Consider the following 56,967-nt stretch of genomic DNA (forward strand, 5'->3'; position numbering starts at 1 on the left):
AGCGAGTTTCAGCGCCGCCGGCCCGAGGGCCCTGGAGCAAGGTTCCCGGGCGGAATCCGGGTGCCCTTCTTTGGGTACTTTCTTGGGCAAGCAAGAAAGTACCTCGCGGCGCGCTCGCGAGTGAGCGCGCGGCAGTATGCGGACCGAAGGCACGTATACACCGGGTGCCGAACCGGGCCGGCCACAATATGGTAGGCGGTCGGACGAAGCCACGGTAAACGCCAGAGGACGAAACAGGCTCAGCCTAAACGGCGCGGAAGGTGGTCGGGGTGAGCGCCTACCGGGGCGTTAGCCCGGCAGGGCGCGAAGGGGAGGGCTTAGTCGTTCGCTTGGGCGGCGCGTTCTTTTTCGGCCTGGTGCAGGCGCTGCAGCATGGCCTTGAGCACCTTCGGGTTGCCGGCGACGACATCGCCGCGGCGAAGCACGTCTGGGTTGCCGGCCCAGTCGCTGACAACGCCACCCGCCTCCTGCACCAGCAGCAGGCCTGCCGCGATGTCCCAGGCCTGCAGGCCCATCTCCCAGAAGCCATCGAAGCGTCCGCAAGCGACCCAGGCCAGATCCAGCGCGGCGGAGCCCGGGCGGCGTACACCGGCGGTGCCGGGCACCAGGTGGCGCAGGCTGCTCAGGTAGCGCTCCAGATCCTGGCCTTCGCGGAAGGGGATGCCGGTGCCCAGCAGGGCGCCGTTGAGGTCCTTGCGGTCGGACACGCGGATCCGGCGGCTGTTGAGAAACGCCCCGGCACCCCGCGTCGCGGTGAACAGCTCTTCCTTCAGCGGGTCGTAGACCACCGCCTGCTCCAGCCGCCCCTTGTGCTTGAGTGCGATGGAGATGCCGTACTGGGGGATCTGGCGCAGGTAGTTGGTGGTGCCGTCCAGCGGGTCGATGATCCAAACGTATTCGCCGTCGGCTCCGTCCTGCTGCCCGCCTTCTTCCGCCATGATGGTGTGGTCGGGATAGGCGCGGCGCAACGTCTGCACAATGGCCTGCTCGGCGGAGAGGTCGACATCCGACACCCAGTCGTTGCGGGCCTTCTCGCGCGTGTTCATGCGATCCGGTCGTCCCCAGGCGCGGGTGGTGATGCGTCCGGCTTCGCGAGCCGCCGATACCGCCGTGTTCAGCATGGGGTGCATGGGGTGTCTCCTGGTGTTCTGAGGGGTGTCCAGCGGGCGCGCGCACGCGCCTCGGAAAGGCCGCGAACAATACACAAGCGGCTCTTTTTTGGGAAGTCGCAGGCACCGGTGTGTACAATCCGACGCCTTGAACGAAGGGGGTTCCGCATATGGAGCAACGCCTGGGCCGGGTGCGGGTCGTGCTGGTCGGTACGACGCATCCGGGCAACATCGGCTCCGCCGCGCGTGCAATGAAGGCCATGGGGGTTACCGATCTGGTGCTGGTGGCGCCGGAGCGGTTCCCGCATGCCGATGCCACGGCGCTGGCCTCCGGGGCCGATGACCTGCTGGCGCGGGCACGGGTGGTGGACGACCTGGCGGCTGCGGTCGCGGACTGTGTGTGGGTGATCGGGACCAGCGCCCGGCTGCGCACGCACTCTGTGCCCGTGCTGGGCCCGGATATTGCGGCCGAACAGGTGCTGACGCATGCGTCCGAGGGGCCGGTCGCGCTGGTGTTCGGGCGCGAGCACAGCGGGCTGACCAATACCGAGCTGGATCACTGCAACGCCTTTGTCCAGATCCCGACCGTCCCGGATTTCAGCTCCCTGAATCTTGCTGGCAGCGTGCAGGTGATGACCTATGCGCTGCGCATGGCCGCCCTGGCCGGGGAGTCGGTTGGGGCCGCGGCTGCGGCCGAGCCCGAGGATGCGCGCGACCCGCTGGCGACCCAGGCGGAGATGGAGGGCCTGTTCAGTCATTTCGAGCAGGCGCTGACGACCATCGAGGTGCTGGATCCCGAGAACCCGCGCCATTTGATGCGGCGCCTGCGCCACCTCTACATGCGCGCGGGGCTCAGTGCCAGCGAGGTGCGCATGCTGCGCGGCATATTGACGCACACGGAGCGTGGCCGCTGAGACGGGTCGCGCGCGGAAGTGATACCTTAGTAAATGACTCAGGAATGAGGCCCGGCCATGTTTGACAGGATGCGCGAGGACATTCGCTGCGTGTTCGCACGCGACCCCGCCGCCCGCAACGCCTTCGAGGTGGTGACGGCGTATCCCGGTCTGCATGCGCTCTGGTATCACCGGCTGGCGCACTGGCTGTGGAACCATCGCATGCGCTGGCTGGGGCGGGTGATTGCCAACTTCAGTCGCTGGGTGACCGGGATCGAGATCCACCCGGGCGCGAAGATCGGGCGGCGCTTCTTTATCGACCACGGTATGGGTGTGGTGATCGGCGAAACCGCCGAGGTCGGCGATGACTGCACGATCTACCACCAGGTGACCCTCGGCGGTACCAGTTGGGAGGGCGGCAAACGCCACCCGACGCTGGGCGACGAGGTGGTCATCGGTGCGGGGGCCAAACTGCTGGGCCCGATCCACGTGGGTGACCGCGCGCGCATCGGTTCGAATGCAGTGGTGCTGAAGGATGTCCCGGCGGATGCGACGGCGGTCGGGATCCCGGCGCGGGTCATCGGTCCGCGGCCGGAGCCGGACCCGCGGTTTCAGCAGATGGCCGACCGCCTGGGTTTCGATGCCTACGGTGTTGCGCGCGATATGCCCGACCCGGTGGCCAACGCGATTCATCGGATCGTGCACCGAGTGCATGAGCTGGACGAGCGCATGGACAAGGCCTGCCAGGCCCTGAAGCGTGCGGGGATCGACCCCGGCGAGGTGGTGGGCGATGCGGATTCGAGGCCGATCGAGCCCTGCGATCTGGAGGGGCTGGAGCCGGACGAATGCGAAGTGCCTCGGCCTGCGGAAAGCCAACAAGAACGTAAACAGCAGGGGAATACTTGATCGTTTTGGTCGGTTATTCTAAGCTGCACGTCAAATGAGCAGGAAGCAGACACAGCCATGAAACTGACGACCAAAGGGCGCTACGCCGTCACTGCCATGCTGGACGTGGCGATGCACACCGAGAACGGCCCGGTATCACTGGCCGAGGTGGCGCGACGCCAGAAACTGTCATTGTCCTATCTGGAGCAGCTTTTTTCCAGGCTGCGCCGGCAGGGGCTGGTGAACAGCAGTCGCGGCCCGGGCGGTGGTTATGCGCTGAGTCGGGAGCCCGAGGGTATCTCGGTGGCCGATATCATAGTCGCGGTCGACGAGCCCGTGGATGTCACGCGCTGTGGCGGCAAGGCCAACTGCAATTCCGAATCGCGCTGTCTGACGCACGATCTGTGGACGGATCTCAGCCAGCAGCTCTACGACTTTCTCAGCAACCGGACGCTGGCGGATGTGCTGGAACGGCATCGGGCACAGAAGGAGCAGGATGGCGTGAAGGAAGTGGTCGTGCATGGCAACGCCCTGAAGGGCGATGCAACCAAATCGAGCAATGCGACCGCCTGAGGCGGCTGCGTAAGGAGTGAACGCGTAATGAGTGACCTGAAACTGCCCATCTACCTGGACTACTCCGCGACCACGCCGGTCGACGAGCGTGTGGCCGAGAAGATGACCGGCTGCCTGACCAAGGACGGCCTGTTCGGCAACCCGGCATCGCGCAGCCACAGCTTCGGCTGGGGTGCGGAAAAAGCCGTGGAGAATGCCCGTGAGCAGGTTGCTGCGCTGGTTGGCGCCGACCCGAAGGAGATCATCTGGACCTCCGGCGCCACCGAGTCCGACAACCTGGCGATCAAGGGTGCCGCGAATTTCTACCAGCGCAAGGGCAAGCACATCATCACGGTCAAGACCGAGCACAAGGCCGTGCTGGACACCGCGCGCCAGCTGGAGCGCGAGGGCTTCGAGGTCACCTATCTGGGCGTGAAGGAGAACGGCCTGGTGGACCTGCAGGAACTCAAGGATGCGATCCGGGACGACACGATCGTCGTCTCCGTGATGCACGTGAACAACGAGATCGGCGTGATCCAGGACATCGAGGCGATTGGCAATCTGTGCCGCGAGCACGGGATCGTCTTCCACGTGGACGCGGCCCAGTCCGCCGGCAAGGTCGCGGTCGATCTGTCCAAACTCCCGGTAGACCTGATGAGCTTCTCCGCGCACAAGGCCTACGGGCCGAAGGGCATCGGTGCCCTGTATGTGCGCCGCAAGCCGCGGGTGCGCATCGAGGCGCAGATGCACGGTGGTGGGCACGAACGCGGTATGCGCTCTGGCACTCTGGCGACTCACCAGATCGTCGGCATGGGCGAGGCCTTCCGAATTGCCGGCGCGGAAATGGGTACCGAACTCGAGCGCATCCGCATGCTGCGCGACCGCCTGTGGGCGGGCCTCGACGGCATGGAAGAGGTCTACCTGAACGGCGACGCCGAACAGCGGGTCGCGCACAACCTGAATGTCTCTTTCAACTTCGTCGAGGGCGAGAGCCTGATCATGGCGCTGCGCGACATCGCCGTGTCCTCCGGATCGGCGTGTACCTCGGCGAGCCTGGAGCCGTCCTACGTGCTGCGAGCACTGGGTCGCGACGACGAGCTGGCGCACAGCTCGATCCGCTTCTCCATCGGTCGCTACACGACCGTCGAGGAGGTCGACCATACGGTCGAGATCGTGCGCGCCGCAGTCGCCAAGCTGCGCGAGCTCTCCCCACTGTGGGAGATGTATCAGGACGGCATCGATCTGAGCACCGTCGAGTGGGCGGCCCACTAGGCCACCGGCTCGGCACCACGAACGCAACGCGTACTACGCAATAGGAGAACGGTCATGGCTTACAGTGACAAGGTTCTGGACCACTACGAAAATCCGCGCAACGTCGGCAGCTTCGACAAGAACGATGACTCCGTCGGTACCGGCATGGTCGGCGCCCCGGCCTGCGGCGATGTGATGAAGCTGCAGATCAAGGTCAACGACGAAGGCGTGATCGAAGACGCCAAGTTCAAGACCTACGGCTGTGGCTCCGCCATCGCCTCCAGTTCGCTGCTCACCGAATGGGTGCGCGGCAAGACCCTGGACGAGGCCAGCCAGATCAAGAATACGCAGATTGCGGAAGAACTGGCCCTGCCGCCGGTGAAGATCCATTGCTCCGTGCTGGCCGAGGACGCGATCAAGGCAGCCATCTCCAACTATCAGGAGCGGCACGGTCAGGACGAGCAGGCCGAGCAGAAGACCGCCTGAGGTGTCTATGGCGATTACACTGACCGAACCGGCAGCCGAGCGCATCCAGAGCTTTCTTGCCCAGCGTGGCAAGGGTGTGGGCGTGCGCCTCGGGGTCAGGACGACCGGCTGCTCGGGCATGGCCTACGTGGTCGAGTTCGCCGACGATATCGAGGACACCGACACGGTGTTCGAGGATCGTGGCATCAAGTTGGTGGTCAACCCGAAGTCGCTCGTCTATCTGGATGGCACCGAGCTGGATTTCGGCAAGGAAGGCCTGAACGAGGGTTTCAGGTTCAATAACCCGAACGAGAAGGCCCGGTGCGGCTGCGGTGAAAGCTTCAGCATCTGACTGATGCACGCATCCGGGGTGGTGCATGGTGGTTGCCTGGCAGCCACTGTCCCACCCCGTTTTGCGTTGGGCGCCCGTGCCCGATGCCAGCCTCTTGTTGCGAGGACCACAGGACGTCATGACCGACCCCTTCGAGCAGTTCGACTTGCCGGTCGCTTTCGAGATCGACCGTCAGCAGCTGGCCGAGCGCTTCAAGCGCCTGCAGGCCGAGCTGCACCCCGACCGCTTCGTGCGTCAGGGCGACCAGGCGCGGCGCATGGCTGCGGCGATGGCGGCCGATGTCAACGAGGCCTATGCCATTCTCGACGACGACTACCGCCGTGCGGTGGCCTTGCTGGAGCGCGGTGGGATTGCGTTCGATGCAGAACGCGATACCAGCCAGAACATCGAGTTCATCGAGGCCCAGATCGAGTGGCGTGAACGCCTGGAAGAGGCCGAATCCGCCGGCGACCGCGAGGAACTGGACGCGGTGGGGATGGAGCTGGAAAAGGCCCGCGACGAAACGCGCTCGAAGGTCGCCGAGGCCCTGGCCGATCCGACATCGCCCGCGGCGCAGGCCAAAGATCGCGTACTCGAGCTGCGCTTTTTCGACCGCTTGCTGGCGGAGCTGAAACGAACCCGACAGAACCTGGCGCGCGGCTGAGCCGCCGCCGTGTGAAGGAGCCGAATTTCGATGGCGTTACTGCAGATCACCGAACCCGGAGCCGACTCCGCCCCGCACCGGCGGCACCTGGCGGCCGGGATCGACCTCGGCACCACGCATTCGCTGGTCGCCACCGTGCGCAGTGGCGTGGCCGACACCCTGCCGGACGAGCAGGGCCGGCATATCCTGCCTTCTGTGGTGCACTACGCGCCGGATGCGGTAAGCGTCGGGCACGCGGCGGCCGAGCATGCGGCGGATGATCCGCACAACACCATTGCCTCGGTCAAGCGCCTGATCGGTCGAGGCGTGGCGGATGTGGCCACGCTGTCGGGCGAATTGCCGTTTCGGCTGAAAACCGGGGACTCCAGCGTTCCGCGGATCGAGACGGCGGCCGGCGACAAGACGGCGGTGGAGGTCTCGGCCGACATCCTCAATACTCTGCGCGAACGCGCCGAAGCCACGCTTGGCGACGAGCTGGAAGGCGTGGTAATTACCGTGCCGGCGTACTTCGACGATCCGCAACGCCAGGCGACGCGCGACGCGGCGCAACTGGCGGGCCTGAACGTCCTGCGGCTGATTAGCGAGCCGACCGCCGCGGCTGTGGCCTACGGCCTGGACCAGGGCGAAGAGAGCACCATTGCGGTCTATGACCTGGGTGGCGGGACCTTCGATATCTCCATCCTGCAGCTGCGCCGGGGTGTGTTCGAGGTGCTGGCCACCGGGGGCGATTCCGCCCTGGGCGGCGATGACATCGACCGCGCGATCGCGGACTGGCTGCTGAATCAGGCCGGAATGACCGGCGAAACCGACCCGCAGCGTCTGCGCCGCGTGCTGCTGGCCGCGCGCGAGGCCAAGGAGGCCCTGACCGACGCCGACAGCACTCGCGTCGAGGTCGTGCGCGCCGATGGCTCGACTTATACGGCGGAGCTCGACCGCGCGACGCTGGTGGAGCTGGCCCGGCCGCTGCTGGACCGGACGATGGCCGCCTGCCGCCAGGTGCTGGAAGATGCCGACCTGGCGCCGGACGCGATCGACGAGGTCGTGCTGGTCGGTGGTTCCACGCGCATGCCGGCGGTCCGCGAGGCGGTGGAAGCGTTCTTTGGCCGCGCGCCGCACGCCGGGATCGATCCCGATCGTGTGGTGGCCATCGGGGCGGCCCAGCAGGCGGACATCCTGGCCGGCAACAAGCCCGATACCGAGCTCCTGCTGCTGGACGTGATCCCGCTGTCGCTGGGGCTGGAGACGATGGGGGGACTGGTCGAGTTCATCATCCCGCGCAACACCACGATCCCGGCCACCCGCGCGCAGGACTTCACCACCTTCAAGGACGGCCAGACCGCGATGTCGCTGCACGTGGTGCAGGGCGAGCGTGATGTGGTCGATGCCAACCGCTCGCTGGCGCGTTTCACCCTGTCCGGTATCCCGCCGATGGTGGCCGGGGCCGCGCGTATCCGCGTGACCTTCCAGGTCGATGCCGACGGGCTGCTGAACGTGACCGCGCGCGAGCAGACCCAGGGCGTGGAGGCGCATATCGAGGTCAAGCCCAGCTATGGCCTGACCGACAGCGAGATCGAGCAGATGCTGCGCGATTCCGCCTCCTCCGCGCGCGAGGACATGGAGGCGCGGCGCCTGCGCGAGGAGCAGGTCGAGGCCGACCGCGTGCTCGAGGCGCTGGATGCCGCGCTGGAGACGGACGGCGATCGCTACCTCGAGGCCGAGGAGCGCCAGACCATCGAGCAGGCGCGCGATGCGCTGCGCGCCGAACGCGAGAAGGGTGCCGATCCCGACGCCATCGAGGCAGCGCGCAAGCGCGTGGAACAGGCCTCCGAGGCCTTTGTCGCGCGGCGCATGAATGACAGCATCCGGCGCGCGCTCGCCGGACACAACGTTAGCGAATACGACGCAGGGAACTGACAACATGCCCCAGGTAATCTTTCTGCCCCACGAGGAAATCTGCCCGGAGGGGGCCTCCATCGAGGCCGAGCCGGGCATCAGCATCTGCGATCTCGCCCTGAAAAACGGGATCGAGATCGAGCATGCCTGCGAGAAGTCCTGCGCCTGTACCACCTGTCACGTCTATGTACGCGAGGGCTTCGACACCCTCGAGGAGCCGACCGAGGACGAGGAAGACATGCTGGACAAGGCCTGGGGTCTGGAGCCGGACTCCCGACTGTCCTGTCAGGCGATCGTGGCCGACACCGATCTGGTGGTCGAGCTGCCGAAATACACCATCAACCAGGTCTCCGAGAACCACTGAGGGCACGGCTATGAAGTGGACCGATACCCAGGAAATCGCGATCCAGCTGGCGGACGAACACCCGGACGTGGACCCGCGCAACATCAACTTCATGGACCTGCGCCAGTGGGTCATGGAGCTGCCGGAGTTCGACGACGACCCGAACCGTTCCGGCGAGCGCATCCTCGAGGCGATCCAGGCCGCCTGGATGGAAGAGGCCGACGTCGACGACTGAGCTATTCGCCAGGCGTCGCCGGATGGGGCTGTTCGGCCTCTTCCTGCTGGTGGCGCCATAGCCGCGCGTAGGCACCTTTGAGGGCCAGCAACTCGCGGTGTGTGCCGCGTTCGACCACGTGGCCGTGCTCCATGACCGCGATCTGTTCGGCGTCGATCACCGTCGACAGCCGATGCGCGATCACGAGCGTGGTGCGCCGTGCCGAGACCTCGTTCAGCGCGCGCAGGATCGCCTTCTCCGAGCCCGAATCCAGCGACGAGGTCGCCTCGTCGAAGACCAGGATCGGTGGGTCCTTCAGCAGCATGCGGGCGATCGCGATCCGCTGTTTCTCCCCGCCCGAGACCTTCAGCCCCCGTTCCCCGACAACCGTATCCAGCCCGTCCGGCAGTTGTGCGATGAAGTCGTCCAGGTGTGCGAGGCGCACTGCGCGACGAATCGCCTCCTCGTCCGCGCCTGGCTGGCCGTAGGCGACGTTGTAGCGGATGGTGTCGTTGAACAGCACGGTGTCCTGCGGCACCACGCCGATGGCCCGGCGCAGACTAGCCTGCGTCACCTCGCGGATGTCCTGCCCGTCGATCGTGATGCGCCCGCCGTCCACGTCGTAGAAGCGGAACAGCAGGCGCGCCAGGGTGGATTTGCCGGCGCCGCTGGGGCCGACGACGGCCAGCTTGTGACCGGCCGGGATCTCCAGCGAGACGTCCTCGAGGATGCGCCGGTTGGCGTGATAGCCGAATTCCACATGCTCGAAGCGCACCGTGCCCGCCCGGACTTCTAGATCGGGGGCATCCGGGCGGTCCTCCACCTGAACCGGTTTTTCCAGCAGGCCGAACAGCCGCTCGATGTTGGCCAGTGACTGGCGAATCTCGCGATAGACGAAGCCGAGGAAGTTCAGCGGCATGAACAGCTGGATCATGTAGGCGTTGACCATCACCAGATCGCCCAGCGACATCTCGCCGGCGGCTACCTGGCGCGTGGCCAGGAGCATGATCACGGTAATCGCGGCGGCGATGATCAGGGCCTGTCCGGAGTTCAGCAGCACCAGCGACAGGACGTTCTTGGTGCGCGCCTGTTCCCAGGCGGCCAGCCCGCGGTCGTAGCGCTCGGCCTCGAAGGCCTCGTTGCCGAAGTACTTGACCGTCTCGTAGTTGAGCAGGCTGTCGATCGCGCGGGTGTTGGACTCGTTGTCGCGCAGATTCGCCTCGCGCACGAAGCGCGTGCGCCATTCGGTGATCCAGATCGAGAACGCGATGTAGACCGCGACCGCCACCAGCACCGTGACCATGAACACCGGCCCCACCGCGACCAGCAGGATCAGCGCGACCAGCGCGATCTCGATCAGGGTCGGCAGGATGTTGAATACGGTAAAGCGCAGCAGGAAGCTCATGCCGCTGGTGCCGCGCTCGATGTCGCGCGCCAGACCACCCGTCTCGCGCGCGAGGTGAAAACCCAGCTCCAGCCGGTGCAGGTGCTGGAACACGCGCAGCGAGGCGCGGCGCATCGCGCGTTCCGCCACGCGCACGAATACCGCGTCGCGCAGCTCGCCGAACAGCGTGCTGCCAAAGCGCAACAGACCGTAGCCGATCACCAGGGCCACCGGTACGGCGACCAGTGCCTCGGTACCGGCGTCCTCGAAGTGCTCGACGATGTACTTCAGCGCCAGCGGGATCGCGACCGTGGCCAGCTTGGCCAGGCCCATCAGCACAAGCGCCAGGATCAGCCGTCCGCGAAACTCCGCCAGATAGGGGAGCAGGCTCTTGAGGATGCGCCAGTTCACCGCCCCGGGGGGCGGTGCATCCGGATGCGCCGTGTGCCCACGCATTCAGGCGGTTTCGACGCGGTTGCGGTTGGCGCGCTTGGCCGCGTACAGCGCCTCGTCCGCGCGCGCGATCAGGTTCTCGGCCGACTCCCCCGGCTGGTGGCCGGTAACCCCGAAGCTCGCGGTCAGCGGTGGGGCGGTCCCGAAGTCATGTGCCTCGATCGCATGGCGCAGGGCCTCGGCGAGATTCGCGGCCTGTTCGGCTGTGGTGTTCGGGCAGAGGATCAGGAACTCCTCGCCACCCCAGCGTGCGGCAGTATCGGAGCTGCGAATGCGGTCGCGCAGCAGGTGTCCGGTCTCGCGCAGGACATGGTCGCCGCGAGCGTGCCCCTGCTGGTCATTGATGGTCTTGAAGTGATCCAGGTCCATCAGGATCGCGGTCAGAGGGCTCGCGTCCCGGCGGGCCTGCAGGATCGCTTCCTCGAGGGCATGGTTACCCTTCAGGCGGTTGTGCAGCCCCGTCAGGGGGTCGGTGGTGGCCAGGCGCTCCAGGTGCTCCTGAGCGGCCTCGAGATCCCGCGTGCGTTCGCTGACCATGCGATCAAGGACCTGGGCGCGGTCCTCCAACTCCTTGATCGGGTAGGGCTCGTCGGCCCCGTGGACAGTGGTGGGGAACGAGCCGTGCAGGTGCGCCAGACGCCAGCCGTCGTCGGTGCGTCGAAAAACCAGGCTGCCCCTCAACTCGTTGAGCCTGATCTGTTGTCCGTGGATCCGGGTGTGCATCGCGAACGTGATCATCGCGATCGCGACCTCCGGATGCGGAAAGGTCACGTGCTCGTGCTGGATCATGTAGTCGAAGGGCTCCGGGGCCTGCTCGATATCGCGCCGAATGATCGAAGCGGCCTCGTCGGGCGAGAACGCCGCCTCGTCCATGCCGGTTCCGAAACCACAGACGGTTTCGGCGTTAAGTGCTATCACCTCGTTTGCATCCCGGTGCCGCAACCAGGCATCCAGGTACTCGCGGACCGCGCTGCGGACTTCCTCGTCAACCGAATTGCGCATGCTTTCGGACCATCACGTCTGGTGGTGGATACGGGTCGGGCGGGGTGATGCCCAATGTACACGGTGGCAGTTGATTCGTACCAGTCGCGACGGAAGAGAGCGCCCCGGCGGGTCGGGCAGTTTCGAGGCTTGCAGCTTCCGCTGGCATTCGGCAGGCTTCGGAGTTTGCCAGTCCCTGGAGTTTCTTTTGGAACCGACACGTCTCGCCGCCGGGCACGCGCAGGGAAGCGCCCCGGCCATTGCGCCGCTGGACATCCTGCGCGAGACCTTCGGCTATTCCGATTTTCGTGGCCAGCAACAGGCGGTCATCGAGCATGTGATCGCCGGTGGCGATGCCGTGGTGCTGATGCCCACTGGTGGTGGCAAGTCGCTTTGCTACCAGGTGCCGGCGCTGGCCCGCCCGGGCTGTGCGGTCGTGATTTCGCCGCTGATTGCGCTGATGCAGGATCAGGTGGCGGCCTTGCGCCAGAACGGGGTGGCCGCGGCCAGCCTGGATTCCGGTCAGGACGCCGAGACCGCGCGCGGTGTGCTGGCCGCACTCCATGCGGGCGAACTGGATCTCCTGTACCTGTCCCCGGAACGGCTGTTTGCCTCGGGCATGCTGGAGCGTTTGCAGGGGATCGAGCTGGCCCTGTTCGCGATCGACGAGGCGCACTGCGTTTCCCAGTGGGGTCACGACTTCCGCCCGGAATACGGCCAGCTCGCGGTGCTGGCCGAACACTTCCCGGATGTCCCGCGCATGGCGCTGACCGCCACGGCCGACGGGCCGACTCGCCAGGAGATCCGCGAACGGCTAAGGCTGGAACAGGCCCGCGCGTTCATCAGTTCCTTCGACCGCCCCAACATCCGCTATCGTGTGGCTCAGGCCGATGGCGGGCGCGGGGGCACGCCGCGCGACCGCCTGCTGCGCTTTATCCGTGAGGAGCACGCCGGCGAGGCGGGCATCGTCTATTGCCTGTCGCGCAAGAAGGTCGACGCCCTGGCCGAGTGGCTGGCGGAGCAGGGGATTCCCGCGCTGCCCTACCATGCGGGCCTCTCGGCGCGGACCCGCGCGGAAAACCAGACCCGCTTCCTGCGCGAAGAGGGCGTGATCATGGTGGCCACGATCGCGTTCGGCATGGGGATCGACAAACCCAACGTGCGGTTCGTCGCGCACATGAACCTGCCCAAGAGCCTGGAGGGGTACTACCAGGAGACCGGGCGCGCGGGGCGCGACGGGCTGCCGGCCAATGCCTGGATGGTCTACGGCCTGCAGGACGTGGTCACCCTGCGCCAGATGCTGGAGGGCTCGCAGGCCGGCCCGGAGCGCCAGCGCATCGAGCAGCAGAAACTGGACGCGATGCTGGGGTTCTGCGAGATCACCAGCTGCCGCCGCCAGGCTCTGCTGGCGTACTTCGACGAACACATGCCGGAACCCTGCGGGACCTGCGACAACTGCACGGATCCGCCCGCGACCTGGGATGCCACTGTGCCGGTTCAGAAGCTTTTGTCCTGCATCTACCGCACCGGCGAGCGCTTCGGGGCCGGGCATGTGATCGACGTGCTGCGGGGGTCTTCGAGCGAGCGCCTGCAGCGGCTCGGGCACGACCGGCTAAGTACCTACGGGATCGGCACCGAACTGGACAAGATGCAGTGGCGCGGGGTAGTGCGCCAGCTATTGGCCCGAGGTCTGCTGCGGCTGGATGACGAGGGCCACGGCGGCTTGCGCCTGGATCCGGCCTGCCGGGGCGTGCTGCGCGGGGAGGAGTCCATCCACCTGCGCGAGGAGCAGGCCCGTCCGGCGCGGCAGGCCCGGCCCGCACGCCGCGACACAGCGCGCAGCGTATCCGCGATGGACCCGGAAGACCGGGGTCTGTGGGAGCGCCTGCGGGCGCTGCGCACGGACCTGGCGCGCGAGCAGGGGGTGCCGCCGTATGTGATCTTCTCCGACGCCACACTGCTGGAGATGGTGGCCAGCGCGCCGCGTACGCCCGAGGAGATGGCCGGGATTACCGGGGTGGGGCAGCACAAGCTCGAGCGCTACGGCGACGCGTTCATCCGGGCCATCGAGGGGCATTTCGGGCTATAGTGGTGCAAACGCCGGGACAGGCCCGATAACAAGACAACAACAGCCGGGGAGACCGCGTGAGCCATACCCCTTTTCTGAAAGATTTCTACGAACTCCGGGATGGCCAGGTGGTGGTTACCCCCGAGCAGGGTAGCGACTTCGCCAAGACGCTGGCGGGCGACTTCAACCCGATCCATGATGCCGACAACCGGCGTTTCTGTGTGCCCGGCGATCTGCTGTTTGCCCTGGTGCTGGATACCTTCGGCGCGAGCGCGAACATGCATTTTCGCTTCACCAGTATGGTGGGCGGACATGTGCCGCTGATCTTCCCGGACACCCCGGGCGATGCCTTCGCCATTACGGCAGACGGCGGCAAGAGCGTGATCGAGGTCGAGCGCTCCGGGCGTGTGATCGATGATCCGGATGTGATCGAATCGCTGATCCGCAGCTACGTCAGCTTCTCCGGGCAGAATTTCCCGCATGTGCTCGTGCCGCTGATGGAGGAGCACGGGGTGATGGTGAACCCCAAGCGCCCGCTGGTGATGTACGAGCGCATGGGCTTCAGCCTGCCGGAGCCGCTGGCCGCAACGGCCGGTGTCCCGGAACCGCGGCTCAAGGATGCGGTGATGACCGTCAACGGCAAGCGCGGCGAGATCCGCCTCGACTACGAGCTGGTGATCGACCAGGCCGTCGTGGCCGAAGGCAGCAAGCATCTGGTGCTGAGCGGCCTGCGCCCGTACGACGCCGCGGACGTCGAACAACTGGTGGCCGACTACGAGAGCTGGAAGGCCGCCTACAGCGGCGAGAGCCGTGCACGGCGGGTGGCCGGCTAGCTCCGCCGACTCCGCATCCTTCGGAGTCGCTATCTACTCGGCCGTATCGCGCGCGTGTTCGGCCAGGAGATCGCGCGGGATGATCGCCAGCGTCTCCTCGTGCGTGGCGCGCAGGAATACCCCGGGCGCACAGCCGGCCTTGTAGGCCTCCAGCCAGCGCCCCGCACAAAGACACCAGCGATCCCCGGCCTTCAGACCCGGAAACCCGAATGCCGGATTGGGTGTGCTTAGATCGTTTCCCCTGGCGCGCGAGTACTCCAGAAAATCCTCGGTCATCTCGGCACAGACGGTGTGAATGCCCTGGTCGTCATGGCCGGTCGCGCAGTCACCGTCGCGATAAAAGCCGGTGACGGGATCGGTGCCGCAGGGTTCCAGCGGGCGACCAAAGACGTTGCGGGACTCGAAGCGCTGCATCAGTCAGCATCTCCTGGTGAATGATCTACCTTGGCAGGATATCGAAGTCGTCAGCGTACCGAGTGGTTCCTGCACAGGGGATGAGAGTTCATCCTGGAACGACGGCGTAAGGTCTCGCGAAGCGACTGCATAGTGTGAAGGGATTGGCAGTTTTTCGGGTGTGCCGGAACGCCCGGGCCTTTCGCGCGGACTCACGGGCAGGAATCCACACAAGGAGTAGGTGACATGATGTCGACGAAACGTTGGGTATTGGCGGCGGCGCTGGGCGCCTTGTTCACGGTCGGCACCGCTCAGGCGCAACCGGGCCCCGGTGGCCCGCCGGGGGGCTCGCCCGGGGCCAGTGGTGGTACCCCGGCCGGAGGCAATCCGCCCCCGGGCCATGGCGGAACACCCCCGGGACAGCAGCGCGGTGGCAGCAGCCCGGACCTGCCCAAGCCGCCGCGTTCGTCCAGCCCGCCCTCGCCGGGGGATGGCCCGTTGCCGGATCCGTCCGACCTGCCGGAGCCGCCGACCCCGCCGACGCCTGATCTCTGATCAACCTTCCCGGATGGTTTAGCGATTCTCTGCCCGTCGCGCCCGCAGCGCGGCGGGCAGGGCCGGGTTCATCAGAACCGCATAGGCCGCGGTGGCGGCCACCACACCAACTAGTGGCGGCACGACGGGCGAGTAGTACGCGGCCGCCGAGCCGGCGGCGTAGGCCAGCAGCCCCGGCCAGTGAAAGCTCGGGAGCCGGGTGTTGGCCAGTTGTGGATACTGCCCCCGGTGGCGCAGCCAGTAATCGGCCATGATTACACCCCCCAGCGGCGGGATGAAGGTCCCCAGCAGGATCAGGAACGGCACCAGGTAGTCATACATCCCGGCCACCGCCAGTGCCGTGCCGATAGCGGCCCCGAGTACCGTCACCAGGCGCCTGCGTTGGGTGCGCAGCAGATTGCAACCGGCCACGCCGAAGTTGTAGATGGTGTTGTCCTGAGTACTCCAGATGTTCAGCAGCAGCATCAGCAGCGTGAAGGTCACGAACCCCTGCGCCAGCATCACGTGGACGATGTCCGCCTCGTGATAGATCAGCGCGCCCAGTGCGCCGGTCAGTACCATCAACCCATTTCCCAAGACGAAGGCCGCCAGGGTGGCGATCACCGCAATGCGGGGTGTGCGCGCGAAGCGGGTCCAGTTGGTCGCCAGTGTTGCGCCGCCGACAAACGTCCCGATCACGATGGTGAGCGCGGAGCCGAAGCCCATCTCTGTTTCCGGATCCTGCCCCAGCAGACCGCCGGGGCCGCCGACCTCGCCCACGCCAATGAACAGCGTGAACAGGATAAACAGCAGCATTACCGGCACGGCGACGCGGGAGAGCCAGTCGAGACCACGGTAGCCGATCATCGCGGTGATGCAGAAGGCGAAGCCGAACAGCACCATCAGTCCGACCTCCATGGGTTCGGGGAGGGCGGTGGTCTCGACCAGTATGATCGCAACCGTTGCGGTACCCCAGGCGTACCAGCCGATCTGGGTGAACGCGAGGATCACGTCGGAGAGCTTGCTGCCCCACTCGCCGAAGCAGAAGCGCCCCATCAGCACTGTGTGCAGCCCGCTCTTGCAGCCGATGTAGGCGAGTGTGGCCGCATAGGCTCCGAGCAGGAGATTCCCAAGCGCAATCACCACCATCAGTTCGCCGAAGCTGAAGGCGGTGCCCAGCGACCCGCCGGCCCACAGGGTCGAGGTGAAAAAGGTGAACCCGAACAGGACCACGGTCATGGACCAGAACCCCTTGCGGGCGTGGTCCGGTACTTCGCTCAGGGGGTGATCGTTGTGGTTCACACGCGTCCGTTGGCTGGGGGTCCGGGGGAGTGTACCGATGGTCGTGCTACTTCGCCTGACCTCCCAGCTCCCTCATTTTTTCCAGCCAGCGTTCGCGGCTAGCGGCATTGCCCCCGGACTGCCCGATCAGGGTGTGGCGCACGGGGCTGAAGCCGCAGAAAAGGAAGACGTTGCGCTCCAGGCTCCTCAGGCTGTGCGCGCGATAGAACCAGCGGTAGATCGGTGCCGGCATGCCCATGGTGACGACGATACGCACCGAGCGGCCCCTCAGCCGGGTATGGCGCAACTGGTTCATGTCGCCGTCACCCACAAAGGATGGCCGAAAGACCTGCTCCAGGAAGCCCTTGACCAGCGCCGGCATATCGCCCATCCACAGGGGGTAGACGAGCACCAGGTGGTTGGCGACCTCGATCAACTCCTGTGCCTCGAGGATCGCCGGGGGCACGGCCTCCTCCAGGAACTCGGCCTGGCTGCGCAGCAGCGGGAAGTCACGCTGGGCGATCGGGAACGCATCCACTGCGAGACCTGCACGCTCGGCACCCTCGCGGTAGGCGTCCGCCAGCGCATGGTCGAAGTGGCCTTCGGCCGGGTCCGGGTGGCCCTGCAGGATCAGGATGCGTGTCATCGGCCAGCCTCCGGCAGCTCGGGAACAAACCACTCATTACGAGCGTAGCCCATCACTGAAGCCGTCTGGCTTTACTGCCAGTAGCAGCGGCGGATCGATGCACATTGATTCGAGTTTGCCCTACGATATTCCGGGTGCTGCAGTGCAGTAACGGAGACGGGTTGAAATGGCTTTTGATCCGGTAGTTCTGTTCTTCCTGCTCGGGGCGATTGCCGGGCTGGCCAAGTCGGACCTCAAGATCCCGATGGCGATCTACGAGGCACTGTCGATTTACCTGCTGCTGGCCATCGGGTTGCATGGTGGCGTGAAGCTGGCGGAAAGCGAGCTGGTGCCGCTCATCCTGCCCGGCCTTGCAGTGCTGACGGTCGGGGCCCTGATCCCGCTGCTGGCGTTCCCGGTGCTGCGCTGGCTGGGGCATATGCCGCGCGCGGATTCGGCCTCTATCGCCGCGCACTACGGCTCGGTCAGTGTGGTGACGTTCTCGGTGGCGGTCGCCTTTCTCGCGGCCCGCGGGATCGACTACGAGGGCCACATGGTGGTTTTCCTGGTGCTGCTGGAGATGCCGGCACTGGTGATCGGCATCCTGCTGGCACGTATGGGCACGAAGGGACCGGTGCAATGGGGCAAGACCATGCACGAGGTCTTTTTCGGCAAGAGCATCTTCCTGCTCGCCGGCGGGCTGGTGATTGGCTTCGTGGCCGGTCCCGAACTGATGGACCCGCTGGAGCCGATGTTCTTCGATCTGTTCAAGGGCGTGCTGGCGCTGTTCCTGCTGGAGATGGGGCTGGTCGCCTCGAGCCGGATCGCCGAGGTACGCCAGTACGGGCTTTTCCTGGTGGTGTTCGCGATCGTGATGCCGGTGGTCTCGGCGATCCTCGGGATCCTGCTGGGCTGGGGCCTGGGCATGAGCCTGGGTGGTACGCTGCTGCTGGCTACCCTGTACGCGAGTGCGTCCTACATCGCCGCGCCGGCGGCGATGCGCATCGCGGTACCCAAGGCCAACCCCGCGCTGTCGATCGGTGCCTCGCTGGGGGTCACCTTCCCGTTCAATATCTTCCTGGGCGTCCCGCTGTACTTCTGGATGACCCAGTGGCTCTATTCGCTGGGAGGCTAGAGCGATGCAATCGGAGGAGATGCTGCTGTTGACGGTGGTGGCCGAGGCCATCCTGGAGGACATCCTGATCGAGGAGGTGCGCCGCCAGGGTGCGGCCGGCTACACCGTGTCCGACACCCGCGGCTGGGGCAAGCATGGCAAGCGCCGGGGCAACTGGCGTCAGGGCGGGAATATCAAGCTGGAGGTGGTCGGCTCCCCCGATCTGTGCGACCGCATCGCCGCAGAGCTTAAGGAGCAGTACGAGGCCGACTATGGCCTGTTGATGTTTACCTCTCCGGTCACGCTCAAGAACTGAGGCGGACCCGCGCGAGGACCTTGTAGGGGCCGGGGTTGCCACCCTGTCCGGATTCGATCAGCACGACCTCCGTGGCGTTCCAGTGGATCACGTGCTCGGGGGTGTCGCGTTCGGGCGGGCGCGCGAAGCGGCGCAGGGTCATGTGAGGCCGGAACGGGTGATCCTCCGGCTTGGCGCCGCAGGCCCGGGCGAGGTCGCGCGCCCGCGCCGCGAGTGTGTCGAGCGCGGCCGGTGCCTCCGAGGGCCCGATCCAGCTGACGCGTGCCCGCTCGAAATGCCCCAGCCGGTCCAGCGTGAGCGGGAAGGCCTCCTGCTCCAGCGTACCGATCTCTTGGGCGATGCAGTCGGCCTGGGTGGCGGAAATGGTGCCGGCAAAGGCCAGCGTCAGGTGCAGGTGGGCCCTGGGGACGGACCGGCCTGGACCGTTCAGTCGTTTCGCCTCGTTATTCAGCATCTCGCGCGTGGCTTGGTCGGGCCACAGCGCAAGGAACACGCGGCGTGCATCGCTCAAGGCGTCTCTCCTCGACCGGGTCGAGTCGGTCAGGGGCGGGGCAGGTTCTCGCGCTGGCGGCGTTCCCACAGGGTCTTGCGGCTGATGCCCAGGGCACGCGCGAGTTCGGTCTCGGTCATCTGGTCCTGATTCTGCTGCACGAAGCGGCGAAAGTAGTCATTGAGGCTCGAGCCTTCGGGGGTCGTGTCGCCATTGCCTGCAGCCGGGGCCAGCCCCAGGTGGTCCGGTTCGATCCGGCCGTCCGGGCTTAGCACCCAGCCGCGCTCCAGGGCATTCGCCAGTTCGCGCACGTTGCCCGGCCAGTCGTGGGACTCGAGCGTTTGCTGCGCGGCCTGGGTGAGTTCGGCGGGTCCTCCGCCGTTCCCTGCCAGATCGGCGAGGAAATGCCGGGCCAGTGCCGGGATATCCTCGCGCCGTTCGCGCAGCGGCGGGATGGACAGCTCCAGTACGCGCAGGCGGTAGTACAGATCGGCACGAAAGGCCTGCTCGCCGATCATCGCCTCCAGGTCGCGATGCGTGGCCGCCAGCAGGCGGACATCGACCTTCAGGTTTTCGTTGGCGCCCACCGGGCGGATCTCGCCGTCCTGCAGCACGCGCAGCAGCCGCGCCTGCGCGGCCGGGGCCAGTTCGCCGATCTCGTCCAGGAACAGCGTGCCGCCGTGGGCGGCCTGGATCAGGCCGGTGCGCGCCTTGACGGCGCCGGTATAGGCGCCCTGGGCATGGCCGAACAGCTCGGCCTCGACCAGACCTTCGGGGATGGTTGCGCAGTTGACCGCGATAAACGGTCCGGCTGCCCGCGAGCTGAGCCGATGCAGGGCCCGCGCAACGAGTTCTTTGCCCGTGCCCGACTCGCCGCGCAGCAGTACGGTGGACTGGGTGGTCGCGACCCGGTGGATCTGGTCGCGCAGGCGTTGCATGGCCACGCTGTCGCCTATCAGGCCCAGGCCATCAGCGTCAGAATCGCGGTCGCTACCCGCCGTTGTTGCGACCGGGCCCCCGGCCCGCAGTGCGGCGCGCAGGGTGAGCAACAGGGCATCGTGATCGAATGGCTTGGCGATATAGTCAGCCGCGCCTTCCTTCATCGCGGTGACGGCCGATGGGACCGAGGCATAGCTGGTCATGATCACGGTGGGTGTCTGGCCGGCCTCCGCGAGGAGCTCGATGCCCTCGCCGTCGGGCAGGCGCAGATCCACCAGCATCAGGTCCGGCAGTTCCTCCTGCAGGGCGGCGCGGGCGCTCGCCAGGTCTTCGGCCAGGCGCACCTGGAAGCCGTGATGCTCCAGGAACCGGCGTACGGCACGCCGGATCGGGGCTTCGTCGTCAACCAGAAGGATGCGCGTCATGCGTGGTCGCCATCGGGGTTGTGTCGCGGCAGGATCAGGATAAAACGCGCCCCGCCGTCCGGGCGGTTCGCGGCCATCAGGGTACCACCGTGGTCGCGCACAATGCTGTAGGCGACCGGCAGGCCGAGCCCGGTGCCGTGGCCGGCGGGCTTCGTGGTGAAGAACGGCTCGAACAGTCGCTCCAGGCTGGATTCCTCGATACCGGGCCCGCGGTCGTCGATGATCAGGTGGATATTGCGACCGCGAGCGCTGGCGCTGATCGCTACCGTCGCATTCTCGGGCGAGGCCTGTTCGGCATTGGTCAGCAGGTTGATGAACACCTGCAGCAGGGTCGCGTGCGAGCCGCGCAGATAGAGCCCTTCGAGGCCGTCCAGCTCGAAGCGCAGGTCCTTGCGCCCGGCAAGGCGAGTGAGGCGAATCGCCTCATGGACGATGGCATCCAGCGCGATGGTCTCGAAATGCCCGGCGGAGGGGCCCTCGTCGGCATGGGCGAAGGTGACCAGCGACTGCACGATCGCATTGATGCGCCGCGTCTGCGCGAGGATATCCTCGGCGGTGCCCCGCACCTCCTCGGGGTCCTCCTCCAGCGGGAGGTTCTGCGCCAGCGAGGCGATGCCCGTCAGCGGGTTGCCGATCTCGTGCGCGACCCCGGCGGCAAAACGCCCGATCGAGGCCAGGCGATCGCCGTGGGCGATTTCGGACTCCAGCTGGGCGCGCTCGGTGATGTCCTCGATCAGGACGATGCGACCCTCCAGCCGGCCGTGCTCGTCCTGGAGCGCGGACTTGTGGAGGTTCAGCCGCCGGTTGCCATCGGGCAGGTCGACATTGAGCTTGTACCACTGTCGATCCGGGCTTTCGATAAAGGCGGTCAGCAGCCCCGCCCAGGGGCTTTCGAGCTGCTGCAGATTGCATCCGATGGCCTGGTCGGTGCTGATCGCCGTCAGTTTGGCCAGGGCCTGGTTCCAGCCGGTGATCTCGCCGGAAGTGCCAAGGCTTGCCACTCCCAGCGGTAGCTCGTGAAGAATCTGGCGGTGGAAGCGGCGCAGGGCGTCCAGCTCGGCCGCCAGACCCGACAGGGGCAGGGCGCGCGTCTCGAGTTGCTCTTCCACCCGGCGCAGGCTCTCGCTCAGAGTGTGGCGCCCGGCGGCGTCGAGACGCAGGTGCTGGTCGACGATCATGCGGGCGAGCACCGGGCCCAGCAGGCCCGAAAGGTTGCGCTCGATGCGCTCGCGCAGCGTGCGCAGGTCGCCGCGCGAACGGGTGTGGCGCGGCAGGCCGAGATCGTCGAGGGCCCGCTGGACCTCGTGACGGGCAGCGCTGGCACCGAGCGTGGCGGCCAGTGCGGTCTCCATCTCGGCGACATCGCCGGCCAGCGGCAGGCCGCCGCCGGTCCCGGCCGATTCGTTGGGGCAGCAGGCGCGCCCGGCCTCGGTCTCCTCGCGGTTGGGGCGGGTCAGCAGCGAGCCGAGCACAAACAGCACGGCATTGATGCCGAGGCTGCACATCAGGGCGAAGGTCCACGGGTCCAGGGCCTCGGCCCGAAGCATTCCCTGTGGGTCCGGGTAGCCAGCAACGATCCCCGCCTTGGCCATCAGCGGCAGCACCAGCGTCAACAGCCAGCCGGCGATGCCCGCACAGAGTCCCAGCAGGAAGCCGACGCGGTTGGCCTGTTTCCACAGCATCAGCCCGATCAGCCCCGGTAGCAGTTGGGCCACGGCGGCAAACGAGATCAGGCCCAGCTGGGCCAGGCCTTCGACCACCTGCAGCAGGCCGTAGAACGCGTAGCCCAGACCGATGATGAACACGATCCACAGGCGTCGACCCCAGAGGAGCCGGGAATAGAGGTTGGCGGCGGCGCTGTCCTCGTCGTGCAGGCGCGTCAGTGGCGACAGGTAGTTGGTCCCCATGTGGGCCAGGGCCAGCGTGGTCACGATCATCATTGCGCTGGCGGCCGAGAGACCACCAATGAACACCAGCAAGGCCAGCGAGGGCGAGTCGACCATGCCGGCGATGCCGATTGCGTAGTAGTTGGTGTCGATGCCGAGCTCGGCCGCCTCTCCGGCCCAGTAGAGCACCGGCATCGGCAGGTTCAGCAGGAGCAGGAAGGCGGGAAAGGCCCAGGCAGCCCGGTTGAGCGCCGCCGGGTTGATGTTCTCGGTAAAGAGCATGTGGAACTGGCGCGGCAGCAGGAAGGCGGCGGCAAACGCCAGGATCATCATCGCGAACCAGCCGCCCTCGCGTACCGGCGCGTACAGCGCATCCACGGCCTCGGGATTCTCGGTCAGCCAGGTGTCCAGGCCGGAAAACCCGCCGAAGACGGCGTACAGCGCGACTGCGGTGATGCCGAGGATCGCCACCAGCTTCACGATGGACTCGAACGCGATGGCCAGCACCAGGCCGGCGTGTTTCTCGCGCGGTGCGATATGGCGGGCGCCGAACAGGATCGCGAACAACGCGATGGTGGCGCTGAAGGTCAGGGCCAGCAGGTGCGGTGGCGTCTCGGCCGTCAGGACGCCGGCGGATTCCGCGACCGCCTTGATCTGCAGCGCGATGTACGGGAGTACCCCGGCCAGCATGAATAGCGCGACGATGGGGCCGGTCCAGCGGCTGCGATAGCGAAACGCGAACAGATCCGCCAGGGATGTGAGCTGCTGCTCGCGGGTCAGGCGCAGGATCGGGCGCAGCAGCCACGGGGTAGCGGCGAAGGCCAGCGTCACGCCCAGGTAGATCGTCAGGTACAGGTAGCCATGGTCCGCGAGGAAGCCGAGGTTGCCGTAGAAGGTCCAGGACGTGGCATAGACGCCGAGCGACAGGCTGAATACCCAGCCGTTGGCCGCGATGCGCCCGACGCGCGGAACGCGATCGGCCAGGAAGGCGATCCCGAACAACAGCGCCAGATAGGCCACGCCGACGGCGTAGATCAGGCCCAGGCTAAGGGTCACGGCGACCCCCGGCAAAGACAACGGCAACCAGGACGATGAATGTCGCCCAGCCAGCGAATGGCCACCACCAGGCCGGCGTCAGGTGCGCGACCCAGATGACCAGTGGGCTGAGGAACAGCAAGGCGCCCAGCAGGGCGACGAGGATTGCGCGTGAAGACTGCAAGGTCAGCGCCCCGGATTGCGCCAATGCGGCCTGCGACGGGGCGCAGGCCGTGGCGCGAATGTAGGGGTGGGCTGGAACAGCATGGCCGCAGTCTACCCTGCGTGATTGGGGACGGGCACGCCGGTGGCTAGTGGCAAGCGGGTCGCCAGGGGGCGCTCGGTCAGACGGTCCAGTGCCTCGGCCAGCTGGGTGGCGGGACGGTCGGGATGATCGTGATCGCTGGGTGTCAGTCCGATCCAGGTCAGCACCGAGGCGAGCTGGGCGCGTGTGGTGTCCTCGCGCAGAGCCGCGGCGCCTGTCGCCTTGGACAGCTTCTGGCCACCCGCGCCGATCAGCACGGGGTGGTGCGCGTAACGCGGCCAGGGCGTGGTCAACGATTGATACAGCTGCATCTGACGGGGAGTGGAGCCCAGCAGATCGACTCCGCGCACCACGTCGGTCACGCCCAACCCGAGATCATCCACGACGGTGGCCAGCTGGTAGGCGAACAGGCCATCCGCGCGGCGGATGACGAAGTCGCTGCCGAGGGCCTCGAGGTCGAAGGCGACGGGGCCCAGGAAACGGTCTTCCACGTCCCAGTGTGACTGCGCCGCACGGGCACGGAAGGCCCGCGGCGGGTGTCCGGCCGGCGGACCCTGACGACAAGTTCCGGGGTAGATCGGGCCTTCCCAGCCCGGTTTGCCGTTGTGAGCAAGGTCGCGCCGGGTGCAGGCGCAGCCAAAGGCGAGGTCCCGGGCTAGCAAGTGCTCAAGCGCGGCCTGGTATGTCGGGGTGCGGTTGCTCTGGCGGGTGGGCGGGCCGTCCCAGTCCAGGGCGAAGGCCTCGAGTGCCGAAAGGATCGCGGACTCCGCGCCCGTCTGGACGCGCGGGGTGTCGATGTCGTCGATACGCAGGTGCCAACGGCCGTGGTGACTGCGGGCGTCCAGCCACGAGATAACGGCGGCGAACAGGGAACCCGCATGCAGCGGGCCGGAGGGGGTAGGGGCAAAGCGCCCCACATAGGGGGCGCCTTGATTCGAGCTGGCGGTAGTCATGGCACAGCCATCCTGCCGCCGGATGACCTGCTAGGGAGACGCTGATTTAATCGCACGTCCGCGTTGGTGTCCCCTGTTTTCCGAGACAAGGCGCGTCGTACAGCGGGTAGTGGTTCTACCCGCCCGTTTTTGATGAATGCGGGGCGCAACGCAGGATCGGGGAACAGGGGGCACCAACCCCGCAAGCCATTGAAAGCAGGGGCTCGGCCGCTTTTGCGTGGGAACGGCGTTGCGGTTCCCTTGTGCAGAATGACTGCACGGCAGTCACCGCGCCTTGTTCCCACGCAAAAGCGACTCGAGCGCGGACGTGCGATTAAATCAGCGTCTCCCTAGGCCATCTGCTTTTCCTTGATCTCCGCCAGCTGCTTGCAGTCGATGCACATCGTGGCGGTCGGGCGTGCCTCGAGGCGGCGGATGCCGATCTCGACGCCGCAGGTCTCGCAGTAGCCGTAGTCCCCGGTGTCGATCTTGCGCAGGGCCTCGTCGATCTTCTTCGACAGCTTGCGCTCGCGATCGCGGGCACGCAGCTCCAGGCCAAACTCCTCTTCCTGGGTCGCGCGGTCGGCCGGGTCCGCGAAGTTCGCGGCGTCCTGACGCATGTGGCCCACGGTACGGTCGACCTCTTCGGCCAGCTCCTGGCGCCATGCCCGCAGCAGGCTGCGGAAATGATCGAGCTGATCCGGATTCATGTACTCTTCGCCGGACTTCGGCTCGTAGGGCGCGATGCCTCCGGCAACCATGTGCTTGGTGGAGGGGTGGTCCTGATTCTTGTCAGCAGCCATGCGGGCATTCTCTCCGGCTGGAAAAATAAGGCGCACTTAGTATCAGAGACAGCCCGGCTGGGCAAGTCCCGTGCCAGTATTTTTTGTGTGGGGCCCGGAGCGAATCCCACTTTATCAGCCACATATCCAGAGGAACCCGGATGCAGGAACTGAAGGCCTTGATCTTCGATGTCGACGGCACACTGGCCGATACCGAGCGCGACGGGCATCGCGTCGCATTCAACCAGGCGTTTGCCGAGGCCGGGCTGGACTGGGAGTGGAGCGTCGAGCGCTACGGACAGTTGTTGCGCGTGACGGGTGGCAAGGAACGCATCCGCCAGTACCTCTCGGAGGATCATCCCGACATCCTGGACGAGCCCGAAATCGATCAGCGCATCCGGGACCTGCATGCGGCCAAGACAAGGCACTACGTGGCGCTGCTGGAGACCGGCGCGATCCCGCTGCGGCCGGGGGTCGAACGTCTGCTCGACGAGGCGTCGGCGGCAGGACTGCGCCTGGCGATCGCTACCACCACGACGCCCGAGAACGTCACCGCGCTGCTGGAAGCGACCCTGGGTGAAGAGGGCCCGTATCGCTTCGAGGTGATCTCTGCCGGTGACGTCGTCCCGGAGAAAAAGCCCGCCCCGGATATCTTCCAGCACGCCCTGGAGGCGATGGATCTGCCGCCACAGGCCTGCTTGGCCCTCGAGGACTCGGACAACGGCGTGCGCGCAGCCCGGGGGGCGGGGCTGAATGTGGTGGTCACGACGAACGACTACACGCGCGAGCAGGACTTCACCGGCGCCCTGGTTGTCCTGGATGGATTTGGCGAGCCGCAGTGTCCGGCAACGGTGTTCCGGGGGCCGGATTTGCCGGGCCCCTGTGTCGATGTTGCCGCGCTCCGCGAGTGGGCCGCGGCAGCGCAAGGCGGGCGTTGAGCCCGGTCCGTGTTTCCCTAAGCAGTAGTAACCGAATCAGAACCCGTCCGGGGCAGCGCGGGGCGCGGTAGCAGCAGACGTGTCCAGTCCGGCGGCAGCGCGTCCGGGGCATGGGTCACGAGGATGCATTGGCGCCGAGCCAGCCAGGGCCGGAGGCGCTGCAGGATCCGCTGGATGGTGGCGGCATCGAGACCGGAAAAGGGTTCGTCCAGCAGCACGATCGGGCGGTTCTGCAGGAGTATGGCGGCGAGCGCCAGGCGCTGACGCTGGCCACCGGACAGGTGCTGCCCGCCCTCGCCGATGCGGGCGTCCAGTCCATCCGCATCGGCGCCAACCCGGTCGGCCAGGTCGACCTGCCGAAGCGCATCCCACAGGGCCTCGTCCTGGTGGTCGTCATGCGGACCGGGCGCGAGGATGTTGCGGATGCGGGTGTCCGGCAGGTGCGGGGTCTGCGGCAGATAGCTGATCCGGGCATAGCGGGCATCGACCGACAGGGCCTCGATGGGTGTTGACCCGATCCGGACCGACCCGGCCAGGGGCGCCTGTTCGCCGGCGAGGGTGTCCAGCAGGGTGCTCTTGCCGTGTCCGCTCGGGGCGGTCACGACCAGCGGCGTCCCGGGTTCGGGTGCCAGGTCCAGCGGTGCCGACAGCGGGCGGCCGGCCTCGAATCCCGTCACCAGGCCCTGCGCGGACAGGCGCGGGTGTTCTTGCCGATCACCCCCTTCGGGCAAATCGGCCGGGAGGGGCTTCCGCGCGACCACATGACGTATGCGGCGCGCGGCGGCCAGGCTCTCGCCGGCCCGCCACCAGGCGCCCGGCAGGCTGCCCAGGACCTCGCCCAGGCCCAGGGTCATCAGGGGCAGCAGGACCGCCACAGGTGCTGAAATCAGCCCCTGCGTGTACCAGTGCAGGGCCAGCAGGAGCATCAGCAGTGCCGAGACGGCGACCACCGCCTGCACCACGGGCTCGGTCAGTGTGCCCACCGACTCCTGTCGGGTCAGTCGCCGGGCATGGTCGCGGTTCTGCCGCGCCAGCCCCTGTTCGGTATCGCCCGCCCGCTGGAAGGCGATCAGTTCGGCCAGGCCCCCGATGTAGTCGGCCAGGGCGATACGCTCATGAGCCCGGGCGCGTACCAACTGGCGGCTGTCACCTTGCCCGACCCATGCGAGCAGCAGCGAGACCAGCATGGTCAGGGTGCCGGCCACCAGCAGGAGCGCCGCCGCCGGCCATGGCGCCAGCCAGAATGCAATGACCAGTGTGACCAGCAGGCTCAGCAGAGCGGCGATGATCGGGCCCGCGACCCGCAGCGGCATCGCGTCCAGGGTGTCGATGTCCCCGGTCAGCCGGGTCTGCAGGTCGCCGCTGCGATAGGCGCGGACCCAGCCGGCGGGACGGGCCGCCAGGCCCCGGAAGGTCCGGCCCCGCAGGTCGGCGAGGCTGCGCAGCACCGCCTCGTGGCTGACCAGCCGCTCGGAATAGCGCGCAAGCGTGCGCGCGATCGCCGCGGTTCGGATGCCGCCCGAGGGGACGTAGACGTCGAGGGTGGCCAGCAGGCCGGCCCCGGCCAGGGCTGTGGCCGTAATGAACCAGCCGGACAGCGCCAGCAGCACGATCCCGGCGACCCAGGTCAGGGCCAGCAGGGCCCAGGCGCCCCAGTACCACAGCCGGCGTTGCCGGAAGACCGCGTGCAGGAAGCGCAGATCCCGGAAGCCGTCCCTACGCATCCCGATCCCCCACGAGATTCACGGTCCGCTGGCAACGGGCCTGCACCGTCGTGTGGTGCGTGGCCACGACCAGCGTGAGCCCATGTTCCCGGGCCAGCCCGAACAGGGTGTCCAGCAATGCATGTTCGGTGTCTGCGTCGAGTGCGCTGGTGGGCTCGTCCAGCAGCCATAGCCGGTAGCCGGAGAGCAGGCCGCGGGCAAGGGCGACACGCTGGGCCTGGCCGCCGGAGAGGCCGCGGCGCTGCTCGCCAATCGCCGTATCCAGGCCGTCCGGCAGCTCCGCCGCCGTCAGCGGCAGGCCGGCCTGCGCCAGCGCCGAGCCCATCTCCTCATCGGAGAGGGGCTCGCGGCGGGCCAGCTGCAGGTTCTCGCGCAGGGTCCCGTGGAACAGGTGGGCCTGTTGTCCGATCCACACGAACGATTGCGCATCACCATGGCGCCGTACGCGTCCCTCGTCCGGTTGCAGGAACCCCGCACACAGGGCGAGCAGGGTGGATTTTCCCGCGCCACTGGGCCCGGTGATCGCGATGGATTCGCCGGGCTCGACGGTCAGCGTGGTCCGGGGCAGGGCGAGTGCGTCCTGGCCGGGATAGCGCAGGCTGACGGCTTCCAGTGCGAGCATCGCGCCGGTCGGGTCGGTCTCGGGCGGCTCGATGGCCGGAGCGGCGCTGGCGGCGGGGTGTTCGGCGGGCGCGGTCAGCGGGGCCAGAGCCTCGGCCGCCGCGAGCGCACCGGCGCGGTCGTGATAGCTCTGTGCGAACTGCCGCAGCGGCAGGAAGTATTCCGGCGCCAGCAGCAGCACGAACAGACCGGTGAACAGCGTCAGCTCCGCGGCCGGGCCGTAGTCCAGCGCCCCGAACAGGGCAAAGCCGACATAGATCGCGACCATGCCGATGGCCACGGCGCTGAAGAACTCCATCACGGCCGAGGACAGGAAGGCCACCCGCAGCGTACGCATGGTAAGTCGGCGCTGATGGTGGCTGCGCTCCACCACCTCGGACTGGGTGGCCTCGATTGCGCGTGCCCGGCGCAGCCAGTCGAGGGCGCGGATGCGGTCCAGGAAGTGCCCGGCGAGACGGTCCTGCTCGGCCTGCTGCTGGCGATGGATCTGTTCGGCCCCCATGCCGACGATAGCCATGAAGGCCGGAATCAGCGGGGCCGCGAACAGCAGCAGCAGGCCGGCCAGCCAGTCCAGCCAGAACACCGTGATCAGGATCGCCAGCGGGATCAGGATGACCGCCTGCAGCGCGGGCAGGTAACGCGCGTAGTAGCCGGTCAGGTCCTCGCCGCGGGCCTGGAAGCGTTCGATCCATTCGCCGGTGGTGGCCTGTGCCGCGAGCCGCGCCGGACCGGCCTCGCGGGCGCGATGCAGCAGCTCGCCGCGCAGGCGGCCCTTGACCGCGTGGGCCAGCCGCTGGCCGGCCAGGTCACGCAGTCCCTGTGCGCTGTAGCGCAGCACGATCAGTACGAGCCCGGCCGCCAGCACCGCTGCCCAGTCCAGGCGCTCGGGCGCGAACAGGGCCTGGTACACGGCCTGGGCGATGATGCCGGCCACGCCGATCGTCGCGCCGGCCGCGATCAGGGAGCCGGCCGCGGACAGCCACAGCCAGCGGCGATGGGGGCGGGCACGCTGGCGCAGCCACTCCCTGGCGGTAGCATTCATCGCGTGCGGACGACGGGCATCCGGGCTCGACGCAGCGCGAGCGGACCGATTGGGCGTGTGGACATCAGTCAGGCTCCTAGGGAAACACTGATTAATGTACACGCTCGCGCTCGAGTCGCTTTTGCGTGCGAACAAGGCGCGGTGACTGCCGTGCAGTCACTCTGCACAAGGGAACCGCAACGCCGTGCGCAGGCAAAAGCGACTCGAGCCCCTGCATTCAATGGCTTGTGGGGTTGGTACCCCAGGTTCCCCGATCCTGCGTTGCGGCCCGCATTAGTCAAAAACGGGCCGGTAGAACGACTACCGGCTGCGCACCGCGCCTTGTCTCGGAAAACCTGGGGTACCAACGCGAGCGTGTACATTGATCAGTGTTTCCCTAGCGCAGGTAGCGCCCGCGCAGCATGTTGAAGTACAGCGGCTTGATCATGTGCACCTTCAGACGCCACCACATCCAGCTGGGTTCGCCCTGATCGATGAAGCCGAAGGTCGGGACCTCCTGCAGGCTGTAGTCGAACTCCACCAGGGCGGCCTTGCCGACCTCGGTGATCAGCGGGCAGGAGGTGTAGCCGTCGAACTCGCGCGATGGCTCGCGATCCTGCAGTACATCCACCAGGTTGTCCGGCATCACCGCGCCGTGGGAGCGCACGGTGGAGGCGGTCTTGCCGATCGCGGTGGCGACCACATCGCCGGCGCCGAAGATGTTCGGATAGCGGGTGTGCTGGAGGGTGCGATCATCCACCGCCAGCCAGCCGCCATCGGCCAGCGCGCCATCCTCCACGGCAAGCCCGGCCTCGCGCACGAACCCGTGGGCCCGCATCGGCGGCGTCACATGGAGGTAGTCGTAGTCGACCGTCTCCTCGTTGCCGTTCGTCCCGCGGAAGGTGGCCTGCCGGGCGTCGATATCGACCGCGGCGAGAAACCCATCCTCGTTCACGGCGATGTCACGCTCGGCATACAGGTCGCGCACCATCGTGTCGAAGCGCGCGACGCTGAACAGGCGGTCTGCCCCGGTGTGGTAGTGGAACTCCGCATCTCCGCGCTGGCCGGCGCTCTGCAGCAGGCTCTCGGCGATGAAGGTGGCCTTGATCGGGGCGCCGGCACACTTGATCGGCGTCCCCGGGATGGTGAAGCGGGCCACGCCGCCGCGCTCGCCAAAGGTGCGTACCTGTTCGTAGGCATCGCGCGCGGCCTCGGCGCTGGCGTAGATGCTGGTCAGGCCCGGGCGGCCGATGTCCTCGCGGCGCAGGCCGTCGATGGCCTCGAAGTCCAGGTGCAGGCCGGTTGCGACCACCAGGAAGTCGTAGTCCAGGTGGTCGCCATCGACCGTCTCCACCCGCTGCGACTCCGGGTCGATCGCGGCGACGGCGGAACGCACCCAGTCCACCCCGCGCGGGATATAGCGCTCGTTGCGCCGCTGGACCTCGCCGACCGAATAGACGCCCGCCGCTACCAGGGTCCAGCCGGGCTGGTAGTCGTGGATCTCGCTCGGTTCCACCACGGTAATACGGGCGCCATCGAGCAGGGCGCGCAGGCGGGCGGCCATGGTCAGGCCGGCGGCGCCTCCACCCAGCACGACGATGCGTGCCCGTGTCGAGACCGCGGCCTGAGCCGGGGCGGCCTGTACGCCGGTCGCCGAGGCCAGGCCGGCCGCGCCGGCGATCTTCAGGAAGTCGCGGCGGGACAGGCCGCTGCGGTCCATGGCGGCAGCCAGGGCCTCGGTCGACTGCTGCTGGCGGCTGCGATTTTCGCGCTGTTCGGGCTGGGACATGCTGGATCTCCGTCGTCCGGCACCGCGGTTCCTGCGGTGCACTCTTGTTATGAAAGGCGGGCGTCTGACGCGCCCTGCTTGCCGTTTTCTTACAAGTTGCGTGCCAGATCGCAGAGCCCGCTCGCGCCTGCCGCTGGCGGCGGGTTGTGCCACGACAGGACTGCCACAAATGGCAGTTGTGGGGTTTTTGCTGCCATGAATGGCAGTCACAGCGGCGCTGTGGCGAGCGGGTGCGGGCGGTTGTCTTCGAGGCCGGTTGCCGCCTGCCGGGCCCGCGAGCGGGAGGCGGGCTTGCTGGCACGGTACTTGTAAGGACGCGGTAGCTGCGTCCGGACGGCGCACCCTGACAATGGAGGAACGCCATGGAGCTCGACCCCATACTGCTATCACGAATCCAGTTTGCATTCGTGGTCTCGTTTCACGCCATCTTCCCGGTCTTTACCATCGGGCTGGCGTCGTTCATCGCCTTCCTGGAGTTTCGCGCCTGGAAGACCGGCGATGCGATCTACACCCAGATCTCGAAGTTCTGGATCAAGATCTTCGCGGTCGTGTTCGGGATGGGGGTGGTCTCCGGGCTGGTGATGTCGTTCCAGTTCGGGACCAACTGGAGTGCGTTCTCCTATGCGACCGCCAACTTCCTCGGGCCGGTGCTCTCCTACGAGGTGCTGACGGCCTTCTTCCTCGAGGCGGCCTTCCTGGGCGTGCTGCTGTTCGGCCGTGACCGGGTACCGCAGGGCGTACATCTGTTCGCGGCGCTGATGGTGGCGCTGGGTACCTTCATTTCCTCGTTCTGGATCCTGGTCGCCAACAGCTGGATGCAGACCCCGGTGGGCTTCGAGCTGCAGGACGGTGTCTTCCACGTGACCTCCTGGATCACCGCGATCTTCAACCCGAGCTTCTGGCCGCGCTTCTTCCATATGGGCCTGGCCTCGCTGCTGACCGCGGGTTTCGTGGTCGCCGGCGTCTCGGCCTGGTACCTGCTGCGCCAGCGCGATGTGCTGGTCAACCGCAAGGCACTGGGTACCACCATGTGGGTGCTGCTGCTGGCGGCGCCGGCCCAGCTGGTGGTGGGTGACATCCATGGCCTGAATACCTTTGAACATCAGCCGACCAAGGTCGCGGCGATGGAGGGCGTCTGGGAGACCGAACGCGGGGCACCGCTGCTGCTGTTCGCGATCCCGGATTCGGCCAATGAGACCAACCACTTCGAGATCGGTATCCCGAAGATGGCCAGTTTCATCCTGACCCACGAGCTGGATGGCGAGGTCCCCGGCCTGCTGGAGGTACCCGCCGAGGAACGCCCGCCGGTGGGGATCACCTTCTGGTCGTTCCGCATCATGGTCGCGATCGGGATGGTGATGATCCTGTTCGTGCTGGCCGGTGCCTGGCTGCGCTTCCGGCGCCGCATGTTCGCCTCGCCGCGTTTCCTGCGGGGTCTGACCTGGATGATCCCGGCCCCGTTCATCGCGGTGGTCGCCGGCTGGTTCGTGACCGAGACCGGGCGCGCACCCTGGCTGGTCTACGGCGTGATGACCCATGCCGAGGGCATCACTCCGGCGCTGACGGGAGGCATGGCCCTGTTCACGCTGATCGGCTACGTGCTGGTCTACGCCGCCGTGTTCACGGCTGGCGTCTACTACCTGGTGCGTATCGTGCAGAAGGGACCGGAGACCACCGAGGTCCGGCAGGCCCCGGCCCACGCGAAGCGGCCCTGGTCCGCGGCCGATACCTCGATCGACGACGCCGCTACCGGCGCTGCAAGGAGCTGATCCATGGAAACCACGCTTGATATCACGCTGATCTGGGTGGTCATCATTGCCGTCGGCATCATCGCCTACGTGCTGATGGACGGGTTCGATCTGGGGGTCGGGATCCTGTTCCCGTTCGCCCCGGGCGAGACCTCGCGCGATGTGATGATGAACTCGGTCGCCCCGGTCTGGGACGGCAACGAGACCTGGCTGATCCTCGGCGGGGCGGGGCTGCTGGCGGCCTTCCCGCTGGTGTACTCGGTGTTCCTGCCGGCCCTGTATATCGGCGTCTTCCTGATGCTGGCGGGGCTGATCTTCCGCGGGGTGGCCTTCGAGTTCCGGTTCAAGGCCAATACCTCCAAGGGGTTGTGGAACGTGGCCTTTGCCGCGGGGTCGGCGGTGGCGGCGTTTGCCCAAGGGGCCGTGGTGGGCGCCTACATCCAGGGCTTCGAGATGGAGGGTCTGAGCTTTGCCGGCGGGCCGCTGGACTGGCTGACGCCGTTCACCGTGCTGACCGGTATCGGTCTGCTGGCGGGCTATGCGCTGCTGGGCGCGACCTGGCTGATCGTCAAGACCGATGGCGAGACCCAGGCCTTTGCCTATCGCGTGGTGCCTGGCCTGCTGGCCCTGGTCCTGGTGGTGTTCGCGGTGGTGAGCCTGATCACGCCGTTCATCGACCCGAAGGTGATGGAACGCTGGATGGGCACCTGGCAGTACCTGTGGGTCCTGCCGGCGCTGGCCCTGTTGTCCGCCTGGATACTGATCCGGGCGGTGCGGCGGCGTGACGAGGGGATCCCGTTCGTAGCGACGATCGCCCTGTTCATTACGACCTATCTGGGGCTTCTGGTCAGCAAGTGGCCGTATGTGGTGCCGCCGGACCACACCTTCTGGGATGCGGCGTCGTCCCCGGATGCACAGTTGTTTATCCTGGTCGGGGCGCTGTTCGTGATCCCCATCATCCTGGGGTACACGGCCTGGACGTACTGGGTCTTCCGCGGCAAGGTGACGCCCGAGACCGGGTACCACTAAGCGGGATCCGTAGAGACCGGCCGTGATGCCACTGAACGTACCTCGGTTGAGCGTGTCTATTGGGCAGAGTCATCGGAGGACCACCGCCGCGGCGCCTCCCCTGGATACCTGGCCCATGCGAGAAGACGTGACGATTAGCCGACTGGCGATTCCGTGTGGCAACGAGACGGACCTCTCGGCGATGCGACAGATGATGGAGGCCTTTCGCGAGCCCTCCATCCTGTTGTCGCCCGATTACCGGATCCTGGCCGCGAATACGGCCTACCAGAGGGTCTACGGCACGGATGCCGATGGCTCTTCCCGGGCCTGCTATGAGGCCTCGCACGGCTATCAGCGTCCGTGCGACGAGGCCGGGGAAGCCTGTCCGCTCCAGGCTGCGCTCGCCAGCCGCCGCCGGGAACGTGTCCTGCATGTGCATCACACGGCGCAGGGCCGCGAGCACGTGGACGTCGAGCTGACTCCGATCCTGGGGGCGGAGGGGGCTGTTCGCTATTTCGTCGAGCGCCTCCATCATCTGCCCGTATCCAGCCCGCAGAACGGGGCCACCGGGCTGGTCGGGCGTTCGCGGGCGTTCAATACCATGCTGGGCTTGATCAGTCGCGTGGCACCCAGCAATGCCTCGGCGCTGCTGCTGGGTGAGTCCGGTACCGGCAAGGAGTTGATCGCCCGGGCGATCCACGAAGAGAGCCCGCGCCGCGACAAGCCGTTTGTCGCGGTTGAGTGCTCCGGACTGACCGAGACCTTGTTCGAGAGCGAGTTGTTCGGCCACGAGAAGGGGGCCTTCACGGGTGCGGCCTCGGCCAAGGTCGGGCTGGTCGAGGCCGCGTCCGGCGGCACGCTGTTCCTGGACGAGGTGGGCGATATCCCATTGGGCCAGCAGGTGAAGCTGCTGCGCCTGCTGGAGACGCACGCCTACCGCCGGGTCGGCGGAATCGAGTCTCGGAGTGCGGATTTTCGACTGGTTTGTGCCACCCACCGGGATCTGGAGGCGATGGTGCGGGCCGGCGAGTTTCGCGAAGACCTGTTCTACCGGATCAATACCTTCCCCATCGAGGTGCCGCCGCTGCGCCAGCGCAGCGGCGATATCCCGCTGCTCGTCGAGGCCATGCTGGATCGCTCCGAGCTGGTGCCGCGTCCGACGATGGAGGACGACGCGATCCGGGTTTTGGAGGGATATGCCTTCCCCGGCAACGTGCGTGAACTGCGCAACATCCTGGAACGCGCGGCCCTGCTGGCGGATGGCGGTCCGATTCGGCCGGAGCACCTGCCAGGCCCGGTGCGCCAGCAGGCCACGCGCGCCGAATCGGGTGCGGCCGGAGAAGGTTACGCGGAGTTGGTCCATCCGCGGGAACTGCGTCCGCTGGATCAGATCGAGCGCGAGTATCTGCGTCACGCCCTGGCGGTACACCAGGGTGATCGGCGGAGCCTCGCGCGCCGGCTGGGCCTGAGCGAGCGCAGCCTGTACCGGCGCTTGCGGGAACTGGATCGAGACGGCTGATCCGGCGGCCCCAGGTACGGGTTCTGACGGGCCGCCTGCGGCGAGTGTTCCCGTCTGCGCAGTATGCCGCGGTCGGAGAAACCTGAATCGCGCGTGGTGCTGCAGGGTCCCAGGAGCTGCATAGCCACAACTCCCGAACACCAGAAGGGCCGCGCCCGCCCGGCCGGCCGATGGTGATGTGATGCCCCAGGCATCAGAAATACCGAATATTCCCAACCACCAACACGAGGTGAACTGATGAAAAAGACGACCATTGCACTGTCTCTCTCGGCTGCGCTGCTGGCCGCACCGCTCACGGCGGCAGCCGAGTCGCTTTCGTTTGGCGAGGAGCAGACCGTTCGCGCCATGGCGGGCGGCAATGTCGGACAGGCCATTGCGAGCATGATGGAGGCCGAGTCGCTGGCCGTGGTCAACAACCGTTCCGCGATCTGTGGCGCGCTGACCGGCGGTCTCGGGGCCGGGATGCTGGCCGCCAACCCGGAGGCCGGGTTCAGCATCGCGGGCATGGAAGGGCCCGAGGATGCCGCCGACGCAGTAGCGGCGATCGGTGACGCCGAGGTGACCTATCTCGCCTTTGGCGCCGGTGCCAGCCGTGACGACAACGTGGCCCTGGCCCACGCCCTGCTCGGCGAGCTCGCGAAGGCCGAGTGGGACGGCACGTTGATGCTGCATATCTCCACCTGGATGCAGCAGCAGGTACAGGCCGCGGCGGAGATGGACGAGGCGGTTGCCGAATACCTGACCGGGCGCCCGATGGTTGCGCTGATGCCCGATGTGGAGGCCGGCGAGGCAGTGATGCTGCGCGTGTCCTTCGACGGCTCGGAATTTACCACCGAGGAGATGGGGCGCCAGCCGATGCGTGACGACCTGGCCGAGCTCTTTCGCCGCATGTAGTGACGGGTGGGCCGCTCGGGGCGGGGTGCCCTTGTTGCGGCTCGTCTTAGGTGCCGGCTATCGAGGCCTTAGAGAATTAGTAATAGCTAATTCAGTGGGGTCGCGATACCTTGGTTTCCACGGGGAGCCGAGACGGCCCCGAAACTTGCAAACCATTGATTATCAAGAAAGGAGTACATCATGGCACTTCGACTGGGTGATACCGCCCCGAACTTCCAGATTGACACCACCAAGGGCAAGATCGATTTCCACGAGTGGATCGGCGATTCCTGGTGCTTCTTCTTCAGCCATCCGGCCGACTTCACGCCGGTGTGCACCACCGAGATGGGCCGCACTGCCCAGCTCGCGCAGCAGTTCGCGGATCGCAACGTGAAGCCGCTGGGCCTGTCCACGGATACCGTCGACGAGCACAACAAGTGGATCGAGGACGTCAACGACACCCAGAACACCACGCTGGAGTTCCCGATCGTTGCCGACGCCGACAAGAAGATCTCCGAGCTCTACGAGATGATCCACCCGGGCGAGAGCGAGACTGCCGCGGTGCGTTCGGTCTACATTATCGACCCGAACAAGAAGATCCGGCTGATGATGACCTACCCGATGTCGGTGGGCCGCAACTTCGACGAGATCCTGCGCGTGATCGATGCGCTGCAGACCGGAGACCAGCACGGCATCGCTACGCCGGCCGACTGGACCCCGGGCGATCGCGTGATCATCCCGCCGACGGTCAGCAACGAGGATGCGCAGAAGAAGTTCCCGCAGGGCTTCGAGGAGATCCGCTCCTACCTGCGCTACACCCAGGTCTGACCCCGACCTGAAGCCTTGGCGTCCGCCCGGCATTGCCGGTCGGACGTCATTGACCAAGCTGTCAGAGGCCCCATTACGGGGCCTTTCTTGGTTGGGGAGAGTGATACGCGTTCGGTCGACTGTCCCTGCTCCTCGGACCGCTCAGAAAGCTGTCCCGCCAATACCGACAAGACGCAAGGGATCGGCTTCTCGAATTCGGGCCCCGGCCCCTTGATTCCTGTGCGCAGCGGAACCCTGTCCCGGACCACCGAGTCCACGGACATGTATGGATGCAACAGGAGTTCGCGGGATGAGCAAGACGATACTGATGGTGGTGACCAGTCACGGCGAGATCGGCGACGGCCACGCGACCGGCGTGTGGTTTGACGAGTTCTCGGTGCCCTATGACCGCTTCCGCAAGGCCGGTTTCGAGATCAAGGTGGCCAGTCCCAAGGGCGGGCCCGTCCCTCTGGATCCCAAGAGCCTGGAGTCGAATCATCCCGGACCGGCGGCCGTCGCCGCGCAGGAGGCCCTGGACGACACGATCCATCTCGATGAAGGCATGCACCACGATGCCTACGCGGCAATCTTCTTCCCCGGTGGGCACGGCACGATGTTCGATCTGCCGGAGAATCCGCATGTGCAGCGCCTGGTCGGCGAGTTTCTGGAGAACGACAAGGTCGTGGGCGCGGTGTGTCACGGGCCGGCCTGTCTGGTCGGCGCGATGCTGAAAGACGGCAGTCCGGCAGTGAAGGGGCGCAAGGTGGCCGCGTTCACCAACAGCGAAGAGAAGGCGGTACAGCTCGATCAGGCCGTGCCGTTTCTGCTGCAGGACCGCCTGGCCGAACTGGGTGGGGAGGTCGAGACCGCCGAGGACTGGACCGACCATGTCGTGGTGGATGGCAAACTGGTGACGGGGCAGAACCCGCAGTCCAGCAAGAGCGTGGCCGACGCGATCGTGCGCCTACTGCGTGAAGCCGGCTGATTGGGCGCCGATGACAAGCGGACCGGGGCCTTCTGGGCCCCGTTTTTTTGCTTGTTGAGTGAACGAGGTTCAAATCTTGGTTCCGATTCGGTAGTCTGCGCCGATGGGCACCGAGAATCGAAAGCAGCGCGAGCGCGAGGCGCGCGAGACCCTCTTTGTCGAAAAGGCCCACGAGCTGATCCGCTCGGAGGGCCTTTTGGCGTTGCAGATGTCGCGTCTGGCGGCCGCCTGCGAGTACGCGACCGGCACGCTGTACCAGCATTTCAACTCGAAGGAAGATCTGCTGGCGGCCGTCGCGACCCGGGCAACGCGTCAGCGTGCGGAGCTGTTTCGGTGCATTCCTCGGCTGCCGCTGGGAACCCGTTCACGAATGCTGGCGATGGTGCTGGCCGATATCGATTTCGCGCAGGCGAATCCGGACTACTATCGATTGACCCAATTCGTGACGACAGAGGTGGTCTGGGCGAGCACGTCGGAGGCGCGGCGGCAGGAGTTGCTTGATGCGGCTCAACCGATCAGCCAGGCGATCAACGCCATCGTGGCCGAGGCGCGGGCGAACAAGGACCTGCCACCGGCCCAGGAGATGGGCGAGGAAGAGATGGGGCTGGGGCCGTGGGCGCTGAATACCGGGATGCAGGCGCTCGCGAATGCCCAGGGGCTGCTGGATGCCTACGATATCCACCGCCCGTATGAACACTTGATCCGCCATACCCATGCGCTGCTGACCGGCTGGCGCTGGGAGCCGCGAATCGATCCAGACGAACCCTCGGTCGTGCGCGCCGAGACGGAGCGGGTGCGCGCGATCGTGCGCGAGCACATTCCTGAGGCAAATTCATGAGCAAGCGATTCTTCCTGATGCTGCTGGGCGTAGCCCTGGTCCTGGGTGGCATCTTTGGTTTCAAGGCCTTCGTGGATCAGCAGATCGCGGAGTTCTTTGACGAGATGCCGGAGCCGACTGCGACCATCAACGCGGCGACCGTGGAGACCGATCGCTGGGCCCCGCAGCTGCGTGCGGTGGGGGACCTGGAGGCGGTGCAGGGGGCCACGCTGAGTTTCGAGGCACAGGGCATTGTTGACCGCATCCATTTTGCCAATGGGGCCTTCGCCGAGGCGGGCGAGACGCTGGTCGAACTCGACACCGAGCTGGACGAGGCGGAGCTGGAAAGCCTGCGCGCCGAGGCGCAGCTCGCGGCGCGCGAGCTGGAACGGGCGCGGGGCCTGGTGCAGCGCAACGATATTTCCGACTCGGAGTTCCAGCGCCGCGCGACCGAGGCGCAACAGGCCGAGGCGGCGGTCAAGGCACAGGATGCCCGTATTCGCCAGAAGCGTCTGCGGGCGCCCTTTGACGGGCAGCTGGGTATCCGTCAGGTGAACGAGGGCCAGTTTGTCGGCCCGGGCGACCCGATTGTGGTGCTGGAGTCCCTGGACCCGCTGTATGTGAACTTCACGTTGCCCGAACGCCGGTTGGCGAATGTCGAGCTGGGGCAGTCGGTCGAGGTCACCGTCGATGCCTATGGCGAGACCTTCGAGGGACAGATTACCGCGATCGAGCCGCGTGTCCGTGCTGCCTCGCGGATGTTCCGCGTGCAGGCGATGATCACCAACGAGGACCATCGGCTGCGCCCCGGTCAGTTCGCCCGCGTCACGCTGCAGCGTGACGAACCGGAGGAGGGGCTGGTGGTCCCGCAGACGGCCATCCGTTTCGCACCCTGGGGCAACTCGGTGTTCGTGATCTTTGAAGACGATGACGGCGACAAGCGTGTGGAGCAGCGCCTGGTGGAGATCGGTGAGCGACGCGGTGACCTGGTGCGCATCGTGGATGGCCTGGAAGAGGGCGACGAGATTGCGGTCAGCGGTCTGCTGAAGCTCCAGAACGATACCCCCGTGAAGATCACGGAGGATGCCCAGCCCGATGCCGAACGCGATCCGCGGCCGGCGAATCGCTGAGCGGGCCCGCGACGATGCGCTTTACCGATATCTTTATTCAGAAGCCCGTGCTGGCCACTGTGGTCAGCCTGTTCATCCTGCTGTTCGGGGTGCGGGCGGTGTTCGACCTGAACGTGCGCCAGTTCCCCGAGGTGCAGAACGCGGTGGTCACGGTCAGCACCGCCTATATCGGCGCGGATGCGGACCTGGTACAGGGATTCATCACCACGCCGATGGAGCGCGAGATCGCCGAGGCGGAGGGGATCGACTACATCGTGTCCAACAGCCTGCCGGGGATAAGCACGGTGCAGGCGTTCCTGGAGCTGGACTACGATCCGAACCAGGCGCTGACGCAGATCTCCGCCCAGGTGGACAAGATTCGCAGCGATCTGCCATCGGAGGCCGAGGACCCGGTGGTGGATCTCTCCGTGGGTCAGGATGTGGCGGCGATGTACCTGTCGTTCTATTCCGAGCGCCTCTCCAACAATCAGACCACGGACTACCTGATTCGCGAGGTGCAACCGGAGCTGGCCACCGTCAACGGCGTTCAGCGGGCCGAGATCCTCGGCGATCAGAGCTTTGCGATGCGCGCCTGGCTGGACGCCAATCGCATGGCGGCCTATGGCGTAACCGGGCGCGACGTTCGGTCGGCGCTGGAGGGCAACAATGTCCTCTCCGCGGTGGGGCAGACCAAGGGCTCGATGGTGAGCCTGGACCTGACCGCGGATACCGACCTGCAGACCCCGGAGGCGTTCGAGCAGCTGATCCTGTTCGAGCAGGAGGGCGACCTGGTGCGTCTTGGCGATATTGCCGAGGTGGAGCTGGGGTCGGAGAACTACGACACCTCGGTGCGCTTCAACGGTCAGGCGGCGACGTTCATCGGCATCGAGCTGGCGCCGGATGCCAATGCCCTGGAGGTGATCGCGGATGTACGCGAGATCTTCGAGGAGCGCATCGAGCCGCGCCTGCCCTCCGGGCTGGAGGGCGAGATCGTTTATGACTCCACCGAATACATCGAGAGCGCGATCGACGAGGTGTTGACGACCATCGTGCTGGCGCTGCTGATCGTGCTGGTCGTGATTTATCTGTTTCTTGGCTCGTGGCGCAGTGTGCTGATCCCGGCGGTGGCGGTACCGCTGTCCCTGATCGGGACCTTCATGCTGATGCTCCTGATGGGGTTCTCGCTGAACCTGCTGACGCTGCTGGCGATGGTGCTGGCCATCGGCATCGTGGTCGATGACGCGATCATCATGCTGGAGAACATCTCGCGGCATATCGAGGAGGGCATGTCGCGCATGGACGCAGCGATCCAGGGGGCGCGCGAGCTCGCGTGGCCGATTGTCGCGATGTCGACCACGCTGGTGGCGGTCTTCCTGCCGCTGGGGTTCATCGGCGGCCTGACCGGCACGCTCTTCATCGAGTTTGCGTTTACCCTGGCGGCGACGGTCGTGATCTCGGGGATTGTCGCGATCACGCTGTCGCCAATGATGTGTTCGAAAATCCTGCGCGATGGTTCGGTCGAGCGGCGCGGGCGCATCGAGTCGTGGCTGGACGTGCGCTTTGACAGCCTGCGCGAGCGCTATCGCCGACGGCTGCACGGGGCACTGAATGACCGCTTCACCGTCGCCGCCTTCGGCGCCATCGTGCTGGTGTCCTGCTACTTCCTGTTCGTGACTTCGCAGACCGAGCTGGAGCCGCAGGAGGACCAGGGTTTCGCCTTCTCGATCATGGAAGGCGATGCCTACATGGGGATCGATTACCTGGAGCGCAACACCGCGCTGACCGACGGCTTTTTCGACCGCATCCCCGAGCTCGACAACATCTTTATCGTGAACGGCTTTGGCGGCGGACCCGGTATGGCCGGGGCGACCAACCAGGCCCTGGGCGGTTTCGTTATGGCGCCCTGGGATCAGCGTGACCGAACGACTGCCAAGATCCTGGAAGAGGACCTGCAGCCGGCGCTGGAAGGGCTGCCAGGGCTCGAGGTGTTCGCGATCCAGCCGCCGCAGCTGCCGACCCCGGGGCAGGGCGCGCCGGTCAGCGTTGTGTTCGGCTCCACCAGCTCGTTCGAGGAGTTGAACGAGCTGAGTCAGGAGATCAAGGACCGGGCGATGGAGACGGGTCGGTTCATCTTCCTCGATACCGATCTCAACTTCGACCAGCCACGGGTGGATCTGAAGATTGACCGCGAGCGTGCCTCGCAGCTTGGCATCGACATGGCGACGCTGAATGCCGATCTGGCGACGTATCTCTCCGGCGGGTTCGCCGGGCGGTTTGCGATGGAGAACCGCAGTTATCGCGTGATCCCGCAGGTCCAGCGTTCCGACCGCCTGACGCCGGAGCAGCTTGAGGAGCTGTACACGCGCACCGCGGACGGCGAGCCGATACCGTTGTCCAGTATCGTGACGCTGGAAGAGACGGTCACGCCGCGCCAGCTCAACCGCTTCCAGCAGCTGAACGCGGTGACCCTGCAGGGGGTGCCACGGCCCGGCGTCACCCTCGGGGAGGCGCTGGACATCATCGACCGGATTGCCGCCGAGGTGCTGCCGCCCGATGTGAACGTGGACTATGCCGGCGAGTCGCGGCAGCTGAAGGCCGAGGGTGGGGATCTGGTCGTCACGTTCTTCTTCGCGCTGGTCGTGATCTTCCTGGTGCTGGCCGCGCAGTTCGAGTCGTTCCGTGATCCCTTGATCATTCTGACCACGGTGCCGATGTCGATCGCCGGCGCCCTGATCTTCATCAGCCTGGGTGTGACCTCGCTGAACATCTATACACAGGTGGGTCTGCTGACCCTGATCGGGCTGATCGCCAAGCACGGCATCCTGATCGTGGAGTTCGCCAACCAGTTGCAGCGTCAGGGGCGCCCCCTGCGCGATGCGATCGAGGAGGCGGCCAGCCTGCGTCTGCGGCCCATCCTGATGACGACCACGGCGACCGTGGTGGCGATGGTGCCGCTGTTGCTGGCCACCGGTGCTGGTGCCGGCTCGCGCTTCGCAATGGGCCTGGTGATTGCGGCGGGCATGGCGATCGGCACGTTGTTCACGCTCTTCGTGGTCCCGGCCATCTATACCTATGTGGCGCGCGATCACTACGCCGACACGCTAGAGGCGCAGGAGGCCGATGCGGGTCCTGCCTGATCTTCGGTGCGCGCGCCCCGGCAGAGGGGCGCGGGCTCCGATCACGCTGTGGTCTAAAGAGCATGCATTGACTGCGGTCATGGACTACAATCAGCGACCGCATTCCCCGCTGAGGCTGCCGAGCAGGCGCCGGGCGCTGATGCGAACAGAACCCCCATGCCGCTCCGCGCAACTCTGCGGACCGGTCTTTCTATAAACGAAAGTCTATTGGTCGTATCTAGATTATTTATTTGTTATTAGCAGTGCACCTTCCTAATCTAGGCGACCGTCACGATTAACCAACGCGTAGGAGAAAGCCACATGGCCGCCAAGAAGTACTCCGCGGGCGTCAAGGATTACCGCGAAACCTACTGGATGCCGGAATACATGCCGCTGGATACCGATCTGCTGGCATGTTTCAAGATCACCCCGCAGCCGGGCATCGACCGCGAAGAAGCCGCGGCCGCCGTGGCCGCCGAGTCCTCCACCGGTACCTGGACCACGGTGTGGACCGACCTCCTGACGGATATGGACTACTACAAGGGCCGTGCCTACTCCATTGAGGACGTGCCGGGTGACGACGAGTCCTTCTACGCGTTCATCGCCTACCCGATCGACCTGTTCGAAGAAGGTTCGATGGTGAACGTGTTCACCTCGCTGGTCGGTAACGTGTTCGGCTTCAAGGCCATCCGTGCCCTGCGTCTGGAAGACGTGCGCTTCCCGATGGCCTACGTGAAGACCTGCGGTGGTCCGCCCTCCGGTATCCAGGTTGAGCGTGACAAGCTGAACAAGTACGGCCGTCCGATGCTGGGCTGCACCATCAAGCCGAAGCTGGGTCTGTCCGCGAAGAACTACGGCCGCGCCGTGTACGAGTGCCTGCGTGGCGGCCTCGACTTCACCAAGGACGACGAGAACATCAACTCGCAGCCGTTCATGCGCTGGCGTGACCGCTTCGAGTTCGTGCAGGAAGCGACCGAAAAGGCCGAGGCCGAAACCGGCGAGCGCAAGGGTCACTACCTGAACGTCACCGCGCCGACCCCGGAAGAGATGTACAAGCGTGCCGAGTTCGCCAAGGAAATTGGCGCGCCGATCATCATGCACGACTACATCACCGGCGGCTTCTGCGCCAACACGGGTCTGGCCAACTGGTGCCGCGACAACGGCGTGCTGCTGCACATCCACCGTGCGATGCACGCGGTGCTCGACCGTCATCCGAAGCACGGTATCCACTTCCGTGTGCTGGCGAAGATCCTGCGTCTGTCCGGTGGTGACCACCTGCACACCGGCACCGTGGTCGGCAAGCTGGAAGGCGACCGTGCCGCGACCCTGGGCTGGATCGACCTGCTGCGTGAATCCTTCATCCCGGAAGACCGCTCGCGCGGCATCTTCTTTGATCAGGATTGGGGCTCCATGCCGGGCGTGTTCGCCGTGGCCTCTGGTGGTATCCACGTCTGGCACATGCCGGCCCTGGTCTCCATCTTCGGCGACGACTCCGTGCTCCAGTTCGGCGGCGGTACGCTGGGCCATCCGTGGGGTAACGCCCCGGGTGCGGCGGCCAACCGTGTGGCGCTGGAAGCCTGTGTCCAGGCGCGTAACGAAGGTCGGGACATCGAGAAGGAAGGCAAGGACATCCTGACTCAGGCGGCGCAGCACAGCCCCGAACTGAAGATCGCCATGGAAACGTGGAAAGAGATCAAGTTCGAGTTCGACACCGTCGACAAGCTGGATACCCAGCACAAGTGATCGTCCGAGCGCGGGCGGCGCTAGTGCGCCGTCCGTGCCCAGAAAGAACCAGAGCACAGGATTACCGACATGTCTGATATCCAGAACTTCAAGCAGTCGCAGAAGTACGAGACCTTCTCCTATCTGCCGGAGATGAATGCCGACCAGGTGCGCAAGCAGATCGAATACTGCCTCGCGCAGGGCTGGAACCCGGCGATCGAGTACAGCGAAAAAGAAAACGCCATGGCCCACTACTGGTACATGTGGAAGCTGCCCTTCTTTGGCGAGCAGTCCGTGGAAGCGGTGCTGTCCGAGATTGAAGAATGCCGCCGTGCCAACCCGGGCATGATGGTGCGCTTCATTGCGTACGATAACTACGCCCAGAGTCAGGGCATGGCCTTCGTGGTCGACCGCGGTCGCTAAGACCCCGGTTCGGTGGAGGCCGGGTGCCTGTGGCACCCGGCCCGTCCATCAAGCGTTATTACCGTTGCTGCCGCCAACTGTAAGGAAGTGCCATGAGTAATCCGACATCCGCGTCTGAAGGTCTCTCGGGTCGCGAACTCGCCCGGGAACGGCGCAAGGCCATGTCTCATAATGGCAAGGCTGCCGTGAAGCCGACCGGCCAAACCAAGGGAACGTCGCGTTCTGCCGCGGCCGCGCAAAAGGCGCGCCAGGCTCAGCGTGTTTCCGAACCGGCCCCCCAGGCGCGGGAGCCGGAGTCGCACTCCAGCGAATCTCAGCCGTCGACCTCGTTCGAGGTCGGCAGCAGCGCACCTGCGCGCCGTCCGGAACCGGGCGCGCACGCCGGTGCGTCGAACGGCCGCCAGGCCGCTCTTGAGCGCCGCCAGAAGATGGCGCGCCAGGGCAAGAAGGCGGTCGGTCGCTCCAATACCCGGGCGCGGGCCCTCGGCGGTTTGGCCCGTGGCGGTTCCGACCGGTCGCGTCAGCTTGAAGCGCTGTCGCAGAACCAGGGTATGGAAATCGACTGTTCCAACATGAGCGGGCGCGAAATCTGCCGCCTGCGCCGTCAGGCCCTGGCGACCGATGGCAAAAAGGCCATGGCGGCCGAGCCGCGCCGTGAAGACCTGCTGAAAGGCCAGGGTTCCTTCGCGCCGTCTGCACAGGAAGAGAAAAAGGGCTGTGGCTGTGGCTGCAAGGACGAGAAGTCCGAGCGCAACGACACCTATAGCGCGGTGACCCCCGAAAGCGACACCGTCGTGGAAAGTGGCCTTGACCAGTTGTGCGACAAGGTGGAGTCCGGTGGCGAGTCCGCGGGTCCGCATCCGGTGATCTCCGAGGTCCGCGCGATCTGCATGGCGCGCCGCGAGGCGATGGCACAGAACGGCAAGCGTGCGACCAAGCGCCGTTTCAACGGCTCCAAGGGCCGCGGTGCCATGCCGCAGGAAGGCGCGTGGAAGGCTGCGAAACGCAAGGGTATGTCCACTCGCGAGGTAGCACGCCAGCGTCGTGAAGAGCTGTGCACGATTGGTCGCGGTTCTTCGGATCCGGGTCGTCCCTGTGGTCGTCCCCGTGGTCAGACGAGCGAAGCACCGCCGAAGGTGGAAGAGGGCACGACCCTCGCCGGTGGTCACATTAGCGGCACGCAAGTCGAGTCGACGCGCAGCGTCACCGGCGCCGAAGCGGGCAGCTGCTCCAACATTACCGGGACCGAGTACCTGGGCCTCGAGCACTACGAGCGCTACTGCGATGTGCGCCCGAGTGCCAACCCGGCCAAGGTGGGGCACTCCCACACCAGCCGCGGCCAGGAAGTCAGTGGTACCGAGGTCGGGCGCTCTGCCCGTGTAACGGGGGACGAGTCCGGCTCTTGCGAAGCGATCACCGGCACCGAGTACCTGAGCAGCGAGCAGTACGAAGGCTTCTGCGGCACCCGTGCGCCGAACAGCGCGCCGCGCACCAGCGTGATGGTGACCCGTCATGGCGAGGGTGTGTCGGGTACGAGCGTCGGCCGTAGCCCGCGTGTCACCGGTGACGAGTCGGGCTCCTGCCGCGACATCACCGGTACCGAGTACCTGAATACGCAGGCGAGCGAGGTTCCGTGTAACACGGGAAAGTCCAACGGAGCGCCGATGAAGGTCGGCGTCATGCATACGCTTCGCGGTCGTGAATTGACCGGGACCGAAGTCGGGCGCTCCTCGCGTGTCACCGGTGACGAGTACGGCAGCTGCAAGCCGGTCACCGGTACCGAATACATCGGTACGGAACAGTTCAAGGGCATGTGCGGTACCCGCCCGGAGCCGACGCCGGCCAAGGTGCAGGAGCTGCACACGATGGAAGACCAGAGCGTGACGGGTACGGCCGTGGGTCGCAGCTCGAAGGTGACGGGTGACGAGTCCGGATCCTGCCGCCCCCTGACGGGTACCCCGTACTACAACCAGGCGGATTTCGGTGACCTGTGTGACCGTCCGGCCGCCGGTGGTGTGCCGAAGGTGGGCGTGATGCACACGCTGCGGGGTCGGGAAGTCTCCGGCACGCAGGTGGATAGCTCGCTGCGCGTGACCGGTGACGAATACGGCGGCTGCAAGCCGATCACCGGTACCGAGTATGTCGGGTCCGAGCATTACGACGCCTTCTGTGGCTCCCGTCCGCAGGCCGGCCCGGAAAAAGTCTCCGTGAGCCGCACCTGGAACCAGCAGAACGTCTCGGGTACGTCCGTGGGCCGCTCGGCACGGGTCACCGGTGACGAGTACGGTGCGTGCAAGCCGGTTTCTGGCACGCCCTACATCGGCGCCGACCAGTACGAGGCTTATTGCGAGCCGCGTGATATGCAGACGGCGCACACCCGCGTGGCCGAACGCCATGCGACGCCGGGGCATCCGGTTTCCGGGAGCCAGCCGGGTTATGACGAGCGCGTGACGGGCACCGAACGCGGTGCATGTCAGGACGTGTCCGGTGCGCCGTATGTCGGGGCGAACGAATTTGCCGCGACGTGTCCGACGGCCGCTGGCAGCTTGCACCCGCGTCTGCGTCCGGAAGGCCAGGCCGCAGTAGCCGCACCGGTGGCCGACGTGCCGGCGCAGGCGATGCCGAATGACGGCTTCAGTGTTCAAAGCCCGGCCCGCGAAGCCTTGGCGCGCCGCGAGCGTCGTGTGACCGGTACTGCATACGGTGCCTCGGGTGGCATTACCGGCCCGATCAACAAGGCGACGGGCCTGGTGTCCGGGACCGAGGAGTTCCGCTATCAGCCGGATCGTCACCAGCCGGTACCGGCTCAGGCTGAAGATGTGGCCAAGATTGGTGCCGAACGTGTGACCGTTAACGGGAGCAGCAACGGTGTGACCATCACGGGCGATGACTGGGCCCGTGGAAGCAGCGTCACCGGCACCGAAGGGTTCGCCACGCGTCGTAACGCGACGCAAAAGGGCAACCCGCGTGGTGAAGGGCGTAGTGCCTATGCCAATCGTGAGCTCGAGCGCAAGGAAGTGCCGATGAGCAAGATCACCGGTTCCTCCGGGAATAGTGGCAGCGGTTCGCTGGTGACCCTGTCCGGCGGTGCCCGCGGCTAAGCGGCGAGTAAGGAGGCAATACGACCACGATGGTGCGCCGAGGCCGCCGCAAGACTTCCGCCTTTGGCACGCGTTACGCGACGCCACGGGGAAGTGCCGTCCGGTCGCCGGTGGCACAAGGGGCGAATTCGGCTGCTGCGCAACCTCTGGTTAGCGCAGTGCCGCCGAAGGCGCCGGCGCCGATGGACGTGCCTTCTGTGCTGAAGCCCGGGCATCCGCTGGCGGATGTCGCCGACAACGAACGGCTGTACGCGTTCGAGAGTGGGTTTCGCGATCGCTTCGCGAATCTGGTGCCAGTACTGAAAGAGGTCCATGCGCTGCAACACGAGCGGGACTTCGAGGAAAAGGCGCAACGGATTGTCGAGGATAACCTCGGGTATCGGTTGCCGGAACGCGTCCTGGAGGATGCGTGGATCAACGATCTGGACACGCGCGAACTGTACCTGCACGGCACGTTCGAGCTGTTTGATCAGCTGGTCAATGAATACTGGGCGGGTCGGGATGACCTGGTGGACGAGGCGGAACGCGCGATTGCGTACTTCCTCGACTGCGATTTCCACGAAGTGGACATCTCGCCCTGTTCCGACGGGCGGCTGTTGAGCCTGCGGCGTTTTATTCTGCGCCTGCCGGATCTGGCTGTTCGGGTTAAGAGTTATGCCGGTGCGCAGTTCGACATCGAAGAGGATGTCCGCCACTGGACGAAACGCGAGCTGTTGCGGTTCCGCGAAGGACGGCCGACCACGGCGGATGTGCCGAGTCGATACCTGAAGATCGCGGCGTACCACTACAGCAGTGCGGACCCGCACCATCAGGGGTGCGCGGCGCACGGCAACAGTGAGCGGGACGCGGCGGATGCCGCTCTCCGGCAGCTGCGGGCGTTTCGTCAGGCGATCGAGAACACCTACTGCTGTGGGGCCTCGGTCGATACGCTGCTGATTGGCGTGGATACGGATACGGATGCCGTGAAGATCCATATCCCGGACGCCGACACGCGGATGAGTCTGTACCGCTTCGTGGATAGCGCGAAGGTGTACCGGGAGACGCAGGACCTGGATGGCCGTGACGCGGAACTTCGCGTGTATCAGGCGATCCAGGACGCGATCCACCAGCAAGGCTGGGGTCACGGCAACGGTGGGCCGCACGAGGGGATGCTTCGGCTGATCTCGCGGCTGTTGCTGAACAATATTTCGCAGCTCGATTACGTGGCGCGCTACCACAACGGGCATTACGCCGATGTGGGGCACCGCGAGCGGGTGATCATCGTCGGCCAGGAAGTCGAGGAGATGCAGGTACGCAACTTTGCCTACTTCGCGCACCTGGAAACGATGGAAGAAGGCGCCCACGGGATGGATGTGGGGGTGAACAAGATCTTTCGGCAGCTGAATGTCGAGCGGGGCCTGCCGGTACCGGTGGTGATCCATTACCGCTACGACCGCAAGGTGCCGGGGTCGCGCGAGCGGGTCGAGGCCCGCTGCCGGCGGATCCGCGAGCAGATCATGGCGCGCTATCGCGAACTGGCCGAAAAGGGCCTGATCGGGTGCCACATGGTGATTCGCGACAAGCGCAGCGGCAGCCAGTTGGAACCGCTCGCCGGTTGAGCTAACGGGACACGGAATGAAGATCTGCAAGGTAGAGAAGACGCTGGTTTCGACCAACCGGATCCGGGATCTGGGTCACCGTCCCTTGCTGGTGGTCCAGGAGAAGGCCGGGGGTCCGCGCACGGTCGCGGTGGACGCGGTCGGTTGTGTGCCCGGGGACTGGGTGATCGTGGTCGGATCGTCCGCGGCGCGCGAGGCGGCCGGCAGCAAGGAATACCCCAGTGACGCGACGATCGTCGGGATCATCGATTACTGGGAGGAGCAGTAGCTCCATGGAAATTATGCAGGTGCAGGACGAACTGGTGGTCACGCGTCGTGTGGACGGCCTTCAGACCATGTCGCTGCGCGTGCTGGTGGATCAAAAGGGTGCGCTCAGCGTCGCCGTGGATCCAGTGGGTGCGCACCCGGGCAATTGGGTGTTCACGATCTCTGGATCGGCCGCGCGCTACGCGCTCGATGACCCCAAGGTGACAACCGATCTGACGATCGGCGGCATCATCGACCACTGGGACGATGGTGGCAGGAAAGCGGAAGGGTCGACGAACAAGGCTGGACAAGACCAGACCGATGCACAGCGCTCTGCTGGTACCCACAAGGCGGCTTGAGCGTCATTTTAATTGGAAAAACTGTAACTCCAGGAGAAAGAGAAATGGCAACTGAACGTTTTGGTGTGGCGCTGGGCATGATCGAGACCCGTGGTCTGGTGCCGGCGATTGAAGCCGCTGATGCAATGACCAAGGCCTCTGAAGTGCGCCTGATTGGTCGCCAGTTTGTCGGTGGTGGCTACGTGACCGTGCTGGTCCGTGGCGAGACCGGTGCCGTGAACGCCGCCGTGCGTGCCGGTGCGGATTCCTGCGAGCGTGTGGGTGACGGCCTGGTGGCTGCGCACATCATTGCCCGCGTGCATTCCGAAGTGGAAAGCATCCTGCCCGAGCAGGTTGAAAAGTAATTCATCAGTAACGCTTGATAGGAGTTAAGTAATGGCTAGCGAAAACTTTGGTGTGGCCCTCGGCATGATCGAGACCCGTGGTCTGGTCCCGGCGATTGAAGCTGCCGATGCGATGACCAAGGCCTCGGAAGTGCGCCTGATCGGTCGTCAGTTCGTCGGTGGCGGTTACGTGACCGTTCTGGTGCGTGGCGAGACCGGCGCTGTGAACGCTGCGGTGCGTGCCGGCGCGGATTCCTGCGAGCGTGTGGGTGACGGCCTGGTGGCTGCGCACATCATTGCCCGTGTGCATTCCGAGGTGGAAAACATCCTCCCGGAAAAGCCGTAAGTCCCTGCGGCGGATAAACGCCGCCGTGGCTGATCGGCCCGGCGGCCCGTTTGTAAAAGAGGTTAGCAATGGCGAGCGAAATTTCTGGTGTGGCCCTGGGCATGATCGAGACCCGTGGTCTGGTGCCGGCAATTGAAGCGGCGGATGCGATGACCAAGGCCTCGGAAGTGCGCCTGATCGGTCGTCAGTTCGTCGGTGGTGGCTACGTGACGGTTCTGGTGCGTGGCGAGACCGGTGCCGTGAATGCGGCGGTGCGTGCCGGTGCGGATTCCTGCGAGCGTGTGGGCGACGGCCTGGTGGCTGCGCACATCATTGCCCGTGTCCACTCCGAAGTGGAAAGCATCCTGCCGAAGGCCCCGACGGCTGACGGCTCGGCCAGCTGAGGCAACCTCGATGGCGGATCCGCGGATCGTGGGTTACCTGAACCGCGCGGTGGCGCATGAGCTGTCCGCGGTTCAGCAGTATCTGGCCCAGTCGCGATTGACCGCGATGTGGGGCATGAGCGATGTCAGCGAATGCCTGCGTCGGGACGCCCAGGAGGAACTGGACCATGCGGATCGATTCATGACCCGCATGTTTCACCATGGGGTTGCCCCCAACGGGAGCCAGCTGGCACCCGTGCGGCTGGGGCGCTCGATGGCCGAATTGCTGGAGCGCAACCGCGAACTGGAGATGGAAGCCGTGCGCCTGTATGACGAGGCGGCGGTCTACTGTCGGCGCGTGGGTGCGGCGGCCGATGCCGAGTTGTTCGAGAGGATCCTCGAGGAAGAACTCGAACATGTGCGCGAGATCGACGCACAGGAAGTCGCGGCCCGCTAGGGGTACGCCTGTCCAACGTTCTGGAGTAGTACATGGCGGATAGCGATCTCGTGGTGCCGGCCGGCTGGGAGCCGGGCAAGGGCTCCTCGGCGACCATCAGCAAGCAGTTCACCTTTGACCGTTACGGCATCACGCGCGAGTTTCTCGATCGGGTAGCCGAGTTGTCGGAGGAGGATGGCTATCATCCCAATATCAGTTTCGGTACGACGTATGTGAACATCACCATTGATGCGCGCGACGGCGACCGGATTGGCGAGGCGGATCAGCGTTTCGCGCAAGAGGTGGATCGGCTGGCCAGCGAAACGACTGGCTGACCGACCATCACGTCAGAGTCCACGAACTGGACCCGTCCGGTTCCTGGCCCTAGGAGGCTGATACGTGGGTTCCCGGGTATTCGCGGTAGTCAATCAGAAGGGGGGTACCGGCAAGACCACCCTCTCCATGAATCTCGCCGCCGGTCTGGCGCGCCGAGGACGCACCCTGGTGGTCGATGCGGATCCGCAGGGATCGGCCGGCCAGTGGGCGCGCATGTCCTCGGACGACCGTCCCTTTCCGGCCTCCGTGTTCGCCGTCGCGGGTCCGCTGGATCGCGAACTCAAGGCGCTGCGCAAGGATTACGATCACATCGTGGTGGACTGCCCGCCGACCCTGGAGGGTGGTGCGGTGACTGCCGCGCTCGCGGGCTCGGATGTCGTGTTGATCCCTGTTCTGCCATCCCCCGTCGATCTTTGGGGCAGTGTGCGGATGGGGCGCGGTCTGGAGGAGGCGCAGATGAAGAACCGGTCGCTGCGCCCCTATGTCGTCATCAACCAGCTCGAGGTCCGCAGTGCGCTGTCGCGTGCGATGAAGCATGCACTGATGGAGATCGACATCCCCGCCCTGGAGCAGTCGCTCCGCCGGCGGGCCATCTACCGGCGTTCCGCGCTGGAAGGCTGTTCCGTGTACGACCTGGGCAAACCGGGCGAACCGGCGGCCGAGGAGATCGAAGCCATCATCGAGGAGGTGTCGCAATGAGCAATCTGCAAGACAAGCTGGCGGCCGGTGTGCGCAGCGCCCGGGAAGACCAGAACAAGGACAGCAATGCTGCGTCGGATAACGCGCTGAAGAAAGACACCAGCACGACCCCCGCGAGCGCGCAAACGCATCAGGCGGCCAGCACCAAGGCAGCCGCAACGAAAAAGGCCGCGACGCCCAAAAGCACGGCGCGCAAGACGGCGACCCGCAAGGCCTCTACGACCAAGCGCAAGGCCCCGGCCAAAAAGCCGGCCGCACAGGCCACACGCAAGACGTCCGCCACGAAGCCGGCGGCCAAGAAGTCCAGCGGCTCTGGCGCCAGCCGCGGAGGTCGCACCACCGCCGAGCTCAATCCGGGCAAGGCGAAGGCGACGGCCGACGAGCCGTGGAAGAACCTGCACCCGAATCGTATCTGGCCGGACTGAGTCAGGGCGTTTCGGGGCCGGGGCTGGGCGGGGTGCTGGGCATCCCGTCCCCCGGCCTTTTTTGATTGAGGAGTCTGGGCAATGCAAGACGATCTGCGCGATCACCTGATCACGGAAGAGCCGTATTACCAGCCGGTCGCGGACGAGATCGAGCTGTACGAGGCGGCGTATTCGGTGCGCATGCCGATGATGCTGAAGGGGCCGACGGGCTGCGGGAAGACCCGCTTCGTCGAGCACATGGCCTGGAAGCTCGGCAAGCCGCTGATTACGGTCGCCTGTAACGAGGACATGACGGCTTCCGATCTGGTCGGGCGTTATCTGCTCGATGCCGATGGCACGCGCTGGCAGGACGGTCCGTTGACCCTGGCCGCGCGCCACGGGGCGATCTGCTACCTCGACGAGATTGTCGAGGCCCGGCAGGACACCACGGTAGTGATCCACCCGTTGACCGACAATCGCCGCGTGCTGCCGCTGGAAAAGAAGGGCGAGATGGTCCAGGCGCACGCGGATTTCCAGGTCGTCATTTCCTACAACCCGGGTTATCAGAGCCTGATGAAGGATCTGAAGCAGTCGACCAAGCAGCGCTTCGGCGCGCTGGATTTCGACTACCCGGATCACGAGACCGAGGCGAAGATCGTCGCTCACGAGGGCAAGATCAACGAGGAGATGGCCGGCAAGCTGGTCAGCGTGGCCGAGCGCGCGCGCAACCTGAAGGGCCATGGCCTGGACGAGGGCATCTCCACCCGCATGCTGGTCTACGCCGCCTCGCTGATCGCCAAGGGCGTGGAGCCGCTAGGCGCCTGCCGCATGGCACTCGTGCGGCCGATCACCGACGATCCGGACATGCGCGACGCGCTGGATTCGGCCGTCACCACGTTCTTCTAGCGCACCGCGCGGCGTACCCGTACCGATGAGCGTTCATCTGGAGGACTACCAGGACCTCCTCGACGATCTGGGAAACCACGCCACCGAGGTGCTGGAAAGTTCCTGGCAGGAGGCCAGCCGTGCCTTCAGCGCCAGTGGGCTTAAGCGTTACTACCTTGAAGGGGCCCGCAGTCTCCAGGCCCTGGGGCGCGGTTCCGAGATGGTCGTGGCCTTCGTGCAGGAGGCGCCTGCACTGGCCCAGGAACTGGGCGAGGATGCCGTTGCGGAACTGCTCGGTTCCGCGATCAAGATGTACTCCAAGACCTCCGCGGCGGTCATCACCCTGGTGATCGAGACTAGCCCGGTCGCGGCCCAGCGGCTTGGCGACTATTCGCTGTTCGAGGGGTATCTGCGCCTGCTGGATAACCTGCTGGGGCAGGCGCCGCGTGGTGTGCGGCCGATGCTGGAACACCTGGATGAGCTGCTGACCCACCTGACGCTGGGCGGTCTTCGGCGCTGGGCGACGTGGGGCGCGCAGGCGCACCGCACGGACCTGGAGGGCCAGATTGCCTACTTCGGTCTGGAGTCGCCGGAGTCACGCTCGGTGTTCCAGAAGGAGCGCCGCGGCACCCTGTTCGTGGACGTGCAGCGGCGTATCAACCTCTACTTGCGCTCGCTGTGGGCACGCGATTTCTTCATGCGCCCGACCAGTGGCGACTTCGAGTCGCGCGAGGGGTATCGCCCCTACATCGAGGGCTTCACGATCTTCCTGCCGGACGCCTACGACGATGTCGAGGGCCTCACCGGGCTGGATCTGTATCGCGCGGCGGCCGCGCACGCGGCATCCCATGTGGTGCATACCCGCGAGATGCAGCCGGACGAGGGGCCTCGGGGCGTGGTCGGCATCCTGACCGAGCTGTTCGAGGACGCGCGTATTGAGGCCCTGGCGATCGCGGCGTTCCCGGGCCTGCGCCAGATCTGGGTCCCGCTGCATACCGCCACGGCGGAGGATGGGGACACGGCGCAGGCAGTGCTGGCGCGCACCGCGCGCGCCTTGCTCGATCCGCAATACCACGACCCGCATGCATTCGTGCAGAAGGCGGTGAGCGCGTTTGCGGAACGCGTGGACGACCTTGAGGCCGCAGGGCTGGCCCGCGAGCTGGCCGAGGCGCTGGCACCCGAGTTTCCCGAGCAGGGCTACATGAACCCGGCCAAGGTCGCGCCGGATGTCCTCTATCGCGACGACAACCGCTATCTCTGGAACTTCGGGCGCGAAGAGGAAGAGGCGGAGGTCCTGGCCGCGCATGGCTCCGGGCAGGAGCGTTTCTACGTCACCCCGATGCAGATGATCAATACGCTGGACGTGCCGAACGCCGGCGACGACGCCCAGCAGATCCTGGTGCTGGCGACCGAGTGGTTCCGCGACGGCGAAAACGAAAGCATCAACCAGCAGGAGGGCAAGGAGCCGATCTCGCTGCCGTTCCACTATCACGAGTGGGACTACCAGATGCAGCTGGAGCGGCCGCACTGGGTCACACTGCTGGAGCGGCGCCCGAAGAAGGGCGACATCGAGGAAATCGAGGCCATCTACGACAAGCACAAGCCGCTGGTCTCGCGCCTGAAATTCCTGATCGAGGCGATGCAGCCCCAGGGCGTTCAGCGCATGCGCAAGCAGCCGGAGGGCGACGAGCTGGACGTGAACGCGCTGGTCGAGGCCCAGATTGACGTCCGCATGCGGCGCCAGCCCGACGAGCGCATCTATGTGCGCAATCTGCGTCATGTGCGCGATCTCTCCGTGCTGGTGCTGCTGGATCTGTCGGAGTCGACCAACGAGACGATCGGCGACGGCGAGACAACCGTGGTGCAACTGGCGCGCGAAGCGGCCACGCTGCTGTCCGGTGCGATCTCGCGCATTGGCGACCCGTTCGCGATCCATGGCTTCGCCTCCGACGGGCGCCACGACGTCGAGTACTACCGCTTCAAGGATTTCGACGCCCCGTTCGACGATACCGCGAAGGCCCGCCTCGCCGGGATGCAGGGCCAGCTCTCCACCCGCATGGGGGCGGCCATTCGCCACGCCGGCCAGCAGCTGCACAACCAGGGCACGGCGAAGAAGCTGTTGCTGATCATCACCGACGGCGAGCCGGCGGATACCGATGTGCGCGACCCGCAGTACCTGCGTCAGGATGCGAAGCGGGCGGTGGAGGAGGTTGGGCGCAAGGGGGTGTACACCTTCTGCATGAGCCTGGATCCGAACGCCGACGAGTACGTCGAGCGCATCTTCGGGGCCCAGCACTTCATGGTGCTGGACCAGAT

The 56,967-nt window shown here is 66.1% G+C and carries 55 protein-coding genes (1 of these 55 only partly in view); 40 read left to right on the forward strand and 15 right to left on the reverse strand.

Annotated elements, in window-relative coordinates; genetic code table 11:
* Positions 1-317: 317 nt before the first annotated feature.
* Positions 318-1,130, reverse strand: a complete 813-nt coding sequence (locus tag F468_RS0111420) for an inositol monophosphatase family protein (protein WP_018138889.1) — start codon at positions 1,128-1,130, stop codon at positions 318-320.
* A 149-nt stretch (positions 1,131-1,279) separates the two neighbouring features.
* Here F468_RS0111420 and F468_RS0111425 point away from each other — a divergent pair, with 149 nt between their 5' ends.
* The 10 genes from F468_RS0111425 (at position 1,280) to iscX (ending at position 8,621) form a co-directional block, all read left to right on the forward strand.
* The gene (locus F468_RS0111425) at positions 1,280-2,023 is read left to right on the forward strand and encodes an RNA methyltransferase (protein ID WP_018138888.1); all 744 of its coding nucleotides are present in this window, start codon (positions 1,280-1,282) and stop codon (positions 2,021-2,023) included.
* 57 nt (positions 2,024-2,080) lie between these two features.
* Positions 2,081-2,908 carry a serine O-acetyltransferase gene (gene cysE / locus F468_RS0111430; RefSeq protein ID WP_018174409.1) on the forward strand — a complete coding sequence of 276 codons (828 nt, stop codon included), beginning with the start codon at positions 2,081-2,083 and terminating at the stop codon, positions 2,906-2,908.
* A 57-nt stretch (positions 2,909-2,965) separates the two neighbouring features.
* Positions 2,966-3,460, forward strand: coding sequence for an Rrf2 family transcriptional regulator (locus F468_RS0111435; protein WP_018138886.1), 495 nt, complete (start codon positions 2,966-2,968; stop codon positions 3,458-3,460).
* A gap of 27 nt (positions 3,461-3,487) precedes the next feature.
* A complete protein-coding gene (locus F468_RS0111440; RefSeq protein ID WP_018138885.1) occupies positions 3,488-4,711 on the forward strand; it encodes an IscS subfamily cysteine desulfurase in 1,224 nt (407 codons plus the stop codon).
* Positions 4,712-4,765: 54 nt separating this feature from the next.
* Positions 4,766-5,176, forward strand: a complete 411-nt coding sequence (gene iscU / locus F468_RS0111445) for a Fe-S cluster assembly scaffold IscU (RefSeq protein ID WP_018138884.1) — start codon at positions 4,766-4,768, stop codon at positions 5,174-5,176.
* Positions 5,177-5,183: 7 nt separating this feature from the next.
* Positions 5,184-5,507, forward strand: coding sequence for an iron-sulfur cluster assembly protein IscA (gene iscA / locus F468_RS0111450; protein ID WP_018138883.1), 324 nt, complete (start codon positions 5,184-5,186; stop codon positions 5,505-5,507).
* A gap of 118 nt (positions 5,508-5,625) precedes the next feature.
* Complete coding sequence (gene hscB, locus F468_RS0111455; protein ID WP_018138882.1) at positions 5,626-6,150, forward strand: Fe-S protein assembly co-chaperone HscB; 525 nt, start codon at positions 5,626-5,628, stop codon at positions 6,148-6,150.
* Positions 6,151-6,180: 30 nt separating this feature from the next.
* Complete coding sequence (hscA, locus tag F468_RS0111460; RefSeq protein WP_018138881.1) at positions 6,181-8,064, forward strand: Fe-S protein assembly chaperone HscA; 1,884 nt, start codon at positions 6,181-6,183, stop codon at positions 8,062-8,064.
* Positions 8,065-8,068: 4 nt separating this feature from the next.
* Entirely contained in the window at positions 8,069-8,407 is a 339-nt protein-coding gene (fdx, locus tag F468_RS0111465; protein WP_018138880.1) for an ISC system 2Fe-2S type ferredoxin, read from the forward strand.
* 10 nt (positions 8,408-8,417) lie between these two features.
* A complete protein-coding gene (iscX, locus tag F468_RS0111470; RefSeq protein ID WP_018138879.1) occupies positions 8,418-8,621 on the forward strand; it encodes a Fe-S cluster assembly protein IscX in 204 nt (67 codons plus the stop codon).
* A gap of 1 nt (position 8,622) precedes the next feature.
* Here iscX and F468_RS0111475 read toward each other — a convergent pair whose 3' ends face one another.
* A complete protein-coding gene (locus tag F468_RS0111475) occupies positions 8,623-10,440 on the reverse strand; it encodes an ABC transporter ATP-binding protein/permease (RefSeq protein WP_018995219.1) in 1,818 nt (605 codons plus the stop codon).
* Positions 10,441-11,439, reverse strand: a complete 999-nt coding sequence (locus F468_RS0111480; protein ID WP_018174413.1) for a diguanylate cyclase — start codon at positions 11,437-11,439, stop codon at positions 10,441-10,443.
* A 187-nt stretch (positions 11,440-11,626) separates the two neighbouring features.
* On the opposite strand from F468_RS0111480, the gene recQ reads away from it, so the two are divergent.
* Positions 11,627-13,507, forward strand: coding sequence for a DNA helicase RecQ (recQ, locus tag F468_RS0111485; RefSeq protein WP_018649344.1), 1,881 nt, complete (start codon positions 11,627-11,629; stop codon positions 13,505-13,507).
* A gap of 56 nt (positions 13,508-13,563) precedes the next feature.
* The gene (locus F468_RS0111490) at positions 13,564-14,319 is read left to right on the forward strand and encodes a DUF3581 family protein (RefSeq protein WP_018138875.1); all 756 of its coding nucleotides are present in this window, start codon (positions 13,564-13,566) and stop codon (positions 14,317-14,319) included.
* Positions 14,320-14,352: 33 nt separating this feature from the next.
* On the opposite strand, the gene F468_RS0111495 is transcribed toward F468_RS0111490, so the two are convergent.
* Complete coding sequence (locus F468_RS0111495; protein WP_018138874.1) at positions 14,353-14,733, reverse strand: DUF2237 family protein; 381 nt, start codon at positions 14,731-14,733, stop codon at positions 14,353-14,355.
* 228 nt (positions 14,734-14,961) lie between these two features.
* Here F468_RS0111495 and F468_RS14325 point away from each other — a divergent pair, with 228 nt between their 5' ends.
* Positions 14,962-15,267 carry a hypothetical protein gene (locus F468_RS14325; RefSeq protein WP_081601208.1) on the forward strand — a complete coding sequence of 102 codons (306 nt, stop codon included), beginning with the start codon at positions 14,962-14,964 and terminating at the stop codon, positions 15,265-15,267.
* An 18-nt stretch (positions 15,268-15,285) separates the two neighbouring features.
* On the opposite strand, the gene codB is transcribed toward F468_RS14325, so the two are convergent.
* Together codB and F468_RS0111505 are read right to left on the reverse strand one after the other, a co-directional pair.
* Positions 15,286-16,548, reverse strand: coding sequence for a cytosine permease (gene codB, locus F468_RS0111500; protein WP_018174415.1), 1,263 nt, complete (start codon positions 16,546-16,548; stop codon positions 15,286-15,288).
* A 46-nt stretch (positions 16,549-16,594) separates the two neighbouring features.
* Positions 16,595-17,173 carry an NAD(P)H-dependent oxidoreductase gene (locus F468_RS0111505; RefSeq protein ID WP_018174416.1) on the reverse strand — a complete coding sequence of 193 codons (579 nt, stop codon included), beginning with the start codon at positions 17,171-17,173 and terminating at the stop codon, positions 16,595-16,597.
* Between the two features lie 166 nt (positions 17,174-17,339).
* Between F468_RS0111505 and F468_RS0111510 the strand changes: the two genes are divergently transcribed.
* Complete coding sequence (locus tag F468_RS0111510) at positions 17,340-18,287, forward strand: sodium-dependent bicarbonate transport family permease (RefSeq protein WP_018138871.1); 948 nt, start codon at positions 17,340-17,342, stop codon at positions 18,285-18,287.
* Between the two features lie 4 nt (positions 18,288-18,291).
* A complete protein-coding gene (locus F468_RS0111515; protein ID WP_018995220.1) occupies positions 18,292-18,582 on the forward strand; it encodes a hypothetical protein in 291 nt (96 codons plus the stop codon).
* Here F468_RS0111515 and thpR read toward each other — a convergent pair.
* The 6 genes from thpR to dksA all read right to left on the reverse strand — a co-directional run bounded on the left by thpR (position 18,572) and on the right by dksA (position 25,357).
* On the reverse strand, positions 18,572-19,093 hold the full coding sequence (gene thpR, locus F468_RS0111520) for an RNA 2',3'-cyclic phosphodiesterase (RefSeq protein ID WP_018995221.1): 522 nt from the start codon (positions 19,091-19,093) through the stop codon (positions 18,572-18,574). The two genes, F468_RS0111515 and thpR, sit on opposite strands and share 11 nt — an antisense overlap.
* 29 nt (positions 19,094-19,122) lie before the next feature.
* Positions 19,123-20,436 carry a sigma-54 dependent transcriptional regulator gene (locus F468_RS0111525; RefSeq protein ID WP_018995222.1) on the reverse strand — a complete coding sequence of 438 codons (1,314 nt, stop codon included), beginning with the start codon at positions 20,434-20,436 and terminating at the stop codon, positions 19,123-19,125.
* Positions 20,433-23,378 (reverse strand): sensor histidine kinase, encoded by a 2,946-nt coding sequence (locus F468_RS0111530; RefSeq protein WP_018995223.1) that lies wholly within the window; start codon positions 23,376-23,378, stop codon positions 20,433-20,435. The genes F468_RS0111525 and F468_RS0111530 overlap by 4 nt, the downstream gene beginning before the upstream one ends.
* Positions 23,368-23,565 (reverse strand): hypothetical protein, encoded by a 198-nt coding sequence (locus F468_RS14535; protein WP_155997849.1) that lies wholly within the window; start codon positions 23,563-23,565, stop codon positions 23,368-23,370. Before F468_RS14535 ends, F468_RS0111530 begins: the two co-directional genes overlap by 11 nt.
* A 68-nt stretch (positions 23,566-23,633) precedes the next feature.
* Complete coding sequence (gene gluQRS, locus F468_RS0111540; RefSeq protein WP_018995225.1) at positions 23,634-24,575, reverse strand: tRNA glutamyl-Q(34) synthetase GluQRS; 942 nt, start codon at positions 24,573-24,575, stop codon at positions 23,634-23,636.
* 329 nt (positions 24,576-24,904) lie between these two features.
* Positions 24,905-25,357: an RNA polymerase-binding protein DksA gene (gene dksA, locus F468_RS0111545; RefSeq protein WP_018138864.1), complete on the reverse strand. Its 453-nt coding sequence runs from the start codon at positions 25,355-25,357 to the stop codon at positions 24,905-24,907.
* Between the two features lie 140 nt (positions 25,358-25,497).
* Between dksA and F468_RS0111550 the strand changes: the two genes are divergently transcribed.
* Positions 25,498-26,274, forward strand: a complete 777-nt coding sequence (locus F468_RS0111550; protein ID WP_018995226.1) for an HAD family hydrolase — start codon at positions 25,498-25,500, stop codon at positions 26,272-26,274.
* A 17-nt stretch (positions 26,275-26,291) separates the two neighbouring features.
* Here F468_RS0111550 and cydC read toward each other — a convergent pair whose 3' ends face one another.
* From cydC to F468_RS0111565, 3 genes are all read right to left on the reverse strand, one after another.
* A complete protein-coding gene (gene cydC, locus F468_RS0111555) occupies positions 26,292-27,998 on the reverse strand; it encodes a thiol reductant ABC exporter subunit CydC (RefSeq protein ID WP_018995227.1) in 1,707 nt (568 codons plus the stop codon).
* Positions 27,991-29,661, reverse strand: a complete 1,671-nt coding sequence (gene cydD, locus F468_RS0111560) for a thiol reductant ABC exporter subunit CydD (protein WP_018995228.1) — start codon at positions 29,659-29,661, stop codon at positions 27,991-27,993. Before cydD ends, cydC begins: the two co-directional genes overlap by 8 nt.
* A gap of 376 nt (positions 29,662-30,037) precedes the next feature.
* Positions 30,038-31,429 carry an FAD-dependent oxidoreductase gene (locus F468_RS0111565; RefSeq protein WP_018138860.1) on the reverse strand — a complete coding sequence of 464 codons (1,392 nt, stop codon included), beginning with the start codon at positions 31,427-31,429 and terminating at the stop codon, positions 30,038-30,040.
* Between the two features lie 362 nt (positions 31,430-31,791).
* On the opposite strand from F468_RS0111565, the gene F468_RS0111570 reads away from it, so the two are divergent.
* The 24 genes from F468_RS0111570 to F468_RS0111685 all read left to right on the forward strand — a co-directional run.
* Positions 31,792-33,198, forward strand: a complete 1,407-nt coding sequence (locus F468_RS0111570; protein ID WP_018138859.1) for a cytochrome ubiquinol oxidase subunit I — start codon at positions 31,792-31,794, stop codon at positions 33,196-33,198.
* A 3-nt stretch (positions 33,199-33,201) separates the two neighbouring features.
* Positions 33,202-34,206 carry a cytochrome d ubiquinol oxidase subunit II gene (gene cydB, locus F468_RS0111575; RefSeq protein ID WP_018995229.1) on the forward strand — a complete coding sequence of 335 codons (1,005 nt, stop codon included), beginning with the start codon at positions 33,202-33,204 and terminating at the stop codon, positions 34,204-34,206.
* 115 nt (positions 34,207-34,321) lie between these two features.
* Complete coding sequence (locus tag F468_RS0111580; RefSeq protein WP_018138857.1) at positions 34,322-35,704, forward strand: sigma-54-dependent Fis family transcriptional regulator; 1,383 nt, start codon at positions 34,322-34,324, stop codon at positions 35,702-35,704.
* Positions 35,705-35,941: 237 nt separating this feature from the next.
* Positions 35,942-36,598, forward strand: coding sequence for a hypothetical protein (locus tag F468_RS0111585; protein WP_018138856.1), 657 nt, complete (start codon positions 35,942-35,944; stop codon positions 36,596-36,598).
* 180 nt (positions 36,599-36,778) lie between these two features.
* Entirely contained in the window at positions 36,779-37,405 is a 627-nt protein-coding gene (locus tag F468_RS0111590; protein ID WP_018138855.1) for a peroxiredoxin, read from the forward strand.
* A 289-nt stretch (positions 37,406-37,694) separates the two neighbouring features.
* A complete protein-coding gene (locus F468_RS0111595; RefSeq protein WP_018138854.1) occupies positions 37,695-38,369 on the forward strand; it encodes a type 1 glutamine amidotransferase domain-containing protein in 675 nt (224 codons plus the stop codon).
* 103 nt (positions 38,370-38,472) lie between these two features.
* Positions 38,473-39,207, forward strand: a complete 735-nt coding sequence (locus F468_RS0111600; RefSeq protein ID WP_018138853.1) for a TetR/AcrR family transcriptional regulator — start codon at positions 38,473-38,475, stop codon at positions 39,205-39,207.
* Entirely contained in the window at positions 39,204-40,316 is a 1,113-nt protein-coding gene (locus F468_RS0111605; protein ID WP_018995230.1) for an efflux RND transporter periplasmic adaptor subunit, read from the forward strand. Before F468_RS0111600 ends, F468_RS0111605 begins: the two co-directional genes overlap by 4 nt.
* Before the next feature lie 14 nt (positions 40,317-40,330).
* Positions 40,331-43,432, forward strand: coding sequence for an efflux RND transporter permease subunit (locus F468_RS0111610; protein ID WP_018995231.1), 3,102 nt, complete (start codon positions 40,331-40,333; stop codon positions 43,430-43,432).
* Between the two features lie 300 nt (positions 43,433-43,732).
* Positions 43,733-45,154, forward strand: a complete 1,422-nt coding sequence (locus F468_RS0111615; RefSeq protein WP_012982269.1) for a form I ribulose bisphosphate carboxylase large subunit — start codon at positions 43,733-43,735, stop codon at positions 45,152-45,154.
* A gap of 69 nt (positions 45,155-45,223) precedes the next feature.
* The gene (locus F468_RS0111620) at positions 45,224-45,556 is read left to right on the forward strand and encodes a ribulose bisphosphate carboxylase small subunit (protein ID WP_018138850.1); all 333 of its coding nucleotides are present in this window, start codon (positions 45,224-45,226) and stop codon (positions 45,554-45,556) included.
* A gap of 161 nt (positions 45,557-45,717) precedes the next feature.
* On the forward strand, positions 45,718-48,657 hold the full coding sequence (locus tag F468_RS0111625; RefSeq protein ID WP_018995232.1) for a CsoS2 family carboxysome shell protein: 2,940 nt from the start codon (positions 45,718-45,720) through the stop codon (positions 48,655-48,657).
* 182 nt (positions 48,658-48,839) lie between these two features.
* Positions 48,840-50,255 (forward strand): carboxysome shell carbonic anhydrase, encoded by a 1,416-nt coding sequence (locus F468_RS0111630; RefSeq protein ID WP_018995233.1) that lies wholly within the window; start codon positions 48,840-48,842, stop codon positions 50,253-50,255.
* A 16-nt stretch (positions 50,256-50,271) separates the two neighbouring features.
* Complete coding sequence (locus F468_RS0111635) at positions 50,272-50,523, forward strand: carboxysome peptide A (protein WP_012982273.1); 252 nt, start codon at positions 50,272-50,274, stop codon at positions 50,521-50,523.
* Positions 50,524-50,527: 4 nt separating this feature from the next.
* The gene (locus tag F468_RS0111640; protein WP_018995234.1) at positions 50,528-50,860 is read left to right on the forward strand and encodes a carboxysome peptide B; all 333 of its coding nucleotides are present in this window, start codon (positions 50,528-50,530) and stop codon (positions 50,858-50,860) included.
* Positions 50,861-50,904: 44 nt separating this feature from the next.
* Entirely contained in the window at positions 50,905-51,204 is a 300-nt protein-coding gene (locus tag F468_RS0111645) for a BMC domain-containing protein (RefSeq protein WP_012982275.1), read from the forward strand.
* Positions 51,205-51,235: 31 nt separating this feature from the next.
* Positions 51,236-51,529 (forward strand): BMC domain-containing protein, encoded by a 294-nt coding sequence (locus F468_RS0111650; RefSeq protein ID WP_012982276.1) that lies wholly within the window; start codon positions 51,236-51,238, stop codon positions 51,527-51,529.
* Positions 51,530-51,597: 68 nt separating this feature from the next.
* Positions 51,598-51,912 (forward strand): BMC domain-containing protein, encoded by a 315-nt coding sequence (locus F468_RS0111655; protein ID WP_012982277.1) that lies wholly within the window; start codon positions 51,598-51,600, stop codon positions 51,910-51,912.
* Positions 51,913-51,922: 10 nt separating this feature from the next.
* Positions 51,923-52,348 (forward strand): bacterioferritin, encoded by a 426-nt coding sequence (locus tag F468_RS0111660; protein WP_018995235.1) that lies wholly within the window; start codon positions 51,923-51,925, stop codon positions 52,346-52,348.
* A gap of 32 nt (positions 52,349-52,380) precedes the next feature.
* Complete coding sequence (locus F468_RS0111665; RefSeq protein WP_012982279.1) at positions 52,381-52,662, forward strand: 4a-hydroxytetrahydrobiopterin dehydratase; 282 nt, start codon at positions 52,381-52,383, stop codon at positions 52,660-52,662.
* A 64-nt stretch (positions 52,663-52,726) separates the two neighbouring features.
* Positions 52,727-53,362 carry a ParA family partition ATPase gene (parA, locus tag F468_RS0111670; RefSeq protein ID WP_018138845.1) on the forward strand — a complete coding sequence of 212 codons (636 nt, stop codon included), beginning with the start codon at positions 52,727-52,729 and terminating at the stop codon, positions 53,360-53,362.
* Complete coding sequence (locus F468_RS0111675) at positions 53,359-53,787, forward strand: hypothetical protein (protein ID WP_018138844.1); 429 nt, start codon at positions 53,359-53,361, stop codon at positions 53,785-53,787. Before parA ends, F468_RS0111675 begins: the two co-directional genes overlap by 4 nt.
* Positions 53,788-53,868: 81 nt before the next feature.
* Positions 53,869-54,672 carry a CbbQ/NirQ/NorQ/GpvN family protein gene (locus F468_RS0111680; protein WP_018138843.1) on the forward strand — a complete coding sequence of 268 codons (804 nt, stop codon included), beginning with the start codon at positions 53,869-53,871 and terminating at the stop codon, positions 54,670-54,672.
* 25 nt (positions 54,673-54,697) lie between these two features.
* Positions 54,698-56,967, forward strand: partial view of a nitric oxide reductase activation protein NorD gene (locus tag F468_RS0111685; protein ID WP_018995236.1) — the 5' portion only. Its footprint extends 52 nt past the window's final position; 2,270 of the gene's 2,322 nt are visible here — the first part of the coding sequence; the start codon lies at positions 54,698-54,700; its stop codon lies off the right edge, out of view.

This window comes from Thioalkalivibrio sp. ALJ2, from assembly GCF_000378325.1.
GTDB lineage: Bacteria > Pseudomonadota > Gammaproteobacteria > Ectothiorhodospirales > Ectothiorhodospiraceae > Thioalkalivibrio.

Coding starts and splice junctions, on each gene's coding strand:
- F468_RS0111420 (WP_018138889.1), bottom strand. CDS start 1,130: ATGCACCCCATGCTGAACACGGCGGTATCGGCGGCTCGCGAAGCCGGA.
- F468_RS0111425 (WP_018138888.1), top strand. CDS start 1,280: ATGGAGCAACGCCTGGGCCGGGTGCGGGTCGTGCTGGTCGGTACGACG.
- cysE (WP_018174409.1), top strand. CDS start 2,081: ATGTTTGACAGGATGCGCGAGGACATTCGCTGCGTGTTCGCACGCGAC.
- F468_RS0111435 (WP_018138886.1), top strand. CDS start 2,966: ATGAAACTGACGACCAAAGGGCGCTACGCCGTCACTGCCATGCTGGAC.
- F468_RS0111440 (WP_018138885.1), top strand. CDS start 3,488: ATGAGTGACCTGAAACTGCCCATCTACCTGGACTACTCCGCGACCACG.
- iscU (WP_018138884.1), top strand. CDS start 4,766: ATGGCTTACAGTGACAAGGTTCTGGACCACTACGAAAATCCGCGCAAC.
- iscA (WP_018138883.1), top strand. CDS start 5,184: ATGGCGATTACACTGACCGAACCGGCAGCCGAGCGCATCCAGAGCTTT.
- hscB (WP_018138882.1), top strand. CDS start 5,626: ATGACCGACCCCTTCGAGCAGTTCGACTTGCCGGTCGCTTTCGAGATC.
- hscA (WP_018138881.1), top strand. CDS start 6,181: ATGGCGTTACTGCAGATCACCGAACCCGGAGCCGACTCCGCCCCGCAC.
- fdx (WP_018138880.1), top strand. CDS start 8,069: ATGCCCCAGGTAATCTTTCTGCCCCACGAGGAAATCTGCCCGGAGGGG.
- iscX (WP_018138879.1), top strand. CDS start 8,418: ATGAAGTGGACCGATACCCAGGAAATCGCGATCCAGCTGGCGGACGAA.
- F468_RS0111475 (WP_018995219.1), bottom strand. CDS start 10,440: ATGCGTGGGCACACGGCGCATCCGGATGCACCGCCCCCCGGGGCGGTG.
- F468_RS0111480 (WP_018174413.1), bottom strand. CDS start 11,439: ATGCGCAATTCGGTTGACGAGGAAGTCCGCAGCGCGGTCCGCGAGTAC.
- F468_RS0111495 (WP_018138874.1), bottom strand. CDS start 14,733: ATGCAGCGCTTCGAGTCCCGCAACGTCTTTGGTCGCCCGCTGGAACCC.
- F468_RS14325 (WP_081601208.1), top strand. CDS start 14,962: ATGTCGACGAAACGTTGGGTATTGGCGGCGGCGCTGGGCGCCTTGTTC.
- F468_RS0111505 (WP_018174416.1), bottom strand. CDS start 17,173: ATGACACGCATCCTGATCCTGCAGGGCCACCCGGACCCGGCCGAAGGC.
- F468_RS0111510 (WP_018138871.1), top strand. CDS start 17,340: ATGGCTTTTGATCCGGTAGTTCTGTTCTTCCTGCTCGGGGCGATTGCC.
- F468_RS0111515 (WP_018995220.1), top strand. CDS start 18,292: ATGCAATCGGAGGAGATGCTGCTGTTGACGGTGGTGGCCGAGGCCATC.
- F468_RS0111525 (WP_018995222.1), bottom strand. CDS start 20,436: ATGACGCGCATCCTTCTGGTTGACGACGAAGCCCCGATCCGGCGTGCC.
- gluQRS (WP_018995225.1), bottom strand. CDS start 24,575: ATGACTACCGCCAGCTCGAATCAAGGCGCCCCCTATGTGGGGCGCTTT.
- dksA (WP_018138864.1), bottom strand. CDS start 25,357: ATGGCTGCTGACAAGAATCAGGACCACCCCTCCACCAAGCACATGGTT.
- F468_RS0111550 (WP_018995226.1), top strand. CDS start 25,498: ATGCAGGAACTGAAGGCCTTGATCTTCGATGTCGACGGCACACTGGCC.
- cydC (WP_018995227.1), bottom strand. CDS start 27,998: ATGCGTAGGGACGGCTTCCGGGATCTGCGCTTCCTGCACGCGGTCTTC.
- cydD (WP_018995228.1), bottom strand. CDS start 29,661: ATGAATGCTACCGCCAGGGAGTGGCTGCGCCAGCGTGCCCGCCCCCAT.
- F468_RS0111565 (WP_018138860.1), bottom strand. CDS start 31,429: ATGTCCCAGCCCGAACAGCGCGAAAATCGCAGCCGCCAGCAGCAGTCG.
- F468_RS0111570 (WP_018138859.1), top strand. CDS start 31,792: ATGGAGCTCGACCCCATACTGCTATCACGAATCCAGTTTGCATTCGTG.
- cydB (WP_018995229.1), top strand. CDS start 33,202: ATGGAAACCACGCTTGATATCACGCTGATCTGGGTGGTCATCATTGCC.
- F468_RS0111580 (WP_018138857.1), top strand. CDS start 34,322: ATGCGAGAAGACGTGACGATTAGCCGACTGGCGATTCCGTGTGGCAAC.
- F468_RS0111585 (WP_018138856.1), top strand. CDS start 35,942: ATGAAAAAGACGACCATTGCACTGTCTCTCTCGGCTGCGCTGCTGGCC.
- F468_RS0111590 (WP_018138855.1), top strand. CDS start 36,779: ATGGCACTTCGACTGGGTGATACCGCCCCGAACTTCCAGATTGACACC.
- F468_RS0111595 (WP_018138854.1), top strand. CDS start 37,695: ATGAGCAAGACGATACTGATGGTGGTGACCAGTCACGGCGAGATCGGC.
- F468_RS0111600 (WP_018138853.1), top strand. CDS start 38,473: ATGGGCACCGAGAATCGAAAGCAGCGCGAGCGCGAGGCGCGCGAGACC.
- F468_RS0111605 (WP_018995230.1), top strand. CDS start 39,204: ATGAGCAAGCGATTCTTCCTGATGCTGCTGGGCGTAGCCCTGGTCCTG.
- F468_RS0111610 (WP_018995231.1), top strand. CDS start 40,331: ATGCGCTTTACCGATATCTTTATTCAGAAGCCCGTGCTGGCCACTGTG.
- F468_RS0111615 (WP_012982269.1), top strand. CDS start 43,733: ATGGCCGCCAAGAAGTACTCCGCGGGCGTCAAGGATTACCGCGAAACC.
- F468_RS0111620 (WP_018138850.1), top strand. CDS start 45,224: ATGTCTGATATCCAGAACTTCAAGCAGTCGCAGAAGTACGAGACCTTC.
- F468_RS0111625 (WP_018995232.1), top strand. CDS start 45,718: ATGTCTCATAATGGCAAGGCTGCCGTGAAGCCGACCGGCCAAACCAAG.
- F468_RS0111630 (WP_018995233.1), top strand. CDS start 48,840: ATGGACGTGCCTTCTGTGCTGAAGCCCGGGCATCCGCTGGCGGATGTC.
- F468_RS0111635 (WP_012982273.1), top strand. CDS start 50,272: ATGAAGATCTGCAAGGTAGAGAAGACGCTGGTTTCGACCAACCGGATC.
- F468_RS0111640 (WP_018995234.1), top strand. CDS start 50,528: ATGGAAATTATGCAGGTGCAGGACGAACTGGTGGTCACGCGTCGTGTG.
- F468_RS0111645 (WP_012982275.1), top strand. CDS start 50,905: ATGGCAACTGAACGTTTTGGTGTGGCGCTGGGCATGATCGAGACCCGT.
- F468_RS0111650 (WP_012982276.1), top strand. CDS start 51,236: ATGGCTAGCGAAAACTTTGGTGTGGCCCTCGGCATGATCGAGACCCGT.
- F468_RS0111655 (WP_012982277.1), top strand. CDS start 51,598: ATGGCGAGCGAAATTTCTGGTGTGGCCCTGGGCATGATCGAGACCCGT.
- F468_RS0111660 (WP_018995235.1), top strand. CDS start 51,923: ATGGCGGATCCGCGGATCGTGGGTTACCTGAACCGCGCGGTGGCGCAT.
- F468_RS0111665 (WP_012982279.1), top strand. CDS start 52,381: ATGGCGGATAGCGATCTCGTGGTGCCGGCCGGCTGGGAGCCGGGCAAG.
- F468_RS0111675 (WP_018138844.1), top strand. CDS start 53,359: ATGAGCAATCTGCAAGACAAGCTGGCGGCCGGTGTGCGCAGCGCCCGG.
- F468_RS0111680 (WP_018138843.1), top strand. CDS start 53,869: ATGCAAGACGATCTGCGCGATCACCTGATCACGGAAGAGCCGTATTAC.